50 protein-coding genes and 1 pseudogene (1 of these 51 only partly in view) are annotated in these 56,802 nt (G+C 71.9%); 34 read left to right on the forward strand and 17 right to left on the reverse strand.

Annotation, left to right across the window (positions count from 1 at the left end; genetic code table 11):
- Positions 1-270: pseudogene (locus tag ABD993_RS04140) on the forward strand (methylase); the annotation flags it as partial.
- A gap of 516 nt (positions 271-786) precedes the next feature.
- On the opposite strand, the gene ABD993_RS04145 reads toward ABD993_RS04140, so the two are convergent.
- The 3 genes from ABD993_RS04145 to ABD993_RS04155 all read right to left on the reverse strand — a co-directional run bounded on the left by ABD993_RS04145 (position 787) and on the right by ABD993_RS04155 (position 3,809).
- Positions 787-1,710 carry a class I SAM-dependent methyltransferase gene (locus tag ABD993_RS04145; protein WP_345412845.1) on the reverse strand — a complete coding sequence of 308 codons (924 nt, stop codon included), beginning with the start codon at positions 1,708-1,710 and terminating at the stop codon, positions 787-789.
- Positions 1,711-2,782: 1,072 nt separating this feature from the next.
- Complete coding sequence (locus tag ABD993_RS04150; RefSeq protein WP_345412847.1) at positions 2,783-3,439, reverse strand: DUF305 domain-containing protein; 657 nt, start codon at positions 3,437-3,439, stop codon at positions 2,783-2,785.
- A gap of 64 nt (positions 3,440-3,503) precedes the next feature.
- On the reverse strand, positions 3,504-3,809 hold the full coding sequence (locus ABD993_RS04155) for a hypothetical protein (protein ID WP_345412850.1): 306 nt from the start codon (positions 3,807-3,809) through the stop codon (positions 3,504-3,506).
- Between the two features lie 409 nt (positions 3,810-4,218).
- On the opposite strand from ABD993_RS04155, the gene ABD993_RS04160 reads away from it, so the two are divergent.
- From ABD993_RS04160 to ABD993_RS04190, 7 genes are all read left to right on the forward strand, one after another.
- On the forward strand, positions 4,219-5,307 hold the full coding sequence (locus ABD993_RS04160; protein ID WP_345412852.1) for an alpha/beta fold hydrolase: 1,089 nt from the start codon (positions 4,219-4,221) through the stop codon (positions 5,305-5,307).
- The gene (locus tag ABD993_RS04165) at positions 5,304-6,368 is read left to right on the forward strand and encodes an SMP-30/gluconolactonase/LRE family protein (protein ID WP_345412854.1); all 1,065 of its coding nucleotides are present in this window, start codon (positions 5,304-5,306) and stop codon (positions 6,366-6,368) included. Before ABD993_RS04160 ends, ABD993_RS04165 begins: the two co-directional genes overlap by 4 nt.
- Before the next feature lies 1 nt (position 6,369).
- On the forward strand, positions 6,370-7,332 hold the full coding sequence (locus ABD993_RS04170) for a fumarylacetoacetate hydrolase family protein (RefSeq protein ID WP_345412856.1): 963 nt from the start codon (positions 6,370-6,372) through the stop codon (positions 7,330-7,332).
- A 14-nt stretch (positions 7,333-7,346) separates the two neighbouring features.
- Entirely contained in the window at positions 7,347-8,102 is a 756-nt protein-coding gene (locus tag ABD993_RS04175) for an SDR family NAD(P)-dependent oxidoreductase (RefSeq protein ID WP_345412858.1), read from the forward strand.
- Positions 8,103-8,205: 103 nt separating this feature from the next.
- A complete protein-coding gene (locus ABD993_RS04180) occupies positions 8,206-9,114 on the forward strand; it encodes an SDR family oxidoreductase (protein WP_345412860.1) in 909 nt (302 codons plus the stop codon).
- Between the two features lie 60 nt (positions 9,115-9,174).
- On the forward strand, positions 9,175-9,750 hold the full coding sequence (locus ABD993_RS04185) for a TetR/AcrR family transcriptional regulator (RefSeq protein ID WP_345412862.1): 576 nt from the start codon (positions 9,175-9,177) through the stop codon (positions 9,748-9,750).
- Positions 9,751-10,807: 1,057 nt separating this feature from the next.
- Entirely contained in the window at positions 10,808-12,415 is a 1,608-nt protein-coding gene (locus ABD993_RS04190; RefSeq protein WP_345412864.1) for a purine-cytosine permease family protein, read from the forward strand.
- Positions 12,416-12,486: 71 nt separating this feature from the next.
- On the opposite strand, the gene ABD993_RS04195 is transcribed toward ABD993_RS04190, so the two are convergent.
- The 7 genes from ABD993_RS04195 to ABD993_RS04225 are packed head-to-tail and all read right to left on the reverse strand — an operon-like array spanning position 12,487 to position 18,929.
- Positions 12,487-14,136: a PucR family transcriptional regulator gene (locus tag ABD993_RS04195; RefSeq protein WP_345412866.1), complete on the reverse strand. Its 1,650-nt coding sequence runs from the start codon at positions 14,134-14,136 to the stop codon at positions 12,487-12,489.
- A 21-nt stretch (positions 14,137-14,157) separates the two neighbouring features.
- Positions 14,158-15,420: a M20 family metallopeptidase gene (locus ABD993_RS04200; RefSeq protein WP_345412868.1), complete on the reverse strand. Its 1,263-nt coding sequence runs from the start codon at positions 15,418-15,420 to the stop codon at positions 14,158-14,160.
- Positions 15,417-16,331, reverse strand: coding sequence for a DUF1028 domain-containing protein (locus ABD993_RS04205; protein WP_345412870.1), 915 nt, complete (start codon positions 16,329-16,331; stop codon positions 15,417-15,419). The genes ABD993_RS04200 and ABD993_RS04205 overlap by 4 nt, the downstream gene beginning before the upstream one ends.
- Entirely contained in the window at positions 16,328-17,167 is an 840-nt protein-coding gene (locus ABD993_RS04210; protein WP_345412872.1) for an alpha/beta fold hydrolase, read from the reverse strand. The genes ABD993_RS04205 and ABD993_RS04210 overlap by 4 nt, the downstream gene beginning before the upstream one ends.
- A gap of 43 nt (positions 17,168-17,210) precedes the next feature.
- Entirely contained in the window at positions 17,211-17,684 is a 474-nt protein-coding gene (locus tag ABD993_RS04215; RefSeq protein ID WP_345412875.1) for a YybH family protein, read from the reverse strand.
- Between the two features lie 22 nt (positions 17,685-17,706).
- Positions 17,707-17,934 (reverse strand): hypothetical protein, encoded by a 228-nt coding sequence (locus ABD993_RS04220; protein WP_345412966.1) that lies wholly within the window; start codon positions 17,932-17,934, stop codon positions 17,707-17,709.
- An 8-nt stretch (positions 17,935-17,942) separates the two neighbouring features.
- Positions 17,943-18,929: an LLM class flavin-dependent oxidoreductase gene (locus tag ABD993_RS04225; RefSeq protein ID WP_345412876.1), complete on the reverse strand. Its 987-nt coding sequence runs from the start codon at positions 18,927-18,929 to the stop codon at positions 17,943-17,945.
- 261 nt (positions 18,930-19,190) lie between these two features.
- On the opposite strand from ABD993_RS04225, the gene ABD993_RS04230 reads away from it, so the two are divergent.
- The 3 genes from ABD993_RS04230 to ABD993_RS04240 are packed head-to-tail and all read left to right on the forward strand — an operon-like array spanning position 19,191 to position 22,956.
- Complete coding sequence (locus ABD993_RS04230) at positions 19,191-21,572, forward strand: xanthine dehydrogenase family protein molybdopterin-binding subunit (protein WP_345412878.1); 2,382 nt, start codon at positions 19,191-19,193, stop codon at positions 21,570-21,572.
- Positions 21,569-22,450, forward strand: coding sequence for an FAD binding domain-containing protein (locus ABD993_RS04235; RefSeq protein WP_345412880.1), 882 nt, complete (start codon positions 21,569-21,571; stop codon positions 22,448-22,450). The genes ABD993_RS04230 and ABD993_RS04235 overlap by 4 nt, the downstream gene beginning before the upstream one ends.
- Positions 22,447-22,956, forward strand: coding sequence for a (2Fe-2S)-binding protein (locus tag ABD993_RS04240; RefSeq protein ID WP_345412883.1), 510 nt, complete (start codon positions 22,447-22,449; stop codon positions 22,954-22,956). Before ABD993_RS04235 ends, ABD993_RS04240 begins: the two co-directional genes overlap by 4 nt.
- A gap of 427 nt (positions 22,957-23,383) precedes the next feature.
- Here ABD993_RS04240 and ABD993_RS04245 read toward each other — a convergent pair whose 3' ends face one another.
- Entirely contained in the window at positions 23,384-24,370 is a 987-nt protein-coding gene (locus ABD993_RS04245; RefSeq protein ID WP_345412885.1) for a LacI family DNA-binding transcriptional regulator, read from the reverse strand.
- A 155-nt stretch (positions 24,371-24,525) separates the two neighbouring features.
- Between ABD993_RS04245 and ABD993_RS04250 the strand changes: the two genes are divergently transcribed.
- Together ABD993_RS04250 and ABD993_RS04255 are read left to right on the forward strand one after the other, a co-directional pair.
- On the forward strand, positions 24,526-25,449 hold the full coding sequence (locus ABD993_RS04250; protein WP_345412887.1) for a dihydrodipicolinate synthase family protein: 924 nt from the start codon (positions 24,526-24,528) through the stop codon (positions 25,447-25,449).
- A 200-nt stretch (positions 25,450-25,649) separates the two neighbouring features.
- Positions 25,650-27,041, forward strand: coding sequence for an MFS transporter (locus ABD993_RS04255; RefSeq protein WP_345412889.1), 1,392 nt, complete (start codon positions 25,650-25,652; stop codon positions 27,039-27,041).
- 277 nt (positions 27,042-27,318) lie between these two features.
- Here the strand turns inward: ABD993_RS04255 and ABD993_RS04260 are convergent, their stop codons facing one another.
- Together ABD993_RS04260 and ABD993_RS04265 are read right to left on the reverse strand one after the other, a co-directional pair.
- On the reverse strand, positions 27,319-28,800 hold the full coding sequence (locus ABD993_RS04260) for an amidase (RefSeq protein WP_345412891.1): 1,482 nt from the start codon (positions 28,798-28,800) through the stop codon (positions 27,319-27,321).
- Complete coding sequence (locus tag ABD993_RS04265) at positions 28,797-29,084, reverse strand: hypothetical protein (RefSeq protein WP_345412893.1); 288 nt, start codon at positions 29,082-29,084, stop codon at positions 28,797-28,799. The genes ABD993_RS04260 and ABD993_RS04265 overlap by 4 nt, the downstream gene beginning before the upstream one ends.
- Before the next feature lie 113 nt (positions 29,085-29,197).
- Between ABD993_RS04265 and ABD993_RS04270 the strand changes: the two genes are divergently transcribed.
- Both ABD993_RS04270 and ABD993_RS04275 read left to right on the forward strand, forming a co-directional pair.
- Positions 29,198-30,277 carry a methyltransferase domain-containing protein gene (locus ABD993_RS04270; RefSeq protein ID WP_345412895.1) on the forward strand — a complete coding sequence of 360 codons (1,080 nt, stop codon included), beginning with the start codon at positions 29,198-29,200 and terminating at the stop codon, positions 30,275-30,277.
- 20 nt (positions 30,278-30,297) lie between these two features.
- On the forward strand, positions 30,298-33,330 hold the full coding sequence (locus ABD993_RS04275; protein ID WP_345412897.1) for an ATP-binding protein: 3,033 nt from the start codon (positions 30,298-30,300) through the stop codon (positions 33,328-33,330).
- Between the two features lie 282 nt (positions 33,331-33,612).
- Here the strand turns inward: ABD993_RS04275 and ABD993_RS04280 are convergent, their stop codons facing one another.
- Positions 33,613-34,047 (reverse strand): dehydroquinate synthase/iron-containing alcohol dehydrogenase family protein, encoded by a 435-nt coding sequence (locus ABD993_RS04280; protein WP_345412899.1) that lies wholly within the window; start codon positions 34,045-34,047, stop codon positions 33,613-33,615.
- A gap of 119 nt (positions 34,048-34,166) precedes the next feature.
- Here ABD993_RS04280 and ABD993_RS04285 point away from each other — a divergent pair, with 119 nt between their 5' ends.
- From ABD993_RS04285 to ABD993_RS04345, 13 genes are all read left to right on the forward strand, one after another.
- Entirely contained in the window at positions 34,167-34,898 is a 732-nt protein-coding gene (locus tag ABD993_RS04285) for a hypothetical protein (RefSeq protein ID WP_345412902.1), read from the forward strand.
- 83 nt (positions 34,899-34,981) lie between these two features.
- A complete protein-coding gene (locus ABD993_RS04290) occupies positions 34,982-35,884 on the forward strand; it encodes a TauD/TfdA dioxygenase family protein (protein WP_345412904.1) in 903 nt (300 codons plus the stop codon).
- A gap of 14 nt (positions 35,885-35,898) precedes the next feature.
- On the forward strand, positions 35,899-37,668 hold the full coding sequence (locus ABD993_RS04295; RefSeq protein WP_345412907.1) for an FAD-dependent oxidoreductase: 1,770 nt from the start codon (positions 35,899-35,901) through the stop codon (positions 37,666-37,668).
- A complete protein-coding gene (locus ABD993_RS04300) occupies positions 37,665-38,531 on the forward strand; it encodes an enoyl-CoA hydratase/isomerase family protein (RefSeq protein WP_345412909.1) in 867 nt (288 codons plus the stop codon). The genes ABD993_RS04295 and ABD993_RS04300 overlap by 4 nt, the downstream gene beginning before the upstream one ends.
- A complete protein-coding gene (locus tag ABD993_RS04305) occupies positions 38,528-38,944 on the forward strand; it encodes a nuclear transport factor 2 family protein (protein ID WP_345412910.1) in 417 nt (138 codons plus the stop codon). The genes ABD993_RS04300 and ABD993_RS04305 overlap by 4 nt, the downstream gene beginning before the upstream one ends.
- The gene (locus ABD993_RS04310) at positions 38,941-40,038 is read left to right on the forward strand and encodes an acyl-CoA dehydrogenase family protein (protein WP_345412912.1); all 1,098 of its coding nucleotides are present in this window, start codon (positions 38,941-38,943) and stop codon (positions 40,036-40,038) included. The genes ABD993_RS04305 and ABD993_RS04310 overlap by 4 nt, the downstream gene beginning before the upstream one ends.
- Positions 40,035-41,099 carry an acyl-CoA dehydrogenase family protein gene (locus tag ABD993_RS04315; RefSeq protein WP_345412914.1) on the forward strand — a complete coding sequence of 355 codons (1,065 nt, stop codon included), beginning with the start codon at positions 40,035-40,037 and terminating at the stop codon, positions 41,097-41,099. Before ABD993_RS04310 ends, ABD993_RS04315 begins: the two co-directional genes overlap by 4 nt.
- Positions 41,096-42,337 (forward strand): CaiB/BaiF CoA transferase family protein, encoded by a 1,242-nt coding sequence (locus ABD993_RS04320; RefSeq protein ID WP_345412916.1) that lies wholly within the window; start codon positions 41,096-41,098, stop codon positions 42,335-42,337. The genes ABD993_RS04315 and ABD993_RS04320 overlap by 4 nt, the downstream gene beginning before the upstream one ends.
- Positions 42,334-43,686, forward strand: a complete 1,353-nt coding sequence (locus tag ABD993_RS04325) for an MmgE/PrpD family protein (protein ID WP_345412918.1) — start codon at positions 42,334-42,336, stop codon at positions 43,684-43,686. Before ABD993_RS04320 ends, ABD993_RS04325 begins: the two co-directional genes overlap by 4 nt.
- A 14-nt stretch (positions 43,687-43,700) precedes the next feature.
- On the forward strand, positions 43,701-44,921 hold the full coding sequence (locus ABD993_RS04330; protein ID WP_345412921.1) for a cytochrome P450: 1,221 nt from the start codon (positions 43,701-43,703) through the stop codon (positions 44,919-44,921).
- The gene (locus tag ABD993_RS04335; protein WP_345412923.1) at positions 44,914-45,897 is read left to right on the forward strand and encodes an SDR family NAD(P)-dependent oxidoreductase; all 984 of its coding nucleotides are present in this window, start codon (positions 44,914-44,916) and stop codon (positions 45,895-45,897) included. Before ABD993_RS04330 ends, ABD993_RS04335 begins: the two co-directional genes overlap by 8 nt.
- On the forward strand, positions 45,897-46,664 hold the full coding sequence (locus ABD993_RS04340) for an oxidoreductase (protein ID WP_345412925.1): 768 nt from the start codon (positions 45,897-45,899) through the stop codon (positions 46,662-46,664). The genes ABD993_RS04335 and ABD993_RS04340 overlap by 1 nt, the downstream gene beginning before the upstream one ends.
- 73 nt (positions 46,665-46,737) lie before the next feature.
- Positions 46,738-47,598, forward strand: a complete 861-nt coding sequence (locus ABD993_RS04345; protein ID WP_345412927.1) for a hypothetical protein — start codon at positions 46,738-46,740, stop codon at positions 47,596-47,598.
- A gap of 131 nt (positions 47,599-47,729) precedes the next feature.
- Here the strand turns inward: ABD993_RS04345 and ABD993_RS04350 are convergent, their stop codons facing one another.
- From ABD993_RS04350 to ABD993_RS04360, 3 genes are read right to left on the reverse strand one after another with little or no spacing between them, the layout of a single operon-like run.
- Positions 47,730-48,644, reverse strand: coding sequence for an SDR family NAD(P)-dependent oxidoreductase (locus ABD993_RS04350; protein WP_345412929.1), 915 nt, complete (start codon positions 48,642-48,644; stop codon positions 47,730-47,732).
- Entirely contained in the window at positions 48,631-49,656 is a 1,026-nt protein-coding gene (locus ABD993_RS04355; RefSeq protein ID WP_345412931.1) for an NADPH:quinone oxidoreductase family protein, read from the reverse strand. Before ABD993_RS04355 ends, ABD993_RS04350 begins: the two co-directional genes overlap by 14 nt.
- Entirely contained in the window at positions 49,656-50,960 is a 1,305-nt protein-coding gene (locus tag ABD993_RS04360; RefSeq protein WP_345412934.1) for an ABC transporter substrate-binding protein, read from the reverse strand. The genes ABD993_RS04355 and ABD993_RS04360 overlap by 1 nt, the downstream gene beginning before the upstream one ends.
- Before the next feature lie 206 nt (positions 50,961-51,166).
- Between ABD993_RS04360 and ABD993_RS04365 the strand changes: the two genes are divergently transcribed.
- From ABD993_RS04365 to ABD993_RS04390, 6 genes are all read left to right on the forward strand, one after another.
- On the forward strand, positions 51,167-51,736 hold the full coding sequence (locus tag ABD993_RS04365; RefSeq protein ID WP_345412935.1) for a cysteine hydrolase family protein: 570 nt from the start codon (positions 51,167-51,169) through the stop codon (positions 51,734-51,736).
- A gap of 5 nt (positions 51,737-51,741) precedes the next feature.
- Positions 51,742-53,352: a class I adenylate-forming enzyme family protein gene (locus tag ABD993_RS04370; RefSeq protein WP_345412965.1), complete on the forward strand. Its 1,611-nt coding sequence runs from the start codon at positions 51,742-51,744 to the stop codon at positions 53,350-53,352.
- Entirely contained in the window at positions 53,349-54,137 is a 789-nt protein-coding gene (locus tag ABD993_RS04375; protein WP_345412937.1) for an enoyl-CoA hydratase/isomerase family protein, read from the forward strand. The genes ABD993_RS04370 and ABD993_RS04375 overlap by 4 nt, the downstream gene beginning before the upstream one ends.
- 84 nt (positions 54,138-54,221) lie before the next feature.
- Positions 54,222-54,947 (forward strand): FadR/GntR family transcriptional regulator, encoded by a 726-nt coding sequence (locus ABD993_RS04380; protein ID WP_345412939.1) that lies wholly within the window; start codon positions 54,222-54,224, stop codon positions 54,945-54,947.
- A gap of 177 nt (positions 54,948-55,124) precedes the next feature.
- The gene (locus ABD993_RS04385; protein WP_345412940.1) at positions 55,125-56,219 is read left to right on the forward strand and encodes a Zn-ribbon domain-containing OB-fold protein; all 1,095 of its coding nucleotides are present in this window, start codon (positions 55,125-55,127) and stop codon (positions 56,217-56,219) included.
- Positions 56,216-56,802 carry the 5' portion of a thiolase C-terminal domain-containing protein gene (locus tag ABD993_RS04390; RefSeq protein WP_345412942.1) on the forward strand. 574 nt of this gene lie beyond the right edge of the window, so 587 of the gene's 1,161 nt are visible here — the first part of the coding sequence; its start codon is at positions 56,216-56,218; its stop codon lies off the right edge, out of view. The genes ABD993_RS04385 and ABD993_RS04390 overlap by 4 nt, the downstream gene beginning before the upstream one ends.

A 56,802-nucleotide genomic window follows, 5' to 3' on the forward strand; every position in this document is an offset into this window, starting at 1 on the left:
CGGGTGTTCGAGCAGGCGGGCCTGCCCGCTCCGCGGCTGACCATGGGCGGCTGTCTCGGCACGATGTCGGAGCCCGACGTGCTCGCGTTCGTCATGGGCGTGTGGACCGCCCTGTCCCCGGTTGCCGAGCGGCTCGGTCTGGACCTCGGGGACGGGCTCGCGGACCTGGGGGGCCTGCCGGAGCGGCTTCGCGCCGAGGCCGAAGCCGTCGACGGCGTCGTCCTCCTGCCGCCGCTGATCAGCGCGTGGACCAGGCTGCCCGCCGCCTGACTCGGCCCTGCGCGTGATCCTGTCCCGGTAGCGGGTCTCCGGCAGCGGGTGGATGGCAGGGCAGGGCGCGGGCCATGAGTGATCTCGGCGCTGCGAACTGCGCGTCGGCGACGAGACCGAACCCTCCGACAGCCCGCTCGACCAGGTCCTTGCGCAGGCGTGGATCGACGCGGTGCACGCCGGGCTGCGCCCGGCCGAGACCCCCGAACAGATCGCCGAGGTGGCGCAGGCCGTCCGCGCGGTGATCCGTGGGTCGAGGCCGGGCACGGCATCGACGCCGTCCCAGACCTCCTGCTGCTCGCCTTCGTCGACCAGGCTGAGCTCCTGTCGATGTCGGCCCGGATCGAGGACGCGCCGCCGAGGACCTCCTCGACGGCCGCTCCCACGACGTCCCGCGGTGAGCCGAGACGTACCGAAGGACCTGGCCGTCCTCGATCTGCTCGACACGCCACGCCCGCGTGGTGCAGCTCAACCCACGCATCCACGAGCGCCGGGCGCGGGCGGCCCCGGCTGAGATCAGGTGTCTTGCGCTTGTCGCCTTCTGGATGCGAGCAGGAGGATGGCGCTGAGCGCGAAGCGAGCCATCAGGCGTCTGATTCGTCTGATGAGCCGCGCCGGGGGGCTTGCCAACAGAAACCAGGACGCGGCTCGATGGATCCGGCTGCGGACTCCGGCGGTCGGACCGGCGCGATAGACCCAGGTGTGCCCGTCGATGAGGTGGGCCTTGCGGAAGCCGGCCCGAGCGATCTCCCAGCGCAGGGGTAGGTCGTCGTCGAAGAGGTGCCAGGCGTTGCGGCGCGAGCGACGGCGGACGTCGAAGCCGGTGACGAACAGTCCCCCCGGGCGTAACGCAGCATGAATCGCCTCGACGGTTCGGCGAAGCTCCTCCGGTGGGACGTGGGCCATGACGTCGAGAGCGGTGACGACGTCGAAGCCGGCTTCGGGCAGCGCCTGCGGGAGGTGGATGTAGGACGCCTCGACGCCGCGGGCGGTGAGTCGCCGGCGGGCGAAGTCGAGCAGGGGCTTCGCCACGTCGGCCAGGGTGACCTCGCAGCCGAGGCCGGCGAAGAGTTGAGCGGTGACCCCGACCCCGGATCCGTAGTCGAGCACGCGCGTGCCGGGTCGGAGCTGGAGTCGGTCGGCCACGATCACGGATTTCGGGTAGCCGATGCCGTTGACCTGCAGGTAGTTGTACCAGGACAGGTCGAACGCCCACGAGGTCGCGGAGTCGTAGAACTCCATGATCTGGGCGGTGTTGTCTCTGGGCGCCGCCTCCCACTCCTCCAGACTGGCGCTCTCCCAGTCCAGGCATCTGGCCAGGGCCTCGTCTGTCGACATCCCGAAATGGCGGGCCAGGTCGTCGAGCACGCCCTCGCGTTCGGATCCGCCCACGACCGGGCGTAGAGCATCGCGGAACACCTTCATCGTCGGGCTGGTCACGGCTGCGGCGTGGGCGGTGGTCCAGCGGGAGGTGTTCGGCGGCGGAGCCCCGGGGGTGTCCGGGTCGATGTGTCGGCCCTGCCCACTGACGTCCTCGCGCAGGACGACGAGGGCGACACGGTTCAGGATGCGGGAGATGGGCGCGAGCCGGCGCAGCATCGGCTCCGCGGCGTGGCGGTCGTTCATCGGGCGATCGACCCGGTGCGGGTGCACGGCGCGGCGGACGCGACGGGACGTGGTGAGCGCATGGCTGATGGAGCTCCTCTGCAGACGGCATGACGGTGCGGCACAGCCGGGAAGGCTGTGTGGCTGTCACGTCCGCAGGACGGAGAGGGTGGCCAGTCGCCGTGCGTGCGAGGGTGGGGGGCGCGGCGCAGGGCGTCGACGACCCATCGTGGCGGGCGGCCCGGAGGTCGGGGCGGCGGCGAGGCCGAGGACGACCAGTACGAGCAGTGCGGCGACCTCGTCGGTGCCGAGCACTACTGCGGCCGGCTCGAATGTGGCGTCGGCGCATGCCGGGTCCGCTGCCTGCGCCCGAACCGTCACAGGCAGCGGCACTGACAACGACACGTCAGTCGGACAGTCGAGCGGAGTCGTCTCCGACTCGACACAGCAACCGGTCAGCAGGTGGGCCGCCAGGACGACGACGGCGACGGCCGTCGTGAGCAGCGTCCGGCCGCTCCATGTCGAGAGGCGCGAGGCGCGCACCATCACCCTCCCCGCGACGCCGCCGCATGACCGACCGGCGTCGGGCCACACTGGAGCATCGGTCGCTCGCGCCGAGCCGTTACCTCGCCGACGACCGGTACGGGCCCATACGGCGACCTCCCAGGGGCCACCGGAGTCGGGGGGCTACACGGGCCCGGCGCCGCCGGACGCCGTCGCGTGGGCCTCGGCCGGCGGGTGGTGCCGGTTAACGCCCTGCTGCTCGAGCGGCTCCGGCTGCTGTCCCCGGATCACGGGGCCGAGCCGACGCCGAGCGGGGGCGAGAGGAGGCGTCCCCGCGCCTGAGGGCACTCGACCTGGTGACCCGGGGCGGGCGTGTACGGCGTACCCCGGGCCACCACGATCATCAGAGGAGGGGAGACAGGGCCTGCATCTCCATGATCTCGGCTCGCTGGCCATCGTTGATCGCCTGCGCGAGGGCCTTCGCCTCGGTGTTTAGGCCCTGTGCGAGCTCGGTCTGAGCCATCGCGACGGCCCCGTTGTGATGCTCGATCATCATCTGCAGGAACATCCGGTCGAACCCGGCGCCGCCGGTCTGCTGGAGCTGCTGCATCTGCTGGTCGGTCATCATCCCGCTCATGCCGGAGGCGGAGTCGCCGCCGTGGCCCATGGAGCCGTGGTCCATGCCACCCATCGAGCCGGCCGGGTCGGCGGCCTCGATCTGCGGCTCTCCCCAGGCGAGGAGAAAGCCACGCAGCTGCTCGATCTCGGGACCCTGAGCCTGCTGGATCCGGCCGGCGAGCTGCCTGACCCGGGTGTCCGTTGCCCGCTGAGCCGCGATGTCGGCCATGGCCACGGCCTGCGAGTGGTGCGGGATCATGCCCTGGACGAAGACGGTGTCGGCCGCGTTGTGCGCCGCCGCGGACGACGGGGCGGGCGCGACGGTGCTCGTCGGTGCGGCGGTGGACGACGCACCGGAGGTGTCGCCACCGTCGCTGCAGGCGGCGAGGACGGTGAGACTGGCGGCGGCTGCGAGCACGCCGAGGACTGCCTTGCGGTACATGGAGGGACTCCTCTGGAACCGTGCGGATGTGACCGGACCAGCGCTCTGCCGCGCTGGAGGCCGATCAGTTCCGCAGGACGCAGAGTCGGGCGAGCCGAACCGATGTCGGCGGTGGTGCACGGGGTCCAGTGACCGGCCGCCCCGCGCTGGGGGCGGGCGCCCGCCGACGACGGATGAGCAGCAGCGCCAGCAGCACCGCTGCCGCCAGCACGAGAAGGCCGGTCAGCACGGCCAGGCACAGATGGAGCAGGGTGTGCAGCGCCGACATCGGGTCATGCGGCGACGAGCGGTGCTCCGCCTCGGACACGACCTCGACGACCGGGCCGATCGGAGCGACCACGGCGACGGATCCGGCGCTGAGATCTGACATGCCTGGATGCGCGACCTCGACACTCGCCCCGGAGTGGGAACCGCCTGCTGTCGAAGCGGTTGCCGACGAGGAGTGCGCCCCGACGGTCGGGTCGCTCAGCGCGTGACACACCACGGTCGAGTGCATCGTCACGACACCCACGATCAGCGACAGCATCAGCAGGAGCCGACGCCACTCCCGTCGCCGCATCAGGTGCACGCGGCCGACGATAGCGCCACAGTGGTCGTGGCCGTCTTCCGGCTCGCCTCCGCACTTCGTCCTGCAGAACCGTTTCAGCGTGGTCGCGAACTCCGACCAGACCTGCGACTGGCAGGGGCGGACAGTAACGCAAGAGCACTTGCGTTTGCAGTCGGGAAGTCGCTACCGTGTGAAACGCAAGTTGAACTGCTTTAAGCGACGGAGGCGTACGATGACGTACCAGTGGCCGATCGACCCCGCCGATCTCTTCGCGGAGCGCCACCCGCAGATGGTCAAGACCGGGCTGCCGCCCGAGGACATCGAGAACGTGCGCAGCCGAGTGGCCCGGATGTGGGCCGACGAGCCCGGCGGGTGGGTGTACGAGTGGTCGGCGCTGGGTGAGCGCTACGCCGACCGGCGCGAGCACGAGCGCGCCGTCCTGGCGTTCGGGTGGGCGCGGTTCCCGGCGATCACCGACGAGCACAAGCGCGCGGCGTACCGGCGCCAACTGGAGGAGTACGCACTCGCCTCGCCCAACTTCCCCGTCGGGTTCGAGCGCCGCGTGGTCGACCTGCCCCACCAGGACGGGGTCGTACCGATCGCGCTGCACATCCTGACCCCGCCCGGCGCCACGGCGGACACCCCGGTCATCCTCACCAGCGGCGGCGCCGACGGGTGGAAGACGGACTTGCACGACTTCTTCACCCAGCTCGCGCTGAAGAGTGCGCTGCCGGTGGTGGTCTTCGACATCCCCGGCACGGGCGAGACGGACGTCCCGATCACGCTCGAGAGCGTCGAGCTCGTCGGCCAGGTGATCGAGTACGCGCGCGGCCTCGGCGACGGAAGGGTCGTGCACGTCGGGCTGTCCATGGGTGGCTTCTTCTCCGCGGCGACCGGGTTGTCGGGCCTGCCCGACGGCGCGGTGGTCTGCGGCGGCCCGGTCGAGGCGACGCTGGCGCCCGGCAAGCACTGGGCCGCAGGCGCGAACCACATCATCGGCAACACGCTGGGCTTCACGAGCGTGCCCGAACCCGCTGAGCTGGCGAAGGCGATGTCGGCGCTGTCGCTGCGGCCCCTGCTCGACCGCGACGACCACGTGCCGATGCTGGCGATCAACGGCACCGAGGACGTGCACATCCCGCTCGAGGACACGCTGGTGTTCGCGGGCAGGCGGGCGACCGAGGTCGTCCTGCTCCCGGACACCGGGCACTGTGCGGTGTCGAAGTTCGACGAGCTCGAGGACCGGATCATCGACTGGATCAACCGGACGTTCGCCGTCCGGCCCGCCGCGGACCGGGCGACGGCGGGGGCCGCCGGATGAGCCCGGCGAGAGCGAACCCGATAGCAGGGTTCACGCTCACGCGCGACGACTTCCGCTTCCACGGCCAGGGGCTGCAGCGGCCCGAATGCATCCTGGCCGAACCGGACGGAACGCTCTGGTCGGCGGATGCGCGGGGTGGCGTGGTCCGCCTCGCGCCCGACGGCACCCAGGAGCTGATCACGCAGTCGTCCGGGCCTGCGGGCCGGACGGACGGGGACGCCGCGTCCGGGCTGCTCGTCGGGAACCTCCCGAACGGTCTGGCGTTCGACCGCAACGGCGACCTGCTGATCGCCAACTACGGGACCGATCGGCTCGAACGCATGACGCGCCACGGGCACACGACGCCGATGGCGGACCGGCTCGACGACGGGACGCCGATCGGGAAGACGAACTTCGTCTGCCGGGACGGCAAGGGCCGGATCTGGGTCACCGTGTCCTCGATGATCCAGGAGCTGCAGGACAGCCTCACCCCTTGGCTGCGCGACGGGCGAGTGGTGCTCTGCACCCCCGACGGCCGGGCGCGGCTGGTCGCCGACGACGTGCACTTCGCCAACGAATGCCGGCTCAACGCCGCCGAGACCCACCTGTACGTCGCGCAGACCGGTGGCCGCAACATCGTGCGGTTCCCGATCGAGCACGACGGCAGCCTCGGCGAGCGGGAGATCGTCGGGCCCGCCGACCACGGCCGGATCATCGACGGCATCACCTTCGACGCCTACGGCAACCTGTGGGGCACCTACATCTTCGCCGACGGCATCTTCGTCGTGACGCCCGAGGGCGAGCGACACATCGTCTTCGACGACTCCACTCCGGAGGAGGTCGATCGGCTCGACGACGCCTTCCGGGCCGGGGAGCTCGACCTCGACTTCCTGCTCACCACCGGCGGTCCGATCGCGACCTGGTGCGCGTCGCTCACCTTCGGGGGGCCGGACCTGCGGACCGTCTACGTCGGCTCCCTCCGGCAGGACCGGATCGCCTCCTTCCGGTCCCCGGTCGCGGGGCTGCCGCTGATCCACTGGGCCGAGCACGACCGGGCCGAGCACCGAGAGGACGGGATGTGACATGCGCTGGGCCACCTACTCCTCGACCACGGCGAACGCACCGCTCGCGGCGGTGCTGCACGGCGGAAGGCTCCACGCACTGCCCCCCGACCTCACGCTGACCTCGGTGATCGCCGACGGCGACGCCGGGATGGCAGCGGCGGCCGAGCGCGCGACGCGCGAGCCGTTCGAGGTCGTCGAGCCGGGCGACGTCCGAATCCTGGCGCCGATCGGGCGCCCGCCCGCCTTCCGGGACTTCATGGCGTTCGCCGAGCACTACGAGTCCGGAATGGCAGGCCTCGGGCTGGAGACCGACCCGCTCTACTACCGGCAACCCACCTTCCACTTCAGCAACCCCGCGGCGATCCTGGGCCCGACCGATCTCGTGCCGGTCGCGCCGGGGAGCGTGAAGTTCGACTACGAGCTCGAGGTCGCAGTGGTCATCGGGAAGGGCGGCCGGAACATCAGCCCGGCCGCGGCCGAGGAACACATCGCGGGCTACACCATCCTCTGCGACTGGAGCGCCCGTGATCACCAGCTGCAGGAGATGACGCTGCGGATCGGTCCGGCCAAGGGAAAGGACACCGCTACGAGCCTCGGTCCCCATCTCGTCACCAAGGACGAGCTGGAGCCCAGGCGCGCCGGTCACGGCTTCGACCTCGCCATGACCGCCCACGTGAACGGCGTGCTCTACAGCAGCGGCAACTGGTCCAGCATGAGCTGGCCGTTCGCCGACCTGATCGCCTACGCCTCCCGCGGCACGACGCTGGTCCCCGGGGACATCATCGGCGGCGGAACCGTCGGCACGGGATGCATCCTCGAACTGTCCATCGTCCACGGCGGCGACCGCTACCCGTGGCTGAAGGCCGGGGACGACGTCGAGCTGACGATCGCCGAGGTCGGCACGATCCGCACCACACTCACCGCGGCCGACGAGATCATCCCCCTCAGCGCCACGCCGACCGCACCCGTCCCGACGAGCTGAGAGGACCGCACACCATGGATCTCGGACTCACCGATCGAGTCGCGATCGTCACCGGCGCAGGCGGTGGCATCGGCGCCGCGACCGCCCGCATCCTGCGCGACGAAGGCTGTCGCGTCCTCGCCGTCGACCGGGCGCCGGGCGGCGTCGAGGCGCTGGAGCGGGAATCGGACGGATCGGTCGTCGCCCACGTCGCCGACATCGTCGACGAGGCGGCGGCCACCGGCATCGGACCGGCCGCCGTCGAGCACTTCGGCCGGCTGGACATCGTCGCCACCTGTGCCGGAGTGGTCGGGAGCATGGACTCGCCCGCACTGCATGAGGAGACCCTCGAGAACTGGGACCGGACCGTCGACATCAACCTGCGGGGCACGTTCCTCACCGTGAAGGGCTCGATGCCCTTCCTGGTCGAGGCCGGCTGGGGTCGGGTGGTCACGGTCGGCTCCGTGGCCGGGCAGGTCGGCAGCCTCAGCGCCGGACCCGCCTACGGCGCGTCGAAGGCCGGCGTCCTGGGCCTGACCCGCTGGCTGGCGAAGCAGGTCGGCCCGCACGGCGTCACCGTCAACTGCGTCCACCCCGGCACGGTCGTCTCCCCGATGACCGAGGCGCAGTTCGACGCCGCCACATTCGACGCCCGCGCGAAGGCGACCCTGCTCGGGCGCAACGGGGAGGTCGAGGAGCTCGGCAGCGTCATCGCCTTCCTCGCCTCGGCGCAGGCCGCCTACATCACCGGCGCGCACATCGACGTCAACGGTGGCCTGTACATGGGGTGAGCCACCGGTGAGCGGCGTCGTCGCGCGACGCCGCGCAGGAGCAGTGATCATCTCGGCGGCCGGCGGATGCGGAGCCGCCGACCCCGAAGATGGAGGTGTTGTGATGCGGGTCCTGGTGACCGGTGCATCGGGTTTCATCGGGCGCGCTGTCGTCCCCGAGCTCCTCGCGGCGGGCCACGACGTCGCCGGGCTCGCGCGCTCCGCCGCGTCCGCCGCGACGGTCGGAGGGCTCGGGGCGACGGTGGTCCGAGGTTCGGTTGAGGACCTCGGCACGCTGTCCGTCGCATCCGCGAAGGCCGACGCCGTCGTTCATCTCGCCTTCCGGCACGACCTCGCCTTCGCGGGGCGGTTCGCGGAGGCCGTCGCTTCGGACCTCGACGCCATCGAGGCGATCGCCGCGGGGCTGCCCGAGGGTGGGGCGATCACCATCGCCGGCGCCACTCACGGCCTGGAGCAGGACGGGGCCGGGGTCTCGACGGAGCACGCGCTGCCGGGAGCACTCGGCGCGAAGCGGTATCCGCCGACCGAGGCCGTCCTGGCCCTCGGGGAGCGTGGGCTCCGCCCCTCGGTGGTGCGACTCCCCCCGACCGTCCACGGCGAGGGCGACGCCATGTTCCTGCCCGCACTCATCAGGAACGCGCGGGAGCGGGGCGTTGCCGGCTACCCCGGCGACGGGCAGGCCCGCTGGCCCGCCGTCCACGTTCTCGACGCCGCCCGCCTGTTCCGGCTCGCCATCGAGGTGGCGCCGCCGAGCTCGGTCCTGCACGCCGTGGCCGAGGAGGGCATCCCCGTGCGCGCTATCGCCGACACCCTCGGGCGCCGACTGGGCGTCCCGACCCGATCCGTTCCCAGCGAGGAGGTCGAGGCGCACTTCGGGTTCATCGGGATGGTCCTCGGGGTCGACGGCCCGGCGTCGAGCACCCTCACCCGCACACTGACGGGCTGGGAGCCGCGCGAGTGCGGTCTGCTCGAGGATCTCGACCAGGAGCACTACTTCGCGACGGGCGGCTGATCGCGCACCCACGCCGTGCTTGCGCGGCAGTCGCAAGTCCGCTGGCGTTAGGGTGCAGGTATGGCGGACCAGGAACCTCGATCCCGTCCCGGCGGGCGCTCGGCCCGGGTCCGGCGGGCCGTGCTCGAGGCGAGCGCCAAGACGATCCGCGACCACGGGTTCGAGGCCTTCGCGATCAAGGACGTCGCAGCCGAGGCCGGCGTGCACGAGACCTCGATCTATCGACGCTGGGGCACGCGCGAGGCGCTCATCCTGGACGCCCTGCTGGACGACAGTGCGCAGAACGTGCCGATACCCGACACCGGCTCGCTGCGGGGCGATCTCACCACACTCGCCAACGGGCTGGCGGACTTCCTCGACACCCCGCACGGGCGCGCGTTGTCCCTCGCCCTGATGACCGGCACGGGCCGCTCGGTGGACGGTATCCGCGACTACCTCGGCAGACGGCTCAGCATCGCAGGCGAGGTCGTGCACCGAGCCGTCCGGCGTGGCGAGGTGAGCCCGACCACGGACCCGATCGTCGTGATCGAAGCGCTCATCGGGCCGCTCCACTTCCGCGCCTTCATGTTCCACCAGAAGCCCGACGAGGCCTTCGTCGACCGGCTCGTCGATCTCATCATCACCGGAACACGCTGATCCTCCGCCGGTCCGGTCCGTGCGGCACGCGGGGGAGGAGGACGGTTCGGTCGCCGAACGGACCTTGGCGCAGATGTCGGCCGAATCCGTCCGGCGGGCGGCGTGGTTGCTCGCGCAGGGCGTACGCCGCGGCGATCCGGAGCTGCTCGTACCGGGCTACTTCCTCGGGCTCGAGCCCGGTAGGCGGTGAGCCGCCGAGATCTCAGCCGGTGAGGGATCCGTCGGTGAGGCGGACGCCCAGGCTGCCGCTGGAGGCGCGAACGACGAGATGCGGCTCGACGACGGAGAGCTCCTCGGGTATCGCGATGGTGCGGCGCATGCACTCGTTGAGGACGCCGATGGCGAGTAGGTCGTTGCACAGAAGACCGCGGTAGGACGCCGGGCGGGTGGGATGGCGAGTATCTCGTCGAGGACCACCCGGCGAGGACGGGCCGCGGCTGTCATGGGTGGTCCTCGCTGGTCCTCGCCCCCGAGGACTGGGCACAGGCCTCCTACGAGGTGGAGGTCCGCCGCGGCGACGCGGTGGCCCTCCAGGGCCGGACCGACTCTGGACCGGCGACTTCCAGCTCGGCGACCGGCTCGATCCCGCCGCGCCGCCGGATGACCCCGCCGCCACGACCGACCGCGATCTCGTCGCGAGCGCGTACTTCGCGCGCTCGGCGGGGGCCAGGCACCGACGACGCGGCCGGCTGGGACGGCGCGACCCGGCTCGCCGACAGCCCTGCCCTGCCCGCGCTTGTCGCACCCAGCCCGGCACGCTGCCCGTTCCCGACCCGACACCCGAACTACCGGGGGATCCTGCCCTCCGACATCCCGGTCTCGCCGACACCACGCCGGCCGGCGAGCGGGCGCCACGACCACCTCGTCCCCGGCGTCGCGCCACCGCCTCCGGAGGGCCCATGACGGGCAGGGGCGAGATCGTGCTCGCCGTCGATTCGCACTGCTGCCAGGCCCCCATTTCTCTGCGCTGTGCATGTGATGTGGACCTTCACGGACTCAGGATTCGTCCGTCGGCGTCCCCCGTCGGGTGGCGCACCCTTCAGCTGCTGGAGCTGCGATGTCACGTGCTACCGAACGGCCGATCCCTCCGCTCGTCGTGTCGGACACCGACGACCCTGCCGTGGTCGCAGCGGCGGGTACCGAGGACTACACGCTGCATGCCACGCCGCTGTCCTGGCGGATGGGCCGCCTGTCGCTGGCCAGTGTCTGGTGGGGGCTGGCCAGCGCGATGTTCTGGCTGATCCTCGGAGCCCTGGTCGCACTCACGGTCGGGACCGTCGACGCGATCATCGGGATGGTGCTCGCTGCGGTCGTATACGGGGCGATCAACGCCGTCTTCGCCCGCCATGCCGCGAGGACGGGTTTGACCTCGAACCTCTTCTCCCGTGCGCTGTTCGGGTCCTCGGGGTCGCTGATCGCGCCGATCCTGGTGGCGGTCACGGCGATCTACTTCGCCTGTTTCGAGGGCTCGGTGATCGCCATCGCGCTGCAGGAGTACCTCGGTGGACCGGTCCAGCTGTGGTACGCGGTCGTGGTGCTCTACAGCGTGCCGCTGATCTTCGGGGCGCTGCGCACGTTCCTGGACAGGTTCAACGGGATCCTCTTCCCGATCTACCTGGCCGGGATGATCGCCGCCGTCGTGTGGACCGGGGCGGCCTACGGGTACGGCGGTGGCTGGCTCACCCAGCGGCCGAGCGAGCTCGCGGTCAGCGGTCCGGGCTGGTGGTGGGCCTTCACCACCTACATGGCGGACTTCGTATTGATGATGGCCACCTGGGATTTCGCGCGCTTCGCGCGCACCTCCCGCCGTGATCGACGGTTCCATTCGATGGTGACGTTCGGGCCGGTGTTCTACTTCTTCACCATCGTCGTGAACGGCGTGGTCGGCATCTTCGTCGCCCTGACGATCCCGACCTCGGGTGCGCTCAGTGAGACGTCCGGTGTGCTCGGCATCGTGGCGCTGATGGGGCTGACCGGTCTCCTCTTCGTCTGGGTCAGTCAGACCCGGATCAACACGACCAACTTCTACCTCGCCGTCACGAACCTGGAGGGCTTCCTGTCCCGACTGTCGAGGGTCCGCCTCAGTCGCGTGGTGTGGGGCGTTGTGGTCGGAGTGATCGTCTTCCTGATCATGTTGAGCAACGTGTTCGACTTCGTCCTGGTCGCCCTGCGCTACCAGGCGGTCCTCACGGTGACCTGGACGGCGTGCGCGCTGGTGTTCCTCGTTCTCGGGCGGCGGCTCGGAGGTGAGGCGGCCATCGAGTGGCGGCCCGGCAGGGTTCCGCGTTTCGACGCCGTCGGGGTCGCCGCGTGGGGCGTCGGCACACTCGTCGGGTTCGCCCTGCTGGCGTTCGAGTCCGCGGCCTCGTGGACGGGGACCTGGGCCCTGCCGATCTCCTTCCTGGTCTCGACCGCCATTCAGGCCACCGGGATGGCGGCACGCCGGAGCGCACAGGCGGTGCTCGCCCGGCCCCACGACCCGCGCGACGAGGTGGAGGACCCCTGGTCGAGCCACGTCCGGTGCCATGTGTGCGGGCGGTCGTACGTCGCGGTGGAGATGGATCGCGACCCGTCGGCGGGCCACCAGGCGATCTGCGCCGAGCACGCTCAGGTCAACCCCGAGTTCAGCCGAGCCGCCCGGGCGGAGGCCGCAGGAGCCGGCTGATCGGCGACGATCGAGGACGGGCTCGTCGCCCCGGGTGCGGCGGGCCCGTCCTCGTCCGGGCAGGACCTGTGTCAGTCCGTGCCGGGGTCGGTGGCCTCCAGACCGGCCTGGAGCTCCGGGTGCGCGGTGAACACCGCGACCTGCAGCTCGGCGACCAGCCGCTGGGTGGGGATCTCGACGTCGACGCCGAAGGCGTCCCGGATGCGGGTCAGCCGGTACTTGAGTGTGTTGCGATGGACATAAAGGGTCCGGGCTGCGGCGGTCAGGTCCCCGCCGGCGTCGAAGAACGCCCGCAGGCTCGGCAGGTACTCGGTCCCGCGGTCCCGGTCACTGACGACCATACCGGCCACACCGCCCTGCAGCAGGCGCGGCCGCTCGACGACGAGCTCGGTGAGCTCGGACAGGATGGCGTCGGCGATGGAGTCCTCGAAGCAGACGACGCGCCGCTGCTCGTCGAGCAGGGGGAGGTTCAGCAGGCGGTCGATGTCGCGGCGGGCGCCGCTGACCTGGGCGACGTCCGCGACCTCACTACTCACGGCGGCACGCAGGTCGATGTGGAGCTGTCGGGCGGCCTGGCCGATGATCTCCCGGGAGAGGGCTGCGACGTCGCCGGGCGGGCGGTCGTCGAGCGCGGGGAACAGGGCGTAGATGCGGTCGTTGCAGGAGGTCACCGCGCCGCGCCGGTGCGAGGCCTCGACCCGGAGGGCGACGAGGTCCTCCAGAGGGCGGAGCGCGACGTGACTCTCGCCTCGACGGGCATCGGGAACCTCGTGCGCGAAGGAGACCAGGCGGAACGGGCGACCTTCGATGCCGAGCCGCGAGGCGACGGCGCCGGGGTCGCTGCGCCCGGAGAGCGCGCTGCGGAGGAGATCGCTGCGTAACCGCCGGTCGAGGTCCTCGCTGATCCGCGAGCGCAGGAGCTGGAGCGCCGCGACGCGGGCGATCTCCGCGAGCAGGTCCTCGGAGTGTTGGTCCAGCTCGCGGGTGGTCTCGGCCACCCAGATGTAGCCGAGGATGTCGGTGCCGCCGCGGATCGCGGTGACCAGACGGGTGGCGCCGTCCGGCGGGACGACCCGCACGGGCCGCAGGCTCTGGCGCACGCGGGGGAGGACGCCGGTTGTCTCGCACCAGGCGATGAACTCCTTGGGCGGGCGGCGCTGCAGGATGGACTGCTGGCGGATCTCGTCGATCGGGTCGCCGAGGCTGGAGAAGGCGATGACCTCCATGCGCTCGTCGTCGATGATCACCGGCCCCTCGAGGGTGGCGGCGGCCGAGTTGGCCAGCGCGAACAGGTCCCCGAAGGGCACGCCACGCTCGGCGGCGACGCCCGCGGTCGTCGAGGAGATCGATCGTCGTGCGAGGACGTGGAGCTGGTCCCAGGACATGTCGGGCGAGATGGCGAGCACGGTGGCGTCGCAGGCGGTGGCCGACTCGCGCAGCCGGTCGCGCTCGGCGTCGTCGCGGACCTTGAAGGCCAGGGTGATGTCGCGGCCCAGCACCTTCATCAGCGGCTCGACGTCGGGATCGTCGACACCGACGCCGATCGCGAGCACCAGGTCGCCCGTGTTCGCCTGTGCCGTGGTGGACGTGTCGTGGATGAGGACCGCCACCACCGGGATGTCGAGTCCGGCGGGGGCGTGGACGACGTCGACGAAGTCGCCGCCGACCAGGCCGAGGAACGTGTCGAGCGTGAGCGCGTTGCCTCGTGAGGGGGGTGTCATGCGGTGCTCCCTCCGTGGCGCTCAGATCATGCTGCGCGCCCCATCGACCCCAGTGTCGACGGAAGAGCTCTCCCGATCGTCCCGGAGACGTTGCGTCCCGGTAAAGCTCGCGAACATGTGAGCGTAGACCGCCACCGCGGTGACGAGGGAGTCCACCTCGACGTACTCGTCGACGGTGTGCGCCGCGTCCAGTTCGCCCGGGCCGAACACCACCGCAGGGATGCCGAGATCGTTGCGCATGAAGCGGGCGTCGGTGGTGAAGGGCAGCCCGGTGATCCCCGGGCGGCGGCCCGTCATCGCCTGGAAGGAACCGGCGACGGTGTCGACGAACGGATGGTTCGCGTCGATCTCGGACGGTTCGCAGAAGGTGTCGACCAGCAGGTCGTAGTCGGTGCCGCGGGACAAGCCGAGCGAGGCGATCCGATCGACGACCCCCTGCACGACGCTCTGCTCCGTGTCGCCGGGCAGGACTCGGCGGTCGATCTGGAGCTCGCACTCCTCGGGGACGACGTTGGGGCCGCTGCCCCCGCGGATGACCCCGACGTTGCAGGTGGTCGTGCCGAGCAGCGGGTGTGGTGTCTGCGGGAACTCGTTGTCGTGCAGGACCTGCGCGATCGCCGCGGCGGTGATGATGGCGCTGCGCCCCTTCGAGGGCTCGCTGCCGTGGGCGGGTATCCCTCGGGTGGCGACCCGGGCGATCATCAGGCCGCGCTCGGCCAGACAGAGCTTGAGGCCGGTCGGTTCGGGGTCGAGGCAGGCGTCGGCCCTGATATGGCCCTCGCGCAGCAGCGCCGCGGTGCCCTGCTCCCCGCCGAGCTCCTCGTCCGCGACGAGATGGAAGGCGACCTCGCAGGGAAGGTCGAGCCCGAGCGTCCGGCACACCTGCAGGGCGGTGATCGCGGCGGCGATCCCGCCCTTCATGTCGGCGGAGCCGCGGCCGTAGAGGCGTCCGTCGTGGACCTGGCCGCCGAACGGGTCGTGGCGCCAGGCGTCAGGGCGGACGGGGACGGTGTCGATGTGCCCGTTGACCAGGAGCACCGGCTTGCCGCTCGGCGTGTCCCCCTCGGTGCTGACGAGGAGGCTCGGTCGCCCTGGCGCAGGCTCGACGACGCGGCCGGTGCCGAGCCCCATCGCACCGAACAGTCCCTGCAGGAACGTCGCCACCTCGGTCTCGTGACCCGGTGGGTTCTCCGACCGGATCCGCACAAGGTCGCGGGTCAGTGAGACGACGGCGTCGACGTCGACCGCCGATCGGATACTGCGGGCAAGGGGGGAGGGCGTCATCGCAGCTTCTCCAGGTCGTGCGGGTCGAGGAACCCGGCGTCCGCGAGCCGGTCCAGGAACCCACCCAGCCTCGGGTTGACGCGCAGGGGCGAGGTCAGCTGCTCGCGCGCCGCGGTCAGGTCCCCGGAGCGGGCGAGCAGGACTCCCCGCCAGAACTCGGCCTCCGGGTTGCCCGTCATGACCCGGGCCGCCTCCGCCAGCGCGGCGAGGGCGCGGTCCCGGTCGCCGGGGTGGGGCTCGGCGTAGGGGCCGACCATCAGGCCTGGAGCGAACATGGTCCCGGACACCGCGTCGAAGGCGCGCCGGTGGCCGAGGAGCCTGCGCAGCTCGCCGATGGGGTCGGGGTGGTCCTCCACCCGGAGGTCGACAGGCTTGTGGTTCCAGGGGTCGGGGACGCGGTCGCCGTCGACGACGAGCAGCGCCGCGCCCTGGCTGCCGCGGACGTCGCCTCCGGCGGCTTCGGCGGCCTCCAGCGCGGTCATCAGGCGTTCGGCGAGGTCACCGCCGCTGCGGCGGTACGCCTCGATCATCGCCGGGAGGACCGTGTCATCGGCCAGCATGTTGCCCTGGACGGCGACGGGACCGTCGACGACGCCGCCCGCGTGGGCGATGCAGCTGCTCCCGGTCCAGCTCGCGGCGTCGCCGCTTCGGCCGACCAGCCCCACCTGGCGTACCTCGGGGTGAGGGTCGTCGATCCGCACACGGTCCAGGACGTCGGCGGCCGTGGCACCGGCGGCGAGCATGTCCATGCCATCTCCGCCGTAGCGGCCGTCGATGAACGCCTGGGTGGCGATGGCACCGACACCCGGGCGGGCCCAGGTGACCCCGGCGCCGGGTGCGAAGAAGTGGGACTCGCAGGCGACGCCGAGCTGCCCGGTCGCCTCGTCGCGGGCGACGATCGAGTAGGTCATCGCAGGCTCCCCTCCGTCTCGTCGTGGAACCGCCGGATCGCCTCCGCGGTGGCCGCGGGCGCTTCGAGCATCGGGAGGTGGCCGATGCCGTCCATCGTGTGCACGTCGCCCCCGAGGGCGTCGGCCAGGGCGTGGGCCATCGCGGGCGGGCAGGTCGGGTCGTGGGTGCCGACGACCACCCTGGCGGGTGCGCGGGTGGAGCGAGCCGCGAGGGCGGCACCGGCCGGGCGAGCGTCTGCGAGCCCGAAGGTCGTGCGGAGCACCTCGACCACCGTGTCGAGGTCGCGGTCACCGTCGCGGCCGCAGGACGCCAGCTCCACGAGCTCGGCGGCGGCCTCCGGTCGCGAGGCCGGACCGAGGATCCCGGCACCGTGGCGGACGAACCACTCCCGGACACCGAGCGCGCGCAGGTCGCGCTCGGTGTCGTCGAGGACGGCATCGTCCCACCCGACGCGCAGGGTGGCCCCGAACGCGATGATGCCTGCCACCCGGTCGGGAGCGGCCACCGCGAGCTCGGTCGCCACCGCGCCACCGATCGAGCCACACACCAGGTGGACACGGTCGATTCCGGCGGCGTCGAGCACCGTCAGGGCGTCGGCGGCGTAGTCGGCAGGCAGGTAGGGGCCGCCCGCCTCGGATCGTCCGTGCGCCCGGTAGTCCACCGCGACGCCCGCCCTCGTGTCGCCGAGCGCGTCGGCGACGGCGGACCACACCGCGGCCGCGGTGTTCACCGGGTGCAGGTACAGGATCGGCGCTGTGTCCGCTTGCCCGGGCCAGGCCAGGTAGGAGAGCTCCCCGGCCTCTCCCGGCGTCGAGCGGCGGTGGGCGTGCGACATCGCGGTTCTCTCCCGACTGGCGTCGTGCTCGGTTTCGTACGGCTCAGGCGTCCTGGGGGAACCTGGGCGTGTCGGGGGAGGCGATGGGGGAGGCGTGGAAGTGCCAGATCTTCCACACCGGGTTGCCCTTGCCGTCGTCGCGCCGGTAGACCTCGGTCACCCGGAAGACGAGCGGCTCGGGGTCGGGCTCGAGCACGCCGGTGCCCTTGTCGCCGGAGACCTGGGCGCTCCAGTACGTCGTGAGATAGGCGAGGTCGCCCTCGGCGTGGACCTTCGGCTCCTCGACGATCTTCATGTCCGACAGGTTGAAGCCGATCTCGTGCAGCCCCTCCCAGAGCTTCACCTTCTCGTCGACGCTGTCGTACTGGTGGCCGTTGAGGTTGAACTGCAGGTACCCGGGGTTGGCGAAGTTGGGGTACATCTTGGACTCGACGAGATCGTTGTTGGACTCCAACCAGGAGTGGTGGACGGCCAGGATCTCCTTGATGTCGTCGGGGTTGTTGACGGCGTCGCTCATCTCGTCTCCTCGGTGTGCGGGATCAGGCGTGGGTGGGTCGGGCCTGTGCGGCATGCGCGCGTAGCGCGGGCAGGACGTCCTCGGACGACCGGGTCGGGAACCGCTGCTGGTCGTGGCCGGGGCCGTGGAGGACCAGGTGGTCGAGTCCGGCGTCGAGCTCGGTGACCTCGTTGAGTGCCTCACCGGTACTCACGCCGACGAGGACACGGTTGTCGTAGAGCAGTGCCATGGTGGCGAAGGTGGGGTTCATCCGCGTCCTCAGGTGAGCTGGGGGAGGACCGTCGAGGCCGCGAGCTCGAGCTCGTCGAGGGCGGTGTCGGCGTTGACGGGCGAGAGCACGACGCTGGTGGCGCCCGCGGTGCGCAGGGCCGCGATCCGGGCGGTGACCTCGTCGGGGTCGCCCGCGACGGCGAGGGTGTCGATCCACTCGTCGGGCAGGTTCTCGGCGAGGGTGTCGGGGTCCTCGAGCAGCTCGGCGATCCGGTCGTTGTACCCGAAGGCGCCGGTCAGCGCGTTGTGGGCGCCGACGGCCACGATATAGGCGGCGAGTGCGGGCCGAACGGCCTCACGGGCCTGCTTGCCGTCCTTCGCGATGCTGAACAGGGCGAAGGTCGGAACGAGGTGCTCGGTCCGGCCGGACTCGGCCATGCCCTTGTGGATGTGGCCGAGCGCGGCCTCGAGGTAGGTCGTGCCCGCCAGCACGCTCATCACGGTGCCGTCGGCGATCCGGCCGGACAGCTGAAGCGACTTCGGCCCCAGTACGCCGGTCAGGATCGGCATCGGGTCCTCCACAGGGTGGGTCGCCGTGACCGAGTTGAAGGTGAACTGCCTGCCCTGCACGTCCAGCGTCTCACCGGCGAGCAGGCTCTGCACCCCCGTCACGCACTCGGTGAGCGCCGACAGGGGCGACTTGGTGGTCAACCCCATCTGGTCGGTCCAGAAGGGGACGCCGTGCCCGATGCCGGGCAGGAACCGGCCGGGATGGGCGCGGGCCAGCGTCGCGATCTCCATCGCTGTCACAGCCGGGTGCCGTGCCACCGAGGCGACGACGCCGAGGCCGACCTTGACCCGTTCCGTCGCACCGAGGGCGAGGGCGGCACCGGTGAACCCGCCGTAGCAGAAGTAGTCCTCCGCGACCCAGACCTCGCCGTATCCGAGCCGCTCGGCGGCGGCGGCGAGAACCGGGATGCGCTCGGGGGGCGTCGACGTGGCGACGAAGACACCGACGGGGGCGGTCACGCTCATGGGGATTCCTCCGGAAGGCGATGACGCTCGGGGACGGGGCATCGCGGGTCGTCGATCGGGACGAGTCTCTGCTCGCGAGACCCCCGGCGGCAATTGGCGCCGCGACGAACTCCGGCCGCCGGCTTGTGCCGTTCCGTCAATGGACACCGCGTTGATCAGCCTCGACGCTGACTCGCATCGCAACACCCGAGGCGTCCCGGCTCGACGGGCGAAAGCTCGCCGTGCCGGATCGTCCCCACCACCACTGCTGAAGGGCGGATCGTGACTCAGCAAGAGGTACCCCCAGGACTGATCGGCGCCCGGGTGCGCCGCAAGGAGGACCCGCGCCTGCTGACCGGCCGGGCCCAGTTCGTCGACGACGTGGTGCTGCCCGGCATGCTGGAGGCGGCGGTGCTGCGCAGCCCGCATCCGCACGCCCGGATCCTCAGCATCGACGTCAGCGCCGCTCTGGAGCTGCCGGGGGTCTTCGCGGTGCTCACCGGTGAGGACGTCCGCGCCGCCTGCGCGACCCCGCAGCCGGTGGTGTGGCGGATGATTCCCGACCAGCGCATGACCGACCAGTACGCGCTGGCCGTGGACAAGGTCCGCTACGTGGGACAGGCGGTGGCGGTGGTGGCCGCGGTGGACCGCTACGTCGCCGAGGACGCCCTCGGGTTGGTCGAGGTGGAGTACGAGGTCCTGCAGCCCGTCGTCACCCTCGACGATGCGCTCGCCGAGGGTGCTCCGCTGCTCTACGAGGAGTGGCCGGACAACGTCAGCTGTCGCCAGACGATCCCCAAGGGGGATGCCGCGGCGGCGTTCGCTGAGGCGGACGTGGTGGTCACCGAGACCCTGTCCTACGGCAGGCAGATGGGCACGCCGCTGGAGACGCGCGGGGCGGTCATGTCCTGGGACCCGTTCACCGACCAGCTCGAGGGCTGGATGTCCACACAGTCCCCGAACCTGACCCGTGACCTGCTCGGGGAGGTGCTCGGCCTGCCGGTCGACCACATCCGGGTGCGTACCCCGCACGTGGGCGGCGGCTTCGGCAACAAGTTCGACTTCTACGGCGAAGAGGTGCTGGCCGCGCTGCTGTCCAAGCGCACCGGACGGCCGGTGAAGGTCATCGAGGACCGCCTGGAGAGTTTCGTCGCCAACGCCCACTCGCGTGAGCAGCGCATCGAGGTGTCCGTCGCGGCGAAGTCGGACGGCACCATCATCGGGATGCGCGGCACCGTCTGGGCGGTGCTCGGCGGCCAGCTCGCGACCGTCGGCATCGGTCCCTGCTGGTTGTCGATGGCGCTGATGGCAGGCCCCTACGACATCCCCAACGTCGAGGCCACCGTCGTCGGCGTGGTCACCAACCGCTCGCCCTACGGCTCCTACCGGGGGTGGGGCCAGCCGAAGGCCAACTTCGCCCACGAGCGAATCATCGACAAGCTCGCCCACGAGCTCGGGATGCCCCCCAACGAGGTCCGCCGCCGCAACCTCATCGCCTCCGACAAGTTCCCCTACCCGAGCCAGGTGTTCTTCTACGACAGCGGCAACTACGCCGAGTGCCTGGACATGGCGGAGCAGGCCGTCGCCGACCGCGGGTGGGCCAAGCGTCGAGATGCCGCCGCGGAGGAGGGGCGCTCACTGGGCATCGGCTACTCGTTCCACATCGAGATCAGCGCGCTGGGCCCCAGCAAGATCATGAACCAGGCCGGGTTGCAGCACTCCTCCTTCGACGAGGAGGTCGTGCGGATCGACTCCGCGGGCGGCGTGACCGTCCGCACGGGGCTCTCCGCGATGGGCCAGGGCATCGAGACCGCTCTCGCGCAGGTCGCAGCCCAGACCCTCGGCGTCCCTCTCGACACCGTCAAGGTCTTGCACGGGGACACCGAGACCAACCCGTTCACCGGCTACGGCACGGGAGCCAGCCGCGGCGCCGCCCTCGGCGGGGGAGCATTGCTGCGCGCGAGCACCCGGTTGCGGGACAAGGTGCTACGGATCGCCGCCCACATCCTCGAGGCCTCGGCCGAGGACCTCGAGATCACCGACGGCGTGGTCACCGTCAAGGGCACACCGGGCGGCCCGTCGGTGACGATGCGACAGATCGGAGACGCCGCCTACCGTCGCCTCGACGGCAAGCTGCCCGACGGCGAGGACCCGACTCTCGAGGAACGGGACGTCCTCGACCCGGACAACGTCGCCTTCTCCTACGGCACCACCGCGGTGCTCGCCGAGGTGGACCGCGAGACCGGCCGGGTCGAGCTGCTGGACTACCTCCTCGCCCACGACTGCGGCACCGTGATCAACCCGATGATCGTCGACGGGCAGATCCACGGCGGCGCCACCCAGGGCATCGGCGGAGCGCTGTTCGAGGAGATCGTCTACAGCCCCGAGGGACAGCCGCTGACCACGACGTTCATGGACTACCTGATCCCGACGGCGTCGGAGATCCCGACCTTCGAGACCCTCCACATGGCCACGACCGCGGACCACATCCCCGGTGGCTTCAAGGGTATGGGCGAGGCCGGGACCATCGGCGCTGCCTCGGCCATCACCGCCGCCATCGAGAACGCCGTCCCCGATCTCGATCTGCGGCTGAACCGACTCCCGGTCACCCCGCCACGGCTGCTCGACGCGCTGACCACCGCCACGCCGAAGGACCCGTCATGAAGCCCGCACCCTTCGACCACGTCCGCGCCTCCACCCTGGACCACGCGGTCGAGACCCTCGTCGCCGAGGACGGCGACGCCAAGGTCCTCGCAGGCGGACAGAGCCTCGTCCCCCTGCTCGCCATGCGGCTGGCCCAACCGACCACGCTGGTCGACCTGGGTGGGCTGCGCGAGCTGGACTACATCCGCGACGACGGCACCCACCTCGAGATCGGCGCCATGACCCGCAGCCGGGCCGTGGAGAAGTCCCGCCTGGTCGGCGAGGCGCTACCGCTGCTCCCCGCAGCACTGCGCCACGTCGGGCACGTCACGATCCGCAACCGCGGAACGCTCGGGGGCAGCGTCGCGCACGCCGACCCTGCGGCCGAGGCCCCCTCGGTGCTGCGGGCTCTCGACGCGGAGATCATCGCTACCGGTCCCGGCGGCCGCCGCACGATCGCGGCGGCCGACTTCTTTCAGGGTTTCCTCGTGAGCGCCCTCGAACCCGAGGAGATCCTCACCGCGATCCGGATTCCCAAGCAGGCTGCCGGGTCCGTCGTCGCGGTGGAGGAGTTCACCCGCAGGCACGGCGACTTCGCCCTGGTCGCCGTCCTCGGCGCCGCGCGGCTCGACCCGGCCGGTGAGATCGCCGAGGTGCGCCTCAGTGTGGCCGGAGCGGCGAACACGCCGCTTCGCGCCGACGCCGCCGAAGACCTGCTCGTCGGTCAGGCGCCGACCCCGGACGTCGTCGCAGCCGCGGCCACAGCGGTGGCCGAGGCCACGGACCCGGGAGGGGACATCCACGCCCCCGCCGAGTACCGACGTCACCTCGCCGCGGTCCTCACTCGACGTTGCCTACACCGTCTGTTCACCCACGCCGAGAGGAGCGCGGCCGCATGAGCACCCCGACCCGAACCGGCACCACCGTGTCGATGACCGTCAACGGCGAGCAGGTCGACCGCCACGTCGACCCCCGACGCACACTGTCGGACTTCCTGCGCAGGGACTGCGGTGCGACCGGCGTGCACCTGGGCTGCGAGCACGGTGTCTGCGGGGCCTGCACCGTGCTGCTCGACGGCCGGACAGCCCGCTCCTGCTGCACCCTCGCGGTCCAGGCGGAAGGAGCCGACATCACCACCGTCGAGGGCATGGCGGACGGTGCCGAGCTCCACCCGCTCCAGGAGGCCTTCTGGAAGCACCACGGGCTGCAGTGCGGCTTCTGCACGCCCGGGATCCTGCTGACCGTGCAGGAACTGCTGGCGGACAACCCCGACCCCAGCGACGCGGAGATCCGCGAAGGCATCTCCGGCAACATCTGCCGCTGTACCGGGTACCAGTTCATCGTCGACGCCGTCCGCGAGGCCGCCGCGGTCCTGCGCGAGGAGAAGACCGCCGAGGTGGAGTAGCGCCCTGTTCCCGCTTCGGAGCGAACCGCGTCGTCGTCGAGTTCACGTGCTCGACGACGACGCGGACCTTCGCCGACGACCGCCACACCCGACTCCCGCTCCGCGTCTGATCGGTGTTCACGGCGGGAGGTGGGTCGCAGCGATCCTGCATCCGGGCCGGACGCTCATCGAGAGCTGCCTCGGGTCAACAACCTCGCGGCCGTCCCGGCGGCTCGTGGAGGGCTGGCCGCGCCTCGGCAGGCCGTTCTGCGACATCTGGGCGCTGTTGGGGGACAGGTACACCTGGAGGCGCCCGTCGGAACCCCTGGGTCCCGATGACCGGTGCCGTGCGGCCTGACCGAGCCCTCGACCAGGAGAACCGAGTGACCACGGCACCGCGCTCGCCGAGCACGATGACCGCTCACCGACCGGTTCACCCCCCGGCTGGTCAGCTGCTCCGCGGGGCGGGTCCGGTCGAGCGGCGGGGGATGAGGGTCGGCGGAGTGACGAGCGTGCGGGGTGCGGTGTCCCGGCGTGCGTCGTTCAGCAGGTCGAGGGCGTTCGTGGCGATCTGGCGGAACGGCACGCGCACCGTGGTGAGGGGGACGGGGAGTCTGCTGACGACGGGGATGTCGTTGTAGCCGACGAGCGACAGATCGTCCGGGATGGACAGACCGAGCGCGTGCGCCGCGGCCATGACCCCGATGGCGGTGTTGTCGTTGACGGCGAAGATCGCGGTGGGCCGGTCGGGGCGGCCCAGCAGGATCCGACCTGCGCTCTCGCCCGCCTCGATGGAGAACGCGTCGCCGCAGACGAGATCGTCGTCGGCGGGCAGGCCCGCGTCCTGCAGCGCCAGCCGGTACCCCTTCAGGCGGTGCAGGGCGCTGGAGGCGTACCCGGGGCCGCCGACCAGCCCGATGCGGCGGTGCCCGTAGTCGATCAGGTGCCGTACGGCCAGGCGGGCACCGAGCTCGTCGTCGCCGAGGGAGGCGGGCCCGATACCGTCGGTGCGCAGCGCCAACGCATGCGGGACGCCCTGTGCGGCGGGATGGCCGACGCGCGCGGTCGTGAGGATGAGGCCGTCCACCCGGCGCCGGATCAGCGTCTGTACGGCGAGGGTCTCGCTGTCCGGCTGGTCCTCGGTGGTGGCGACCACGGCGAACATCCCGCGCTCTCCGCTGGCGGCGACGACCTCCTCGTAGAGCATCGCCATGACCGTGTCGGTGAGCCGGGGGACGATGACCCCCAGGGTGTTCGTGCCGGAACGTCGCAACCCGGAGGCGAGTGGGTCGCGGACGTAGCCGAGCTCGGCCGCGACCTGGCGGACGCGTTCGGCGGTGGCGCTGTTCGAGTGGGGAAGGCGCTCGTCGAGCACCCGGGAGACGGTCGACTTGCTGACCCCGGCCGCCCGGGCGACGTCGACGATGGTCACCACGGCACTCAGGCTAGCGGGCCGGCCTCGGCCCAAGACTTCTTCGGTCCGGCTGTTGACTGCGGGCGGCATGTGCTCCATCGTATGGGAACGTTCCCGCAACCGTTCCCATACAGTGACGGCGAAGCGCGACCTCACCGATGAGAAGGAGCACGACCATGACGCTGGACCTGAACCTCGACCTCCGGGGACTCAACCCGGCGCCGGTCACCCCGTTCACCCCGGACGGCGCGGTGGACCACACCGCACTGGCGAAGCTGGGGACCTGGCTGGCCGGCCACGAGGATGTGAAGAGCCTGGTCATCCTGGGGCACGCCGGAGAGGGCACCTTCCTCACCCAGGAGGAGCAGGTCGCCACGATCGCGAACCTGACCGAGGCCGTGGACGTCCCCGTGATCGCCGGGATCACCGGTGAGGGCACCGCGGTCGCGGTCGCCGAGGCCAAGCGTGCGGTCGCGGCCGGCGCCAAGGCGGGTCTGATCTACCCGTCGCACGGGTGGCTGCGCTTCGGCTACCAGGACGGTGCTCCGCAGGACCGCTACCGCGCCATCTACGAGGAGGCGGGGCTGCCCTGCATCCTGTTCCAGTACCCGGACGCGACCAAGGCCAACTACGACCTCGACACCCAACTCGAGATCGCCGCCCAGGAGGGCGTGTTCGCCACCAAGAACGGTGTGCGCAACATGCGCCGCTGGGACACCGAGATCCCGGTGCTGCGGCGCGAGAACCCGGACCTGCAGATCCTGTCCTGCCACGACGAGTACCTGCTGCACACCATGTTCGACGTCGACGGCCTCCTCGTCGGCTACGGCAACATCGCCCCCGCCGAGCTGATCGAACTGATCGCCGCGGGCAAGGCCCACGACTACGACGCCGCCCGCGCCGTGCACGACCGGCTGCTGCCGGTCACCAAGGCCGTCTACCACCGCGGCTCGCACATGGAGGGCACGGTCGCACTGAAGCTGGCGCTCAAGGCGCGCGGCATCCTGGAGCACGCCACCGTCCGGTCCCCGCTCATCGACCTCTCTGCGGAGGCCGAAGAGGAGATCATTCAGGCGCTCGAGAGCGCTTCGCTCATCTGAGCGTTCCCCCGCGATGCGGTCCGCCCGAGGACCGCAGTCTCTGCCGGGTCGCCGGCACGAGCCGGGTCGGGTCGGCGGCAGGAGCCGACGGCCCGACCCTCCCCGCGGTGGGAGGCACCGACAATCCACCGCGGCAGGTGACAATGCTGTCCCGACGAGCTCCTCGGCCGCGTGCCGGGAGGGCGAGGAAACGAACCTCCATGACGACATTCGCTGCCGGAACGGGCGGGGGGTCCGCGGCCGCGACGGCCAACGCCGCCCTCGTGGCCCGGCTCGAGCGCATCCCGGTCACCCGACGCCTGTTGATGATCCGCGTCATCATCGGCTCGGCCACCTTCTTCGACGCCTACACCGTGCTGGTCATCGCGTTCGCGATGCCCAAGCTCGTCACCGAGTGGAACCTGACGCCGGCCTGGGTCGGCGCGATCCTCTCCGCGGGCTACGTCGGTCAGTTCGTCGGCGCGATCGTCTTCGGCTGGGTGGCCGAACGCATCGGCCGAATGCCCACCCTGTTGATCACCATCGTGCTGTTCGTCGCGATGGACGTCGCCTGTCTGTTCGCCTGGGGCGGCATGTCGATGCTGGTGTTCCGGTTCTTCCAGGGCATCGGCACCGGTGGCGAGGTCCCCGTCGCCAGCGCGTACATCAACGAGTTCGTCGGCGCCCGCAAGCGCGGCCGCTTCTTCCTGCTCTACGAGGCCATCTTCCCGGTGGGCCTGCTCTTCGCGGGCCTCGCGGGCTACTTCCTCGTGCCGCAGTTCGGCTGGCGCGCGCTGTTCGTCGTCGGCCTGATCCCGGCCCTGCTCATGATTCCGCTGCGGGTCCTGATGCCGGAGTCGCCGCGCTGGCTGGCCTCCAAGGGCAGGCTGGAGAAGGCCGACGAGGTCGTGTCGCTGCTCGAGCGGGAGGCGGTGAAGGAGGGCAAGCCCCTCCCGGAGCCGGTCGTCCGGCCCGTCGACCCGAGGGCGACCGCGACCTCCGACTGGCGGGAGCTGTTCCGCGGGCTGTACCTCAAGCGCACGCTGATGATCTGGGCCCTGTGGATCACCGTCTACATGGTGAACAACGGCCTGGTCACGTGGCTGCCCACGCTCTACCAGCAGGTGTTCAAGCTGCCCCTGCAGACCAGCCTGCTCTACGGCTGGATCACCTCCGCCGTCGGTGTCGTCGCGTCGGTCCTCTGCGCGCTCTACATCGACAAGGTCGGCCGGAAGCGCTGGTACGCGATCGCCTTCGTCGCCGCGACGGTGCCGCTGGTCATCCTGACCGCACTCGGGGCCACGACCGCCACCCAGGTGGTCATCCTGGCGCCGATCGCCTACGCGATCCTGCAGACCGTCGCCTTCTCGCTCTACCTGTACTCCGCGGAGCTCTATCCCACCAGGCTGCGTGCCGTCGGGACCGGGTTCGGCAGCGCCTGGTTGCGGGCGGCGTCGTCCGTCGGTCCGCTGATGGTGGGGTTCATCGTGGCCGACCTCGGGATCCGGTACGTGTTCGCTTCGTTCGCCGTCGTCGCCCTGATCGGCGGGCTCGTCACGATGTGCTTCGCGATCGAGACGAAGGGCAGGGTCCTCGAGGAGCTCTCCCCCTGATCCCACCCGACGGGCGAGGGCCGACCGGCCCTCGCCCGTCCTGATGGCCCGGCTCAGGCGTTGGTCGGTAGCCGAGCTCGGCGACGACGGGTGCGGGACGAGGATCGGCCGGTGGGCCATGTGCAGGCCGGCGAAGAGGGTCCGTGCAAGCTCGGTTGTCGTGGTCGTCCCGGTCCGCGGCGGCCACGAGCGGGCCGAAGCCGTCGGTGATCTTCCGGATCGCCGCTGCCCACAGGTGAGTACCGGTGACGATGGCTGGTAAGCGGTGACCAAGCGGTCACTTGGCTGTGCTGGGACTCACGGCGGGTTGTATGGAGCGATGGGTTGCGTGGAGCGGGGCGCGGTGGTGCGCCCACGGCCGGGCCTCCTCCAGCTGGGCGGCCAGGCGCAGGAGCGTCGCCTCGTCCCCGAACCGGCCCAGGAAGTGGACGCCGATCGGCAGGCCCGCCGCGTTCCAGTGCAGCGGTACCGTCATCGCCGGGTTCCCGGTGATGTTCGCGACGACCAGCGGGTATGCCACCGTGTCGGCGCCGCGCTCGGCTGCCCGCAACGGTTCCTCCGATGTCGAGGTGATCTCGCCGAGCAGCGCGGGCGGCTCGGACATCGTGGGGGTGAGCCAGGCGTCGAAGCCGGTGAGGAACCGCGCGACAGTGCGGGCGAAGGCCTGGAGGTCCGTCACCGCGAGGAGGTGGTCGGCCGCGCTGACCTGCTCGCCACGCTCCCAGTAGGCGCGGGTCAGCGGGTCCAGCTCGTCGGGGCCGGGTCGGCGGCCGAGACGCCGGGCCCAGTATCCGACGATCCACGCCGTCGCGCTGTCGAAGACGGTCCCGATCGCGGCACCCACGGTCTCGTCGAGCCCGGGCAGGTCGGCCTCGACGAGCTCGTGCCCCAGCGACGCGCAGAGCGCCACCGCGTCGTCGAGCGCCGCGACGCAGTCGGCGTGGCCGGGCGCTCCGCCGGGCGTCCGCGGGCTGTACGCGATGCGGAGCCTGCCGGGATCGGCGCCGACCTCCGCGAGCAACGGCCCGGCCAAGGGCGGCGCGGGATAGGGATCGCCGATCATGGGGCCCGCTGTGGCGTCGAGCAGGGCCGCGCTGTCGCGCACCGAGACGGTGAGCGCGTGCTCGGCGGCCCATCCGCACACCGCGTCGCCGTACTCGGGACCGAGTGGGTTGCGGGCCCTGGTCGGCTTGAGCCCGAACAGCCCGCATGCCGCAGCCGGGAACCGCAGCGAGCCGCCCAGGTCGTTGCCGTGCGCCATCGGCACCATCCCGGACGCGACGGCGGCGGCCGAACCGCCGCTCGATCCGCTCGTCGAGTACGCCGGGTCCCACGGGTTGCGGGTGGGGCCGTACAGGGCGGATTCGCACGTCGGGGCCATCCCGAACTCCGGCGTGCCGGTCCTGCCGAGCACTACGAGCCCGGCCCGCCGCAGCCGCGTGACCAGCTCGGAGGTGTAGGGGGAAACGTGGTCGCGCAGGAACAGCGAGCCCTCGTGGAACGGCGTGCCCTCGATCTCCACGACCAGGTCCTTGAGCAGGTACGGCACCCCGGCGAACGGGCCGCGGGGGACACCGGTCCGAACGGCGTCCCGCGCCTGCTCGAACAGGGGGACGACCACGGCGCCCAGCAGCGGGTTCAGTCGCTCGACGCGCTCGATCCCCGCGTCGACGAGCTCCGCCGCCGAAACCTCGCGGCGTCGCACCAGCTCGGCCTGTGCGGTGGCGTCGAGGCAGGCGACGTCGCTGCTGAGGGTCATTGCAGCACCGTCTTCCCGGCGACGGCGAAGTGGACCTCGCCCAGCGGCTCGATCCGCGGCTGCGGGAGTCCCGCTGCCGCGACGGCCGAGCGGAAGTCGGCGCTGACGGAGAATCCTTCGAAGTCCTCCCTGCTCGGGCAACCATCGAAGACGGTGATGCCGGACCCCGTGACGACGCAGGCGTGCAGCTCGAACATGTCGGGAGGGAAGCCCTCCTGCATCCTGCCGTAGGCGCGCACGAGCGTCGTCGGGTCGCCGTCGAAGTGGTAGGCGCTGAGGAACATGGTCTTCTCTCCTTCTTCCGGTGGGTCACCTGAGAGGCGCGAGTTCCGGCCTCGCGGCCCGCGAGGCCCGATCTCGCGCCGGAGAGAGGACGGAGGAGAACCGGAGGTGCACGATGAACACCGCAATCGCAGAACGGACACCCGACGCCGTGGTCGGCCAGCTCGTGGACGAGCTGGCGGGCTCGCTCGGCGTGCTGCTCGTCGCACTCGGCACGCGCGCGGGGCTGTGGAAGGAGCTGGCCGGCGCCGGGCCCGTGACGCCGGCGGAGCTTGCCGGCCGCACCGGGGTCGCCGAGCCACTGGTGCGTGAGTGGTGCCGGGCGCAGGCGGCCGGCGGCTACCTCACCTACCAGCCCGAGGTCGGGACGTTCACGCTGCCCGACGGGGTGGCGGGCGCGCTGGTGCACGGACCCGGCCTCGCGATGGTCGATGCCTGCACCGACATGTTCCGCTCGATGGGTGCCGGCTTCGACGAGTTCGCCGCCGTGTTCGTGGGTGGTCGCGGCTTCGGTTGGCACCGCCACGACGCGCTCTTCTGGCACGGCAGCGACGCGCTGACCCGGGTCGCGCTGCCGCCCGAGCTGATCGGTGCCGCGCTCGATCAGCTGGGGTCCGTGCCGGCGACGCTGGCCGCCGGTGGTTCCGTGATCGACGTCGGCGCGGGCTACGGCACGCCGACGCTCGCCGTCGCGCTGCACTTCCCTGCTGCGCGGGTGGTCGGCATCGACTACCACGAGGCATCGGTGGCGCACGCACGCAAGGCCGCGGCGGACGCCGGCGTGGCCGACCGGGTGCGGTTCGAGGTGGGGACGGCCACCGACCTGCCCGGATCCGGCTACACGCTGGTCACGTTCTTCGACTCGCTGCACGATCTCGGCGATCCGGTCGGAGCGCTGGTCCAGGCCCGCGCCGCGGTGGCCCCCGACGGCGCGGTGCTGCTCGTCGAGCCGCTCGCCGCCGACCGCGTCGAGGACAACCTGACGCCGTCCGGCCGGATGTTCTACGCGGTGTCCACGTTGATCTGCACGCCCAACGCCGTCTCCCAGACCGCCGGCACCATCGGTCAGGCGCCGCTGGGCACTCAGGCAGGCGAGGCACTGCTGCGCGAGACCGCGGCCGCCGCCGGGTTCACTCGCGTACGCAGGCTGCCCGTCGCGGCTCCGCTGAACCTGGTGCTGGAGCTGCGCCCCTGACCGGTCGATGATGGCGTCCCATGGGGACCCTGCAGTCCGCCCGGCTGGTCGGCCGTGACGCGGCACTGGCCACGATCGGTGCCGCGCTCGCGGACGCCCTCGACGGGGCCGGCGGGCTGCTGCTGGTGACCGGCGAGCCGGGCATCGGCAAGTCGGCCGTGCTCGCCGAGCAGGCGCGACGGGCGGCCATGAGCGGGGTGCGCGTGCTACGGGGCGTCGGCTGGGAGGGTGCCGGCGCCCCGCCTTACTGGTTGTGGACGCAGGTGCTGCGCGATCTCGATCCCGCGGCGACCGGCCTCTTCGAGCACGCCACCACCCGCGGCGACGCGGCGGAGGGTCGGTTCCGGCTCTTCGAGGCGGTGCGCACTGCGCTCGCGGCAGCCGCACCGCTGCTCGTGGTGCTCGATGACCTGCAGTGGGTCGACGACGACGAGCTGCGCTTCCTGGAGCTGCTGAGTCGGGGGCTGACCGCGGAGCGGGTGCTGCTGCTCGGCGCCCACCGCGACGGGGAGGCCGGTCCGTCGTTGCGGGCGCTGGCCGCGTCGACGTCTGCGTTGCCGCTGGCCGGCCTCGACGTCGACGGCGTCGCGGCGCTGATGGCCGTGGTCGCCGGGCCGGTCCCCGACGCAGGGCTGGCCGCGGCGGTGCGGGAGCGGTGCGGCGGCAACCCGTTCTTCGTCCGCGAGCTGACCCGGCTGCTGGTCGCGAGCGGGAGCTGGTCGGCGGCCGCCGTCGCCGAGGGGCACGCCGTTCCGGCCGGGGTGCGCGACACGTTGCGGATGCGCCTGGCGCTGCTCTCCCCGGCCTGTCTCGGCCTCCTGGAGCTGGCCGCCGTTGCCGGCCTCGACGTCGATCCTGCGCTGCTGGCGGAGGTGGGTCCCGACGACCTGATGGCCGTCCCCGTCCTGTTGGAGGAGGCCGAGCACGCAAGGGTGCTCGTCGCGACCGACCGGCGGTGGCGGTTCGCGCACGACCTCTACCGCGAGACGGTGCTGGCCGACGTCGCGCCTGCCCGGCGCGCCGAACTGCACAGCGTCGTCGGGGACGCCATGCTGGCCCTCTCGGCAGGCGGGGCCGACCCGGCCGCCGTCGGCGGAGCAGCGCGGTTGGCCGCGCACTTCGTCGCCGCAGGGCCCGCCGCTGCGCAACAGGCCCTGCACTGGTCGGTGCTGGCGGCGCAGGAGGCGACGGCGCGACTGGGGCACTCGGACGCCGCCCGCCACTACACGACGGCGCTGGGCCTGCTGCGCGACGTCGAGGCCGCCCCGGCCCGACGCGTGGAGCTGCTGCTCGGGCTCGCCGACGCCAGGGCCCGCGCGGGCGAACCCGACGCCACCCGCGAGGCCTACCTGCGGGCCGCCGCCCTGGCCCGGCGCTGCGCCGACCCGGCCGCACTCGCCGCGGCGGCGTTGGGCATCGCCGCGCTCGGCGCGCGCTCCGGCACCGACGACCCGGTCGGGGTCGGGTTGTTGGAGGAGACCGCCGGACTCCTTGCGCACGGCGACCACGCCGCCTTGCGCTCCCGGGTGCTCTCCGCGCTCGCTCGTGCGGTGTTCCACAGCGCGCCGGAGCAGGCCCTTGCGCGCGCACGCGCCGCCGCTGCCGAGGCGGTCGACGTCGCAGGCGGCGACCCGGCCGCGCTGGCCCACGCGCTGCTCGCCAGGCACGATGTCATGTGGGCTGCCGGCACCGGCTCGATGCGACTGCCGATCCTCGATGAGCTGCTCGTGGCGGCCGAAAGGGCGGCCGACCAGGATCTCACCGCGGAGGCAGTGCTGCTGCGGGCGGGCGCCCTGATCGAGCAGGGCAACCCCGACGGGGTTGCCGAGCTCGGTCACTACGTGCGGCTCGCGGCGCGGCTCGGCCACGCCAAGGGGCGGTGGGGGGCGCTGAGCAGGCGTGCGACGCTCGCCGAGCTCTCGGGACGGGTGGAGGAGGCGACCGCGGCCTCGGCGGAGGCGCTGGAGCTGGGCAGGGCGATCGGCCTGCCTGACGCCGATGGGGTGTTCAGCACACTGCGCGGGTCGCTCTGGGCTCTCGGCGGCCCCCTCGCCCCGATCGCGGACTTCCTGCCGGCAGCCGACCCGCTGTGGCCGATGTACCCCTTGATGGAGGCCTGGCACCACGTCTGTTCCGGCGACCGCGCCGCAGCGGCTGCGGCGATCCGCGGGTTCTCCGTACGGGTTCTCCCCGATGCCTACGACCTGGAGATCGCGGCGGCGGCCGCCGTGGTGTTCTCCGCCGTCGGAAGCACCGAGCAGCGCGAACGGGTCCATCGCCTGCTCGTTCCGCACTCCGGCCTGCACGTCGTCGTCGGGGGCTGCGCGGCCTACCACGGCGCCGTCGACCACCACCTCGGCACGCTCGAGGTCGCGCTCGGCCGGACCGCTGCGGCGATCGAGCACTTCACCAGCGCGATCACCCAGCACGACCGGCTCGGCACCGCCGCATGGGCGGAACTGAGCAGGACGGCGCTGGAGCAGCTGCGCGCTGCCGAGCCCGCGCGGGACGCGTTCCGGCTGGTGGACGGCATGTGGCGGCTCACGTTCGACGGTCGTGAGGTGCACCTGCCCGACGCGAAGGGGCTCGGCGACATCGCGACCTTGCTCGCCGCCCCGGGCCGCCCGGTCCACGTGTTCACACTGCTCGGCCGCGAAGCCCCCGCGACGGGCGCCGACCCGGTGCTCGACCGACGGGCGGTCGCCGACTACCGGCGCCGGCTGGCCGAGCTCGACGCCGAGATCGCGGAGTCGGATGGCGGCGGTGCCGCGCGGACGGAACGGGCCGAACGGGCCACCGCGGAGCGCGACGCGCTGATCGCCGAGCTGCGCGCCGCGACCGGGCTCGGTGGGCGGGCCCGCCGGCTCGGCGACGAGACCGAACGCGCGCGCAAGACCGTGACCGCCCGCATCAGGGATGCGTTGCGCCGGATCGAGCGCGTCCACCCCGAGCTCGCCTCCCACCTGCGCGACGGCGTTCACACCGGCACCACCTGCAGCTATGCACCCGTCACACCGCGCCGGTGGGCGGGCCCTCCCGGTGTCACCGGCTGACCTCGCCGCAGCCCTGCCCGACCGGTGTCCTCATCCGAGTCGGAGCCTCGAAGCAGTTCCGGAAGGCCTCCGGGAGGAGACTTCGTGTACTGGACAGTCACTTGATCTCCGGGAACGCGGGAGGCCTGAGCGATAACCGCTCTGACCTGCAAATGGCGTCGTGCTGGACCCGCATGAACGGGGCTCGTGATCGGGGACGGCCAGATCATCGAGAGTCGGCTTCGCCCAGGGTCACCGGATGTGGCAGAGCCGGCTCTCCAGCCACCAGGCGGCCCTGGCGCATCACCGGCGACCGAGCCGAATCCCCTCGAGAAGACCCACGAGGTCGTCGCGGCGGATCGGGCGCGGGTTGGCGTAGGGCGCGGCCAGGGGGAGATCGAGCATTCCGCCGAGGACGTGGCAGAGCTGGTGGCGCAGCCCCATGGTCGTCGCGTCGAGACAGGCACCGCACAGCCAGGCCCCCTCCAGCGCGGACGCTCGGGCGGAGTCGTCCGCCTCCGCCGCGGCGAGGGTGGGGAGTGCGGACGCGAGGTCGCGGATGCCGCGTTCCGCCATGGCCGCCACGACCGGAGAGCCGTCGGGTGCGTAGAGGGCCTCCATCGCGTGGGCGATCGCGTTGAGACCGCTCACCGCGGCCACGGCGGCGGGCACGGTGCGGGTCAGGTCGGGGTCGTCGACGGCCGCCGCGGGCAGCACCGCCCGGTCTCGCCCGGTCATCGATCCGCCGCTCGCGGCGACGCACCCGTCGGGCCCCACCTCGGTGAGGTCTTCGCAGCGTCGTCGACGGTGGGCACCGGGACGTGCCTGCGCGCCCGGTCGTTGATCCCGACGGCCCGGTGCCCGAGCACGGCCGTGTCGAAGTGCGCGTGGCGAAACGGCGCGCAGACCCCCTCACCGCCGACGACGTCCGCGACCTGTTCGACGTCCGCGAGTCCCTCGAGGTTCTCGCCGTCCGCCTCGCCGCCACCCGCGCGGCCGAACCCGGCCTCGCCCGCCTTCGCGAATCAGACCTCCGGCCGCGCCGAGAGCATCGCCCTGGCCGCCGACTGGTCGGTCATCGACTCCGTCGCCGCCACCCGAACACGCCGCCGCTGAGCCCATTACCGCTACGCCACAGACCAGGAGAGCCCGATGGCCCGATCATGCGTGAACACGGGTCCGCGTTCTCGACGGGCGAAGCGTCGGCGATGATCTCTACAGGCACCCGGCCTGCTGAGCGGGGTGAGCAGCAGATGCTGGCCTTCGGGCGGGCCCTGATGTCCGAGCCGAGGTTCCTCCTCCTCGACGAGCCGTCGATGGGCCTGGCACCGGTCATGACGGACGTGGTCCTCTCGAAGGTCGCCGAGCCTGCCGCGTCCGGCCTGGGCATCGTGATGGTGGAACAGAACGCGGACGCCGGACTCGACGTCGCCGACCACGTGGTGGCCCTCGCCCGCGGCTCGGTCGTCCAGGCGGGAGTTGCGGCCGGCGCGCGGGATCACGCCTCGCTCCTGCGCGCGTTCCTCGGCGAAGCGGCGCTGGAACCGGCGCCCCGGCCTCGTGCCCGAGGCGGCTCGACGACGGAATGACCGCCGGCCGGCGCGCTTGACACCGGCGCGACGGCGAGCGTTAACTAGGATAACTAGGTGCAACACCTCAGCGCGGAGGCATCGTGGCGACGGGACAGGCAGAGGTGAAACCCTCGAACGGCGTGCTGGGAGCGGAGGTCAGCGGCGTCGACTGGGGAGGGGGCGTCGAGGACGACACGATCGCGATGCTGCGCCGGGCCTGGCTGGACCATCAGGTCCTGATCTTCCGCAAGCAGGAGCTGTCGCCGGAGCGGCTGATCGCTCTCGGTCGCGCCTTCGGTGACCTCGAGGTGGTGGAGACCTTCTCCGGGCTCAGCGGGCACCCGCAGATCATGCCGCTGGTCAAGGAGGCGACCGACACGCTGAACGTCGGGGAGGGATGGCACATCGATTCGACCTATCGGGAGTGTCCCCCCGCCGGAGCGGTGCTGTACTCGGTCGATGTCCCGCCCGTCGGGGGCGACACTCTGTTCGCCAGCATGTACGCGGCCCACGAGGCTCTCTCGCCGGGAATGAAGCGGCTTGTCGGCGGGCTGCGTATGGTGCACGCCAACGGGTATCTCGGCGATGCCGCGGCCCTGGAGGATCGGCGGTCCGGGCTCGCGATGCCCGTTCGGACGGACGTCCGGGTGCGTACCGCCGAACACCCGCTCGTCACCCGGCATCCGGAGACCGGTAGGTCCGTGCTGTTCGTCAACGGCATGGTCGCCGACGGCGGGATGACCTCACACCTCGTCGACATGACGGCCGAGGAGTCCGCGCCCGTGATCCGGTACCTCTGTGCACACGCCTCGCGGGCGGAGTTCACCCTCCGCGTCGAGTGGGAGCCGGGAATGGTCGTGCTCTACGACAACCGGTGCCTGCAGCACAACGCGCCCAACGACTACCAGGGCCATCGCCGCGAGATGTGGCGGCTCTCCCTGGCGGGTGGTGTCCCCGCCGGACACCCAGGACCTGGTGCAGACCCGACAGGAACCGAACGCTGAGGAGCAGTCAGTCAATGACGGACGTCGTCGCCCCGCCGCACCCGGCCGCCGCACTGGCCCGGTGGATCGGGGAGTTCTTCCACGCCGTGCGCGAAGGCCTCCCGCTCGGGGGTCTCTTCCATGCCGAGGCGTCGTGGCGTGATCTCGTGGCCCTCACCGGTGACCTGCGCACCTTCGACGGTCGCGATGCCATCGTGGCCGAGCTCGCCGGGACCGCTGGGACCGCTGGGACCGCTGGGACCGCAGTATCCCCGATCTTCGACGAGGTCGTGTCCATCGACCGCAACGATCGGGCGATCCGCGACGCCTGGGAGGTCGTGTTCCGGTTCCGGACCGCCGCGGGGCAGGCGGACGGTGTCGTCCGCCTGGTCGACGACGGGGGCGAGCTGAGGGCGTGGACGCTGATGACCTCGCTCCGAGCCCTGCATCCCGAGCTCGCCCGCATCCCGCCCGAGCGGCCCAGCGACGCCGCGTACGAGGGGCAGGAGCGCCGGAACTGGCTCGACTTCCGCACGCTCGAGTCGAGCTACGCGGACCGGGAGCCCGAGGTCGTGATCGTCGGAGCGGGTCAGTGCGGCCTCGCGCTGGCGGCTCGCCTGCGGCAGGCCGGGGTGGATGCACTCCTGGTCGACCGCTTCGCCCGAGTCGGGGACAACTGGCGCCTGCGATACCACGTCCTTCGGCTGCACAACGAGAAGGGCTCCAACCACCTGCCGTACCTGCCGTTCCCCGAGAGCTGGCCGACCTACATCCCGAAGGACAAGCTGGGGGACTGGCTGGAGGCGTACGCCTCGGCGATGGAACTCAACGTCTGGACGTCGACGGAGTTCCGTTCGGGCGAGTTCGACGCCGGGTCGGCGACCTGGACCGTGGAGGTCGACCGGGCCGGCGAGCGGCGGGTGCTCCGGCCACGGCACCTCGTGATGGCCATCGGGGTGAGCGGGACGGCGAGGCGCCCGGACATCCCGGGTCTGGAGGACTTCCGCGGGGACATCGTCCACTCGAGCGAGTACGTGCAGGGAGCGGCCTACCGGGACAAGGCGGCCCTCGTCGTCGGCTCCGGGGTCAGCGGTCACGACATCGCCCAGGACCTCTACTGGCACGGCGCCCGCGTGTCGCTCATGCAACGCAGCTCGACCATCATCGCGAGCCTGCGCCCCGGGGCGGAGAAGGTCTACGCCCACTACCGGTCCGACGAACCCCTGGAACGGCTCGACCTGCTGAACGTCTCGGTGCCGTATCCGGTGAAGCGGGTCCGGGCGCAACGGTTGACCAGCGAGATCGCCCAGCTGGACCGGGACCTCCTCGACCAGCTCGACGCGGTGGGCTTCCGCACGCACACCGGATCCGACGGCACGGGCTTCCAGATGCAGTTCCTCCGCGCCGGCGGCGGCTACTACATCGACGTCGGGTGCTCGCAGCTGATCGCGGCGAAGGAGATCGAGGTGCTCGACGCGCACACCCTGAGCCGCGTCACCGCGGACGGGGCGGAGTTCGCGGACGGGAGCCACCGACGGTTCGACGTGATCGTGCTGTCCACCGGCTACGAGTCCGTGAGCGATGCGGTCGCCAGGATGCTCGGCCCGGAGACCGCCGCCGAGGTCGGGCCGGTGTGGGGGCTCGACGCCGAGGGTGAGCTGCGGAACATCTGCAGGCCGACCGCGCACGAGAAGCTGTGGTTCATCGCCGGTGGCCTCGCGGAGGCCCGGATCTACTCCCGGTACCTCGCGCTGCAGATCGAGGCAGACTTCGCCGGCGTCCCGCTTCCGGCCGGACCCCGATGAGCCGCACGGCGGAGCCCGCGGACGTGCGTTCCGGGTTCACGGTGACGACGGTGGCGGCGGGCGGGGTCGCGGTGCTGAGGATGGGCGGGGCCCGCGGCAACGCGCTGACCGCGCGTTCCTTCGGGCTGCTCGAGCGGGCGTTGCGGTCCGCGTTCGAGGGCGGGGCCGACGGTGTCGTGCTCACGGGCGACGGTGCGGTGTTCAGCGTCGGCGCCGACCTGAGCGCGGGGGCGCGTGCGCTCAGCGACCTGATCGCCGAGGACGGCGGCGCCGCCCCCGGATGGCTGGAGCCCGCAGGCAGGGTGACGGCGCTGATGCGCGGCGCTCCGATCCCGGTCGTCGCGGCGGTGAACGGCGACGCCGTCGGCGGCGGCGCGACACTCGCCCTCGGCGCCGACGTGCGCGTCGCGGCACCGGCAGCGCGCTTCGGTTTCGGGTTCGCGAACGTCGGGGTCGTTCCCGAGGGGGGATCGACCTGGTTGCTCCCCCGGCTCGTCGGGCTGGCCCGGGCGACGGACTGGATGGTGAGCGGCCGCCTGGTGCCGGCGTCGGAGGCGCTGCTGTCGGGACTGGTGAGCGAGGTCGTCGACGGAGACCCGGTGGATCGGGCGGTCCGGCTCGCCACCGCGCTCGGCACGAGGGTGTCGCCCCGGGCCCGCCGGGAGATCAAGCTGCTGCTCGAGGAGAACGGTGCCCGGTCCTTCGACGAGGCACGGATCGCCGAGTCGCGGATCATGCGCGAGCTCGCGTCGGGGCCGGACGCGACGGAGGGCCTGACGGCCTTCGTCGAAGGCCGGTGGCCCCGGTTCGAGCGGCTGTCGGGCGGCGGGGCCGACACGGGGACGAGGGAGGCAGCCCGATGAGTGATCGGGACGAGATCCTCGAGCTGTCCGCGCGGTACATGCACGCGCTGGACCTCGACGATCGCGAAGCATGGTTGAGCTGCTGGACCGAGGACGGCTACTTCGAGCGCTACCGCTCGACGAACCGGGCCCGGGGCATCGAGGAGCTGGGCCGGCGCATCTTCGACAAGCCCGAGCGCCCGCACGGCTTCCACATCACCTCCGACTTCGCCGTCACCGTGGACGGCGACACCGCGACCGTGCAGTGCTACCTGCTGTTCCTCAACGAGCAGAAGCGGTGCGAGGTGTCGATGTTCGGCATCTACCGCGACCGGCTCCGCCGGACCCCCGGCGGCTGGCGGTACGCGGAGCGGATCTTCGAGCCGAAGTACATCCTCGAGTCGATCCCCAACGTCATGGTCGACGCGCCGTGACCGCGTGGGCTCCACTCCGGTCCGAGGTTCGCGCGTTCCTCGCCGAGGAGGTCGAGCGCGGCGGGTTCGTCCCGCTCGTCGACTCGTGGGTCCGCGGGTTCTCGCGGGAGTTCAGCAGGCGGCTGGCGGCGCGCGGGTGGGTGGGTATGACGGTCCCGCCCGAGTACGGGGGCGCCGGGCGGTCACACGTGGAGCGGTTCGTCGTCGCCGAGGAGCTGCTGGCGGCCGGGGCGCCGGTCCTGGCGCACTGGGCGGCCGAGCGTCAGGTGGCGCCGATGCTCCTGCGGATCGGCACGGAGGAGCAGCGACGCAGGCTGCTGCCCGGCATCGTCCGCGGTGAGCTGGCCTTCGCGATCGGCCTGAGCGAACCCGACGCCGGCTCCGACCTGGCCTCGGTCCGCACGCGGGCGATCCGGGTCGACGGTGGCTGGGAGATCACCGGGCAGAAGGTGTGGACGAGCGCGGGGGACCGCGCCGACCACATGTTCGTGCTCTGCCGGACCGGCGAGTCCGCCGACCGCCACCACGGGCTGAGCCAGCTCATGGTGTCGACGTCGGCCGAGGGCTTCCGCGCCCGACCCATCGTCACCATGTCCGGCGAGGCGGAGTTCGCCGAGGTCTTCCTGGACGGGGTGTTCGTGCCGGACGCCGACGTCATCGGCGAGATCGGGCGCGGGTGGCAACAGGCGACCCAGGAGCTCGGCTGGGAACGCAGCGGCCCGGACCGCTACCTGAGCACCTTCGTGCTGCTCGCCCACTTCCTCGCGCTCGACGACCCCGCGTACGACGCCGACCGGGGGAGGCTGGCCGCACGCCTGTCCGCGCTGCGTGAGCTGTCCTGGCAGGTGGCGGAGAAGGGCCAGGCGGGCCTGGACTTCGGTGCCGACGCCGCCCTGGCCAAGGACGCCGGCACGACCTTCGAGCAGGAGAGTGTCGAGATCGTGCGCCGCGCCCTCGGATCGGACGTCCGGCGCCGTCCCGAGCTCCGGCGGCTCCTGCGCGCCGCCCAGTTCGCGGCGCCGACATTCACCCTGCGCGGCGGCACCAACGAGATCCTGCGGACGATCACGGCCCGGCAGCTGGTGGCGTCGTGACGGATGTCGACGATCTCCGCGCCGTCCTCGACGACATCGCGGCGGCGCACAGCCGGCCGCTCGACGGTGGTGCGCCGCGCGCGCCGGGGGAACTGTGGGACGAGCTGGAATCCCTCGGGCTCACCCTCGTCGGGGCCGACGAGGGCCGCGGCGGCGGTGGCGGCACGGTGGAGCATGCGATCGAGGTCGCGGCCGCGGTCGGGCGGCATGCCCTGCCGCTCCCGATCGCCGAGACCGCGGTCGTCGCCTCGTGGCTGCTCGACAGCGCCGGGCTGGACCTCCCTCCCGGACCGCTCACCGCGGCCGGGTTCGCGCGGGCGGACCGGGTGACGGCGATCCCGACCGGCGCCGGCGGCGTCCACCTGCGCGGGGTGGTCCGGGCTGTGCCGTGGGCCCGTGAGGCGGCGCACGTCGCGCTGGTCGCCGACGGCCCCGACGGCTGCCTCGTCGGGTTGGTCGAGCCTGCCGACCTCGTCCTGGCGGAGGGGGAGAACCTTGCGGGTGAGCCCCGCGACGACGCCGAGCTCGACCTCGACGCGCCGGTCTGGGCGCCGCTGCCCGGATCGGTCACCGGGGCCGGGATCCGGGCTCGCGCCGCCCTGTCGCGCAGCGTGCAGATCCTGGGCGCACTCGAACGGACCCGTGATATCACCATGGAGTTCGTCCAGCAGCGCGAGCAGTTCGGACGTCCGATCATCCGGTTCCAGGCCGTGGCGCAGTCGGTCGCCGTCCTGGCGGCCGAGGTGGCGCTCACCCGCGCCGCCGTGACCAGGTGCCTGCGGTCGGGGGCGTCGAACGGACCCGTCTGGGAGTTCGCGTGCGGTGCGGCCAAGGTGACGGCCTCGGGGGCCGCCGCGACGGTGGCCGCGATCGCGCACCAGGTGCACGGAGCCGTGGGGATCACGGCCGAGTACCCGCTCCACCGGCTGACCAGCCGGCTGCTCTCCTGGCAGGACGACGACGGGACCGAGGACGAGTGGGCCGCGGTCCTGGGCCGGTCGCTGCCCGAGCTCGGCCCGGACCCGTGGGCGGCCCTCACCGCGGGTGAGGTGCTCGGATGACGACCGCGGCACCGCTCGCCGGAATACGGGTTGTCGAGCTCGGGACCGTGCTCATGGTGCCCTTCGCCGGCCAGATCCTCGCCGACCTGGGAGCGGACGTGATCAAGGTCGAGTCCCTCGACGGCGACCCCAACCGGCAGGTCGGGCTCGGGCCCCTTCCCGACCTCTCGGGGGTCGCGCTCAACCTCAACCGGAACAAGCGGTCGCTCGCCGTCGACCTCCGGGCCGCAGGGGGCCTCGCGATCCTCGAGCGGCTCACGGCGACGGCGGACGTCTTCCTGACCAACCTGCGCCCTGCGGCGCTCGAGAAGCTGGGCGTCGGCTACGCCGACGTCCGGCAGTGGCGGCCCGACATCGTGTACTGCCGGTCGCACGGGTACGGCTCGGACAGCGGCCGGGCGGACGAGCCGGCCTACGACGACGTCGTCCAGGCGGCCAGCGGGATCGCCGGGCTGTCCGAACGGATCGGGGGTGAGCCGGGACTGCTCCCGACCGTGCTCGCCGACAAGGTGTGCGGGGTGACCATCGTCTACGCGGTGCTGGCGGCCCTGCTGCAGCGCACCACGACCGGCAGGGGCCAGGAGATCGAGGTGCCCATGTTCGACACGATGGCGGCGTTCACGCTCGTCGAGCACCTGGCCGGGGCGACGACGATCCCGCCGCTGAGCTCCCCGGGCTACGACCGGGTGCTGACACCGCACCGGCGCCCGCACCGGACCGCCGACGGATGGATCGTGGTGATGCCGTACTCGTCGCGGGACTGGGACCGGCTGTGGGAACACCTCGGCGAGCCGGGACACCGGAGCCGGCTCGCGGGGCTGTCGGCGCATGAGGTCAAACGACTCGCGCCACAGATGTACGGCTGGCTCGACGCGCATCTCGCCGAGCGCACCACCGGCGAGTGGGTGGAGACCTTCGCGATGCTCGACATCGCGGCAGCGCCCGTCGCGACCCTCGACGACCTGGTCGAGGGCTCGGCGCGCGAGCTCGGGGTGCTCCGTCCGGCGGACCATCCGGTGGCGGGCCCGTACCTGGAGATCCGCAGTCCTGTCCGGTTCGCCGCCGAGCATGCCCCGGTCCGGCCCGCCCCGCTCGTCGGTCAGCACTCGCTCGACGTGCTCGCCGAGCTCGGCATCGACCCCGCCCACGCCCGCAACCTGGTCGACAGCGGGACCGTGCGGACACCTGCTCCGACACCGGCTCCCACACCAGCACCGGCCGAGGACGAGGCACGATGAGCTCGAGTCCCCTCACCTCGCGGTTCGTCGACTTCGCCGTCGGTCTGGATCTGCGAGCCGTCCCGGAGAACGCCGTCCGGGCGGCCAAGTCGGCGATCCTCGACTGGATCGGCGTCACCCTCGCCGGGAGTGCCGAGCCGCTCGCCGCGGCCCTGCTCGCCGCCACCGGCGGCGATCGCGGGGGGCCCTGCACCGTCGTCGGCGCCGGGCTGAGGACCTCGCCGGGGACCGCCGCGCTGGTCAACGGTGCGTGTGCCCACGCGCTGGACTACGACGACTACCTGGCCGAAGGCGTCATCCACGGGACCGCGCCGCTCATGGCCGCGTTGCTCCCGGTCGCCGAGGCCCGTGGGCGGACGGGGGCGGACCTGCTGAGGGCCTTCCTCGCAGGCTACGAGGTGCAGGCGCACCTCTCCTCGGTGCTCGGCCAGCCCCTGATCCACCGCGGGTTCCACCCGACCGGGGTCCTCACCCACCTGGGCTCGGCGATCGGTGTCGGCGCGCTGATCGGGCTCCCCCGCGAGCGGCTGGCCACCTGCCTCGGCCTCGCAGGCGCCCAGGCCGCGGGCCTGCTGACGAGCTTCGGCACCATGGCGAAGCCGTTCCACGCGGGGAAGGCCGCCGCCGACGCCGTGCTCTCGGCGTTCCTGGCCGAGGCCGGCTTCACCGGCAGCCCGGCGGTGCTCGACGGTGAGCGGGGACTCCCGATGGTGCTGACGGGCATCGACGACGACCGGCTGGGCGCGGAGCTGGGGACGCGATGGCTGGTGGTGGACAACGCCGTCAAGCCGTACGCGGCGTGCGGCGCGATCCACGCGGCCATCGACGCCGCGATCCGGCTGGCGCCGCTCGTCGATCCGGCACGGGTCGAGCGGATCCGGTGCGACGTCTCCGCCGTCACCGTCCGGGCCGCCGCGATCCCGCGTCCGGCCAGCGGGCTCGAGGCCAAGTTCAGCACCCAGTACGCCGTCGCGTCGGCGCTGTTGGGTGCCGGAGCGCCCGCGTGGCACTTCACGGACCGGGGCACGCAGCGGGCGGACGTCATGGCCCTCACCGAACGGGTCGACCTGGTGAGCACCTACGAGCGGATCACCCAGGCCCGGGTCGAGGTTCTGCAGACGGACGGCACCCGCCACGCCGACGTGATCGACTGGGCGAAAGGCAGCCCGGGCAACCCGATGACCAGCGAGGACACGGCGCGGAAGTTCCTCGACCTCGCCACCGGCCGGATCGGCCCGTCGGCGGCGGCAGAGGTCGTGGCGCTCGTCGACGGCCTCGACAAGCAACCCGACCTGCGCGATCTCGCGGCGCTCGTCCGCGGGGCCGAGCCCGCGCGAGCCGACGTGTAAGGAGACAGCTCTCGATGAGCAGATGCCCAGTGCACATCACCTACCCCTCGCTCGAGGGCGCGGAGAACCCCTACCCGCAGTACGAGTGGCTCCGGGCGGAGTCGCCCGTGTACCGGATCCCGGGCACCGACGACTACCTGGTGTCCCGGTTCGAGGACGTCGTGGCCGTCTCGAAGGACTACGAGATCTTCTCCAGCGTCGGCAGCCGGACGCTCTACAACCCCTTCCCCGAGACGGGCGACGGACGGGAGACGCAGAGCCTGATCGAGGCCGACCCCCCGGACCACCGTGTGAAGCGCGACTTCTGTCGCAACGCCTTCAAACCGCGGGCGTTGCAGGCGCGGGCCGGCATGATCGAGGACAGCTGCCACTCGCTCGTCGACGGCATCGCCGGGCGGGACCGGATCGACTTCGTGGCGGACTTCGCCGAGCCGCTCCCGCTGCTGGTGCTGACCGACATGATGGGCTTCTCGCGGGACGACCTGTCCTGGCTCGACGGCTGGTCGCGAGTCGACAACGGCGGGTTGAGCTTCCTGCCGCCCGAGGTGCAGCAGCAGCAGCGGACCAGCGCCCAGGGGGCGACCGAGAACCTCACCGCGACGATCCTGCGGCTCGCCGCGGAGCCGGGCGACGACGAGCTCAGCTTCATGATCCGCCAGCAGGTCGACCGCGACGGTGCGCTGGACCTGGACTACGTGCGGGACAACGCGGTGACGGTGATCCGCGGAGGCGTCATCACGACCGCTCACCTCATCTCGATGGCGATGCTGAAGCTCCTGGAGGATCCGTCGCGGCTGGCGGCGGTCCGGCAGGATCACTCGCTGATCCCGGCGGTCGTCGAGGAGACGCTGCGCATGGAGTCCCCGGTGCAGTGGGCTCCGCGGCGCGTCACGAAGGACACCGTCGTCGGCGGCGTCGCGATTCCCCAGGGTTCCCGGGTGCTGATCATGCTGGGCGCGGCGAACCGGGACGGCGACGCGTTCCGGGAGCCGGACCGGTTCGACCCGACACGGGAGAAGGTGGCGGGCCAGATCGCCTTCGGGGTCGGGCCGCACTTCTGCCTGGGCGCCCCGCTCGCCCGGCTCGAGGCCCGGATCGCCTTCGAGACCTTCCTGTCCCGGGTGCCGTCCGTGTCGCTGGTCCCCGGCCAGGACCTCACCCACGCGCCCAGCGCCCAGTTCCGCGGGCTCACCGAGCTCCTGGTCGAGATCTCCACCGAGGTGGCTCGTGCCTGAGCCGGTGCGGCCCGTGCCACGGACGCTGGCCGGGCAGGTCGCCGTCGTCACCGGCGCCGGGCAGGGGATCGGCCGGGCAGAGGCGCTGGCCCTGGCGGAGCGCGGAGCGGCGGTCGTGGTCAACGACCTCCTCGAGGACCGTGCCGGGGCGGTGGTGGACGAGATCCGGCGGGCGGGCGGCGCGGCTTGCGCCAACACCAGCAGCGTCACGAGCGCGGAGGGCGGGGCCGAGCTGACCCGGCTCGCGCTCGAACGGTTCGGCGGCCTCCACGTCGTGGTGAACAATGCCGGTTTCCTCCGGCCCGGCCCGTTCGAGGAGCTCGGCGCCGACGACATCGACGCCGTGCTCGACGTCCATCTCCGCGCGGCGTTCCACGTCACCCAGCCGGCGTGGCGGGTGATGAAGGAGCAGCGCTACGGCCGCATCGTCATGACCGGGTCGAGCGCCGGGATGTTCTCGCAGGCCGCGAACAGCAACTACTGCGCGGCGAAGGCGGGTGTCTTCGGCCTGGCCCGCGCACTGGCGACCGAGGGGGAGGAGCACGGGATCGCGGTCAACGTGGTGCTTCCGTTCGCGGCGACGACCATCAGCGTGCACAACCCGATCCCGGGCAACCAGGAGGCGCGGGAGCGCCGCGGTGCCGCGTACCGGGGGGAGATCCTGCGCCGCCGCGATCCCGATCTCGTCGCGCCGCTGGTCGCCCACCTGGTGAGCCCGGGCTGCCGGGACAGCGGGGACGTGTTCTCGGTCTGCGGCGGCCGGTACGCGCGGGTGTTCGTCGCGCTCGGCCCCGGCTGGATCTCGCCCGAACCGGCCGGGATCACCGCCGAGGACCTCGAAGCCCACTGGGAGCTCGTTCGCTCGACGTCGACCGTCTCGGAGCCCCGTACGCTCTTCGACGAGGTCGCCGACGTCGTCGCGGCGCTCGACGAGCTCGTCCCGACGGCCGCGAATTCCGGGGGGGTGACGAGCTGATGGAACGTCTCAAGGGACGACGTGCCCTGGTGACCGGGGCGAGCCGCGGGATCGGCGCCGCCGTGGCCCACCGGCTGGCGGACGCGGGTGCGACGGTCGTCGTCGCCGCCCGGTCCGTGGACGGGTACTCCGGCCCTGGACTGCCGGTCGCGGCCGACCTGTCCACGGCGACGGGGCCGCGGCTGCTCGCGGAGCAGGTCCTCGACCGTCTCGGCGGCATCGACGTCCTGGTCGACAACGCGGCGTCGCAGACGCGGGTCCCCGGCGGCGTCCTGGAGATGACGGACGCGGACTGGCTCGCCGACCTGAACGGGACCCTCCTCTCCGCGGTCCGTCTCGACCGGCTGCTCCTCCCGGCGATGATCGCCTCCGGGGGCGGAGCGATCGTGCACATCGGCTCGGGCGCAGCCAAGCTCCCGCAACCCAGTGCGCTCGCCTACGCTGCCGCGAAGGCGGCGCTGGCGACCTACAGCAAGGGATTGGCACGCGAGGTCGCCGCCCACGACGTCACGGTCAACCTCGTGTCCCCCGGGATCATCGAGACGACCGGCCTCGCCGCCCGGCTGCGCGAGATGGCGGCGGAGTCGGGTTGCGGTATCGAGGAGGCGCGCCGGGAGTTCGTCGCCGGCTTCGACGTCCCGCTCGGGCGTCCGGGCCTTCCGGGCGAGGTGGCAGCCCTCGTGGAGTTCCTGGCCTCGGACGACGCGCGCTACATCACCGGCACCCAGTACGTCGTCGACGGAGGGCTGATGCCCACGGTCCAGTGACCGCGTCGACCGGCCGCACCCGGCCACCCCGATCCCTGTCAGCAGTGTGGCTCACGGACGAGAAAGGGTTGTGATGACCAGTACCCGCGCAATGGTCTCCGCGGATCACGACGAGGAGGTCGTCGCCTCGCTGCGACGGTCGATCCGCCACTCGGAGGCCGAGTACGTCGTCCCCTACTCGGTACCGACCGTCCTGGAGACGGTCTCGGATCCGGCGGACCTCGTCTGGTCGGACAGCCTCGCCTGGGTCGTGCCACGGATCGACGACGACGGCAGACTGCGGATCACGGTGGCCACCGACGTCGAGGCGGTGACCCGTCACTACGAGTGGGTGGGCCGGCAGGGCGAACGCGACCGGTACGAGTGCAACGCGCGGCTGTCCACGGACTGGTGGGTGCTCTGGGACGCCGCGTGGTTCGGCGTGTCCCCGATCTCCGGTGAGCGCGTCGAGAGCGAGGCGTTCTCGTTCCACTTCACCGACGGCGGTGGCATCTCCAGCGAGATGACGTCCATCCGCATGCAGGGGCCGCCGAACCAGACGCCGGCGCAGCGCAACGAGCTGCTCCGCGCCTACTTCGACACGGTGCGGAGAGGATCCGTGGCCGAGGTCGTCGACCTGTTCAGCAGGGACGCGTACGCCGGATCGGCCGTCCGCGACTACTTCGGCGGGGCGAAGCCGGATCTGGCCCACCTGGCCACCCTCGACGAGCTGCGCGCCCACTACGCCGGGTTCTTCGCCGCCGCGGGTGTCGAGGACGTCGCCGTCACGAACTCCTACATCCGGGACTGGTACCTGTTCGCGGAAGCCCGGTGGCACCTGCGCGCCGCGAACGGTGACGCCCTCCGGGCGACCACGGCAGAGGTGTTCCTGCTGGCCCCGGACGGCCTGATCTCCGGCCGGTTGGGCTACGGGACCCCGCTCGTCCCGCGGTAGCCGGCGCACGCCGTCCGGCCCGGCGGTGCGAACAACTGCACCGAGCGTGCGGACCGGAGCGCCGCGCCCATCCAGGAGACCTCCGTGCCGGCGGGCCGTCGAACACCGTGCGCCGTCCTCCCCGTGCATCGTCATCCGCCGAGCCCGGCCAGTCCGCCGGGAGCAGCGCCGAACAGCTTGGGCACTGCCTCGACGAGCTCGGCCGGCTCGAGCGCGGCACCGTCGCGGGAGCGGTACCGCGGGCCGGCGGACCAGCCGTCCATCCGGATGACCTCGTTGCCCTCGACCCGGAGGACCTGGCCGGTCAGCCAACCCGCTGCGGGCGAGGCGAGGTAGACCACGAGCCCCGACGCGTTCTCCGGGGCGAGGTCGTCGAAACCGCCGTCGGCGGGCGCCGTGCCCATGAGCTGCTCGGTCATCCGGGTGCGGGCCAGGGGAGAGACGGCGTTGGCGGTCACGTGGTACCGGCCGGCCTCCAACGCCAGGCTCAGGGTGAAGCCGATGATCGCGGCCTTGGCGGCGGCGTAGGCGGTCTGCCCGAGGTTGCCCGCCATCCCGGCGCCGGAGGTGGTGTTGATGACCCGGCCGGTGACGTCGCCACCCGCCTTGACCAGGCTCCGCCAGTACGCGCAGGCGTGATGCGCCATCGCGTAGGTCCCCTTGACGTGTACGCCGAGCGTCAGGTCGAGATCCTCCTCGGTGGCCGAGGCCAGCATCCGATCCCTGGTCACGCCCGCGTTGTTGACGAGGATGTCGAGGCGCCCGAGCTCGGCGACCGCATGGTCGACGATCGCCGCGCAGGCCCGCCAGTCGGTGACGGACGAGGTGTCCGCGACCGCCTTGCCGCCGGCGGCGACGATCTCCGCCACGACCTGGGCCGCGGCCGATGTTCCGCCGGTGCCGTTCTCGGTCCGCGTGACCGCGTCGTTGACCACGTCGTTGACCACGACCGCTGCACCGGCCGCGGCCAGCGCGAGCGCGTGGGCGCGGCCGAGGCCGCGCCCGGCCCCGGTCACGATGGCCACCCGGCCGTCAAGCAGTCCCATTCGTGCCTCCTCCTCCGGAGTGGATGTCCTCGCGACCGGCACCGCCGGGAAGCTCGACGACGGCCTTGCCGGCCAGGGCCCCCCGCTCCAGCTCGATCAGCGCCTGGGGCAGCTTCTCGAAGGGGAACCGGGCTCCGACGTGGGGCCGGATCGTGCCGGCCTCGACCATCGCCCCGAGCTCGCGCGCGGTGTCGGCCATCGAGGCGGCCGGGCGCCGCAGCGGGCCGTTCCAGGCCACCCCCACCAGCGAGGTGTTGGTCAGCAGCAACCGGTTCGTGCCGATCGTGGGGACGGATCCCGCGGCGAAGCCGAGGACGAGCAGGCGGCCCTCGGGTGCGAGACAGCGCAGCGCCTCTGCGGACACGGTGGCCCCCAACGGGTCCACGACCAGGTCGACCCCCTCGGGGGCCTTGGACCGCACCTCGCCGCTGAATCCCTGGTCGAGGACGACGACGTCGTCGGCGCCGGCGGAGGCGGCCACCGGGATCTGGTCGGTGGTGGCCACGCCCGCCAGGACCCGCGCACCCGACGCGCGCGCGACCTGGACCGCGGCGTTCCCGATGCCGCCGGCCGCGCCGAGCACCAGGACCAGCTCACCCGGCACGAGCCGGCCCCGGGCGTGCAGGGCGAAGTGCGCCGTCTGGAAGTTGACGACCAGGGCGACGGCCGAGCCGAAGTCCGCCCCGGCGGGGACCGCGACGACGCGCTCCGCCGGGACGCTCACCAGCTCGGCGTAGGCGCCGCCGTCGACGTACCCGCAGACCGCGTCACCGGGAACCCAGCCGGTCGCCGGGTCCGCCGAGACGACGACGCCGGCCACCTCCCGGCCGGGGATGGCCGGGAGGGTCGGGAGCTCCTGCAACCGTCCCCGGGTCGTGAGCAGGTCCGGGTAGTTGACACCGATCGCCCGCGCCTCGACCACGATCCCGCCCGGTCGGGCCGCAGGCGCCTCGACGGCCACCGGACGCAGTGCCCGGGGGCCGCCGAAGGAGTCGAGTCGATAGGCGCGCATCAACCGGCGGCGAAGAACGGATCGGTGCTCTTCTCTCCGAGGATGAACGGCAGGATGTCGTGGTAGGTGCCGTCGTATGCCGGCTGGACCGCCCCGTTCCTGACGCTCGAGAACCCCATGTACGGGGCGAAGAGACGGGGGAAGCCCGGCACCCGCGACTGCGTGGTGAGGTTCAACGGCGGGCCGGTCTCGTCGCTGTCCGCGGTCGCTGTGGCGGTCAGCGCCTGCTGCACGCTCGCCCCGGTCACGTTCTGGCCCTGGGCGACCATGCCCCGGACCGTGTTCGTCAGCACGGACATGGCGACCCACATGGGTTGGGCCGTCGTGGGGGAGTGCTTCCGCTTGTCGACGGTCGAGTAGACCTCCACCGCGTCCCGGAACTCCTTCCACTGGGGACCCGCCACATTGGTCACCAGTCCGGTGATCACCGTGCCCTCCCAGGTCTGCGGGTTCTGCGAGGCGAGCTCCGTCGTCAGGTTGGCGTTGCTGATGATCCGCTTGAAGGTCACGCCTGCCTGCGGCAGGGCGGCGCCCAGCTGGGCGACGAAGGTGTCCGACGTGGCGCCGATGATCAGGCAGTCGGCGCCCTTCAGCTGCGCGACGACGGGGCCGACGTCGCTGATGTTCGACGGGTAGGTGACCAGCGTCGTGGCGATCCCCTGTTTGGCCAGGGCGTCCTGCTGCGGCTTCGCGCGAGCGACGAGCGCCTCGTTGGCCACCAGGGCGGCCGACCGGCAGCCCTCCTTCACCGCGGCGGCGACCTGGCCCATGCCCTGCTGGATCGAACCGACCGTCACGGGGAACGAGTTGGCGTTGGTGAACGCATCGGGAGTCTGCGCGACCCCGGCGACCCACGGGGTCTTCGCGTCGGACAGGACCTGGAGGAACGCCGGGCTCTCGATCGCCCAGCCGACCGCGGCCACGGCCTTGTCCTGGACGGCCTGCCGGGCGCATGCCGCGGTCTGGGTCGGCGAGGCCTGGTTGTCGCAGGTCGTGATCTGCAGCGGGCGGCCGCCGATCCCGCCCGCGGCGTTGACCGCCTTCGCGTAGGCCTGGACGACGTCGATGTACTGAGGCAGCGACACCAGCTGCGCGTCCACCGGAGCCGTCGCCATGACGACGATCGGCTCTCCGGTGGGCGCGCCGGGAGTGGCTGCCGGGGTGTTCGATGCGCCGCAGGCCGCGAGGGCCAGCGCAGCGACGAGGGCGGTCGCGGCGAAGCGGGCAGCTCTCCACCGCACGAGTGGCGTTCGGCCGTCGTGGGCGGGGGCACTTCCTGGAATGGCGCGTGTCGGGATGGTCAACGACTGCTCCTCTCTGAGCAGGCACCGGAGACCGCCGGAGCGGACGGTCTCGCCGGGTGGCGGCGTCACGTTGACATAGATTACCAAGTGCGGCAAGTTATCTTGCTGCTGATGCACAAGGGCAACCTCGTTAACCTATTGCACTCTGTGGGGCGGCATGGTTGGGTCGGGCATCGTGAGCTGGCTCGCACAGTGGGGAGCAGTCGATGCGAACGTCGCAGAGCGCACTCGTCGTCATGGACTATCAGGAGGCGATCGCCGCGGGCTGTCCGTCGACGCCCGCCGCCCTGAAGAAGACCGTCGACGCCATCACCCGGGCGCGGGCGGCGCAGGTGCCGGTGATCCTCTGCCGGGTGGTACTCCGCGCGGGCGGCGTCGGGGTCGGCGCGGGGAACGCCATGCTCTCGGCCGTGGCCCGGAGCGGCGCGTTCGCGCCGGGCGCGCCGACGGCCGAGTTCTGCGCCGGCATCGGCACGGACGAGGCGATCGTCGTGGACAAGCGGCGGATCAGCGCGTTCGCGGGCAGTGACCTCGACGGGGTACTCCGCTCCCTGGAGGTCGACACCGTGGTCCTCGCGGGTCTCTACACGAGTGGGGTCGTGCTCTCCACGCTCAGGGAGGCGGCGGACAAGGATCTCGGCGCCGTGATCCTGTCGGACGCGTGCGCCGACCCGGACCCGGACCTGCACGACACCCTGATGGCGACGGTGTTCCCGACGCAGGCGGTCGTCCAGGACGTCGACAGCTGGGCAGTGGCCCTCGACGGAAGCCGGTGACCGCGATGCCGATGGCGCCCACCCAGGCGGAGATCGACCGCTGGGTCGCCGAGAAGGTCTGGCGGACGGACAGCCTGCTGCACGCGCTCGACGCGCACGCCGCGGCGGACGGCGACCGCCTCGCGGTGGCCGACCAGCACCGCCGGCTCTCCTACCGCGAGTTCGCCGACCGGACCGCGGCACTCGCGGCATGGCTCGTCGGGCTGGAGCTGCCCGCGGGCTCGGTCGTCGCGGTGCAGTCACCCAGCAACGCGCACATCCCGCTGATGCACTTCGCCTGCAACCGCGCGGACCTGACCTTCCTGCCGCTTTCCGACGCCTGGCGCGAGCGCGAGATCGGGCACCTGCTGCGCCGGTCGGAGGCCAGGGTCGTCGTCATCCCGCCGGACCGGGACGACGTCGGCTACTCAGGCATGATCGCCGGGATGCGGGCCGAACTCCCCGATGTCGACGTCGTCGCCTCGTTCGGGTCCGGCGCCGCGGTGGACCTCGACGAGGTCATGCTCCGGCCCGAGCGTCATTGGGGCACCGGGCTCGCCAGCCAGTCGCTCCCGCGCATGTGCATGGTCACGTCGGGGACCTCGGGTTTCCCCAAGATCTCGCTCTACAGCGACGACAACCTCTGGTTCTTCCTCTCCGCCTACCGGCAGACCCTGGGGGCCGACGGGCCCGAGGTGTTCGCAGGCATCGCGCCGGCGAACACCGGGTCGACCGGCTACATCTTCCCCGTGCTCACCCCTCTGCTGTTCGGGTCGAGCTGTGTGATGCTGGAGCACTGGAACCCAGTCGCCGCACTGGAGCTGCTGGCGGACGAGGCCGTGGCGGTCGCCGTCGCGGTGCCCACTCAGCTGATCAAGATGCTCGACATCGCGAAGCGGCGCCGCGTGGACCTTCCCGCCCTGCGGGTGCTGTCCAACGCGGGTGCTCCCATGCCACCCGAGGTCGCCGCGGAGATCGACTCGGCTCTCGGCTGCGCCGTCCTTCCGATGTACGGCGCCACCGACGGCGGCGTCCCCACGATGACCACCGTCGCCGATCCGCCGGAGAAGCGGTACCGCTCGGTCGGCAGGCCCCTGCCCCACACCGAGCTCCGGATCGGAGACGGTGACGAGTCGCAGGTGGGGGAGATCCGCTGGCGCAACCCCATCAAGACGTACGGCTACCTCAACGACGACGAGCAGACCTCGGCGGCCTTCACCTCCGCCGGGCTCTACCGGTCCGGCGACCTGGGCAGGGTGGACGAGGACGGGTATCTGCACATCGTCGGGCGGGCCAAGGACCTGATCATCCGGGGCGGGCAGAACATCAGTCCCCGCGAGATCGAGGACGTCGTGGTCGAGATGGCGGAGGTCCTGGAGGCTGCGGCGCTCGGTGTGCCGGACGCGATCTACGGCGAGCGCGTATGCCTGTGCGTCGTCCCGACAGCGGAGGGCCCCACCTTGGAGCAGGTCGCCGCGCACCTTCGTGCGCGCGGCCTCGCGGAGTTCATGGTGCCCGAGCGATTCGAGGTGTTCGACGAGTTCCCGAGCAACTCGGGGGGCAAGGTCAGCAAGGCGGATCTGAGGGCGCTCGTCCTCGCCCGGGCGGCGAACCGCCCCGAGGGGGCCGTGCGATGACGTTCGAGGAGACCTACGCGAGCCTGAACCCGTCGTTCGTGGACGACGGCGTGCTCGAGCTGCTCTTCGACGGCCCGAACCTGAACGCGGTGACGGCGGAGATGCACGCGGACCTCGGCCACGTCTGGCGGGACATCGAGCGGGCGCCCGCGGTCCGCAGCGTGGTCCTGCGCGGCGCCGGTGGCAACTTCTCGGCGGGTGGCAGCTTCGACGTCGTCGAGCAGGCGATCGAGGACCCGGTGTTCCGTACGCAGCTCCTCCGCGAGACCCGGGACATCGTGTTCGCGATGATCGAGAGCACCAAGCCGGTCGTGTCGGGCATCCGGGGCGCCGCGGTCGGCGCCGGCCTGGTGGTGGGCCTACTCGCCGACATCTCGGTGGCCGCTCGCACGGCCCGGCTCGTCGACGGGCACACGCGGCTCGGCATCGCCGCGGGGGACCACTCGGTGATCTCCTGGCCCCTCCTCTGCGGCATGGCCAAGGCCAAGTACCTGCTGCTCACCTGTGAACCCGTGACCGGCGAGGAGGCCGAGCGGATCGGTCTGGTCTCGTTGTGCGTGGAGGACGAGGAGGTCGACGCGCGTGCGCTGGCGATCGCCCGGCGGCTGCGGCACGGGGCGCAGGACGCGATCCGCTTCACCAAGCAGGCGCTCAACCACTGGTACCGGGCGAACTCCGCGGCCTTCGACTTCTCCGCCACGGCGGAGATGTACGGGCTCGGCACCGCGGACGTCCGGGAAGGGGTGGCGTCGTTGCGGGAGAAGCGCGCGCCCCGGTTCGGGTGACGGGCCGTGCACGGGGTGCGCCGCTCGTCGTCAGGACGGAGTATTGTCTAACTTATGTCCCTAGGTGAATCCGAGCGCGTCCGCGTGCCGAAGGCAGCGGAACTCGTGGCGATGCGACTGCGCAAGAGCATCGTGGAGGGTGAGCTCAAGGAGGGGGACCTGTTGCCCACCGAGGCGATGCTCACCGAGCGCTACGGGATCAGCAGGCCGACGCTGCGTGAGGCGCTCCGGATCCTGGAGTCCGAGGCCCTGATCGAGGTCCGGCGCGGGAGTCGGGCCGGTGCCGTCGTGCGTCCGCCCAAGGGTGAGGTGGCGGCACGGTACGCGGGCTTCCTGCTCGAGTACCGGGGCGCCACCCTGTCCGACGTCTTCACCGCGGCGGCGTCGATCGAGAGCCAGTGCGTCTTCGCGCTGGCCACGACACGCACCGAGGCCGATCTCGAGGCGCTGCGCGCCGCCCTGGCGCGCGAGATGTCGGCGAGCTCGATGGAGGAGTCGCTCGCCGCGCAGAACGAGTTCCACCACCTCGTCATCCAACTCACCGGCAACGTCACGATGGTCGCGCTGGCCGAGATGGTCCGGCACGTCATCGACCGTGCCACGACGAAAGGGCTCGAGCGCGAGGGACGGTCGGAGCGCCAGTCGGAGGCCCGGCACAAGAGCGACCAGACCCATCGCAAGCTCCTGGCGCTGTTGGAGGCGTCGGACGCCGACTCGGCGAGCGAGCTGTGGGGGCGGCACGTCCGGGAGACCAGTCGGTACCTGGAGAAGATCCTGGACAGCCAGGCCGTGCTCGATCTCTTCGACTGATCCCGAGCAGGATCCCGTCCCGCCGGTTCCCATTGCCTGCTCGGATCTCGCCGCCTACTCTAGATAGTTAACTAGGTCAGCGAGCTGAAGGGCCGGTCCATGATCACGACCATCGGAACCTACCTGCCACCCTGGACCGGCCGAGCCGGTCGCCGAGCGGGATCTGACGAGGACGTCGTGACCCTGGCCGTCGCCGCGGGCCGGCGCGGCATCTCCGCTGCGGGCGATCCCGAGATCGAGCGGGTCGTCCTCGTCTCGCGCGATCTCCCACTGCTCGAAGGGGGCAACTCGGCGGCCCTGCTGGCAGGTCTGGGACTGCGCCGGAGCGTCCAGGCCGTCGAGCAGGTCGGCGGTGCGGCCGCGGTGCTCGACGCCATGCTCGCCGCGCCCGCGGCCACGCTCGTCATCGGGGCCGATGTGGGGGAGCGGGCAGGCGCCGCGGCGGCGGTGACCGGCACCGGCGGGCTCGGCCTGCGGTACGTCGGGAGGATCAATCGCTCGCTGCCCGTGCTGGCGCGTGACGCCGCGGGCGGGCTCCACGACTACGAGGACCCACGCCTGCTCCGTGAGCGTGGCGCCGTCGCGTCGCTCGAGGCACTCGGGCGCCCCAAGCTCGACGCCATCGCGGGGCTGGGACACCGCGAGGCCAGGGACCTGTGCACCGGTGCGCCGCCCGAGATCCCGACCGTCGGAGCGTCGTCCGTGCTCTTCGCCCTGGCCGCGACGACGCCCCGGCCCGGCGCCCTCCTCGCCGCCGTCGACCAGGCCAGCGTCACCGTCGTCGAGCTCGACGGAGGAGCGGCCGTCGTGGAACGGGACGAGCGGGCGGCGCAGCCGTCGCCGTCGACCACCCTCACCGAGGGCCCACCCATCCCCCTCTCGTTGAGTGCCTACGACCGGGCCTTCGAGGCGAAGCTCGGGTGGCGGGCGAGCACGGACGCGGACACCGGTGAGCTGCAGTTCCCCCCGCGGGCACACGACGCCGTGCGGGGCGACGAGGGCGACGTGATCCTCGTCGAGCTGCCTCGCCGCGGCGCGGTCTACACCTCGAGCACCATCGCCGTCCCGGTCCCGGGCAAGCGCACCCCGTACCAGCTGGTGATCGTCGAGCTCGACGGCGTCGGGATCCGGGCGCTCGCCGCGACCACGGGGACGGCCGGATCGGTGGCGATCGGGGCGCAGGGCGAGATGGTCTTCCGCCGGATCGAGGTCCGGTCCGGCATCCCCGACTACGGCTACGCCTTCCGACCGGACCTGGAGGTCACGGCATGAGACGCTGCGCGATCGTCGGCGCGGGCATGACCCGGTTCGCCGAGCACTTCGACAAGGGGATGAAGGACCTCCTGCCGGAGGCGCTCGACGAGTGCCTGCTCAGCGTCGACAAGGGCGCGACGAGGGCGGACATCCAGGCGGCCTGGTTCGGCCAGCTCCAGACGAGCGACGGCTTCCCCAGCGGGGTACTCGCCGACTCGTGCGGCCTGCTGGACATCCCCGTCACGCGCGTCGAGAACGCCTGTGCGACCGGCAACGACGCCCTGCGCAACGCCGTCTTCGCCGTCGGTTCGGGAGCGTTCGACGTCGTCCTGGTCATCGGGGCCGACAAGATCCGTGAGTCGTCGGCGCGCACCACCTTCTGGGAATGGGCGGGCATGACCCGCGACATGGCCTGGGACTATCCGCTGGGTCTCATCGCGCCGGCGAACTTCGCGCTCCACGTCCAGCGGTATCTGCACGAGAGCCCGGCCACCCGCGAGCACATGGCGATGATCGCGGTCAAGAACCACCGCCACGCGGTGCACAACCCGAAGGCGCAGCTCCGGTTCGAGATCACGGTGGACAAGGTGCTCGGCGCACC

Source organism: Pseudonocardia xishanensis (genome assembly GCF_039541715.1).
GTDB lineage: Bacteria > Actinomycetota > Actinomycetes > Mycobacteriales > Pseudonocardiaceae > Pseudonocardia > Pseudonocardia xishanensis.

Excerpts from the sequence above, each read along its gene's own strand:
- ABD993_RS04150 (WP_345412847.1), bottom strand. The coding sequence starts at position 3,439 with ATGTACCGCAAGGCAGTCCTCGGCGTGCTCGCAGCCGCCGCCAGTCTC.
- ABD993_RS04155 (WP_345412850.1), bottom strand. The coding sequence starts at position 3,809 with ATGTCAGATCTCAGCGCCGGATCCGTCGCCGTGGTCGCTCCGATCGGC.
- ABD993_RS04160 (WP_345412852.1), top strand. The coding sequence starts at position 4,219 with ATGACGTACCAGTGGCCGATCGACCCCGCCGATCTCTTCGCGGAGCGC.
- ABD993_RS04165 (WP_345412854.1), top strand. The coding sequence starts at position 5,304 with ATGAGCCCGGCGAGAGCGAACCCGATAGCAGGGTTCACGCTCACGCGC.
- ABD993_RS04170 (WP_345412856.1), top strand. The coding sequence starts at position 6,370 with ATGCGCTGGGCCACCTACTCCTCGACCACGGCGAACGCACCGCTCGCG.
- ABD993_RS04175 (WP_345412858.1), top strand. The coding sequence starts at position 7,347 with ATGGATCTCGGACTCACCGATCGAGTCGCGATCGTCACCGGCGCAGGC.
- ABD993_RS04180 (WP_345412860.1), top strand. The coding sequence starts at position 8,206 with ATGCGGGTCCTGGTGACCGGTGCATCGGGTTTCATCGGGCGCGCTGTC.
- ABD993_RS04185 (WP_345412862.1), top strand. The coding sequence starts at position 9,175 with ATGGCGGACCAGGAACCTCGATCCCGTCCCGGCGGGCGCTCGGCCCGG.
- ABD993_RS04190 (WP_345412864.1), top strand. The coding sequence starts at position 10,808 with ATGTCACGTGCTACCGAACGGCCGATCCCTCCGCTCGTCGTGTCGGAC.
- ABD993_RS04195 (WP_345412866.1), bottom strand. The coding sequence starts at position 14,136 with ATGACACCCCCCTCACGAGGCAACGCGCTCACGCTCGACACGTTCCTC.
- ABD993_RS04200 (WP_345412868.1), bottom strand. The coding sequence starts at position 15,420 with ATGACGCCCTCCCCCCTTGCCCGCAGTATCCGATCGGCGGTCGACGTC.
- ABD993_RS04205 (WP_345412870.1), bottom strand. The coding sequence starts at position 16,331 with ATGACCTACTCGATCGTCGCCCGCGACGAGGCGACCGGGCAGCTCGGC.
- ABD993_RS04210 (WP_345412872.1), bottom strand. The coding sequence starts at position 17,167 with ATGTCGCACGCCCACCGCCGCTCGACGCCGGGAGAGGCCGGGGAGCTC.
- ABD993_RS04215 (WP_345412875.1), bottom strand. The coding sequence starts at position 17,684 with ATGAGCGACGCCGTCAACAACCCCGACGACATCAAGGAGATCCTGGCC.
- ABD993_RS04220 (WP_345412966.1), bottom strand. The coding sequence starts at position 17,934 with ATGAACCCCACCTTCGCCACCATGGCACTGCTCTACGACAACCGTGTC.
- ABD993_RS04225 (WP_345412876.1), bottom strand. The coding sequence starts at position 18,929 with ATGAGCGTGACCGCCCCCGTCGGTGTCTTCGTCGCCACGTCGACGCCC.
- ABD993_RS04235 (WP_345412880.1), top strand. The coding sequence starts at position 21,569 with ATGAAGCCCGCACCCTTCGACCACGTCCGCGCCTCCACCCTGGACCAC.
- ABD993_RS04240 (WP_345412883.1), top strand. The coding sequence starts at position 22,447 with ATGAGCACCCCGACCCGAACCGGCACCACCGTGTCGATGACCGTCAAC.
- ABD993_RS04250 (WP_345412887.1), top strand. The coding sequence starts at position 24,526 with ATGACGCTGGACCTGAACCTCGACCTCCGGGGACTCAACCCGGCGCCG.
- ABD993_RS04255 (WP_345412889.1), top strand. The coding sequence starts at position 25,650 with ATGACGACATTCGCTGCCGGAACGGGCGGGGGGTCCGCGGCCGCGACG.
- ABD993_RS04260 (WP_345412891.1), bottom strand. The coding sequence starts at position 28,800 with ATGACCCTCAGCAGCGACGTCGCCTGCCTCGACGCCACCGCACAGGCC.
- ABD993_RS04265 (WP_345412893.1), bottom strand. The coding sequence starts at position 29,084 with ATGTTCCTCAGCGCCTACCACTTCGACGGCGACCCGACGACGCTCGTG.
- ABD993_RS04270 (WP_345412895.1), top strand. The coding sequence starts at position 29,198 with ATGAACACCGCAATCGCAGAACGGACACCCGACGCCGTGGTCGGCCAG.
- ABD993_RS04275 (WP_345412897.1), top strand. The coding sequence starts at position 30,298 with ATGGGGACCCTGCAGTCCGCCCGGCTGGTCGGCCGTGACGCGGCACTG.
- ABD993_RS04280 (WP_345412899.1), bottom strand. The coding sequence starts at position 34,047 with ATGACCGGGCGAGACCGGGCGGTGCTGCCCGCGGCGGCCGTCGACGAC.
- ABD993_RS04295 (WP_345412907.1), top strand. The coding sequence starts at position 35,899 with ATGACGGACGTCGTCGCCCCGCCGCACCCGGCCGCCGCACTGGCCCGG.
- ABD993_RS04300 (WP_345412909.1), top strand. The coding sequence starts at position 37,665 with ATGAGCCGCACGGCGGAGCCCGCGGACGTGCGTTCCGGGTTCACGGTG.
- ABD993_RS04305 (WP_345412910.1), top strand. The coding sequence starts at position 38,528 with ATGAGTGATCGGGACGAGATCCTCGAGCTGTCCGCGCGGTACATGCAC.
- ABD993_RS04320 (WP_345412916.1), top strand. The coding sequence starts at position 41,096 with ATGACGACCGCGGCACCGCTCGCCGGAATACGGGTTGTCGAGCTCGGG.
- ABD993_RS04325 (WP_345412918.1), top strand. The coding sequence starts at position 42,334 with ATGAGCTCGAGTCCCCTCACCTCGCGGTTCGTCGACTTCGCCGTCGGT.
- ABD993_RS04330 (WP_345412921.1), top strand. The coding sequence starts at position 43,701 with ATGAGCAGATGCCCAGTGCACATCACCTACCCCTCGCTCGAGGGCGCG.
- ABD993_RS04340 (WP_345412925.1), top strand. The coding sequence starts at position 45,897 with ATGGAACGTCTCAAGGGACGACGTGCCCTGGTGACCGGGGCGAGCCGC.
- ABD993_RS04345 (WP_345412927.1), top strand. The coding sequence starts at position 46,738 with ATGACCAGTACCCGCGCAATGGTCTCCGCGGATCACGACGAGGAGGTC.
- ABD993_RS04350 (WP_345412929.1), bottom strand. The coding sequence starts at position 48,644 with ATGGGACTGCTTGACGGCCGGGTGGCCATCGTGACCGGGGCCGGGCGC.
- ABD993_RS04355 (WP_345412931.1), bottom strand. The coding sequence starts at position 49,656 with ATGCGCGCCTATCGACTCGACTCCTTCGGCGGCCCCCGGGCACTGCGT.
- ABD993_RS04365 (WP_345412935.1), top strand. The coding sequence starts at position 51,167 with ATGCGAACGTCGCAGAGCGCACTCGTCGTCATGGACTATCAGGAGGCG.
- ABD993_RS04370 (WP_345412965.1), top strand. The coding sequence starts at position 51,742 with ATGCCGATGGCGCCCACCCAGGCGGAGATCGACCGCTGGGTCGCCGAG.
- ABD993_RS04375 (WP_345412937.1), top strand. The coding sequence starts at position 53,349 with ATGACGTTCGAGGAGACCTACGCGAGCCTGAACCCGTCGTTCGTGGAC.